At 71.3% G+C, this 54,663-nt stretch carries 58 protein-coding genes and 1 pseudogene (1 of these 59 only partly in view); 25 read left to right on the forward strand and 34 right to left on the reverse strand.

All coding sequences use genetic code 11. From position 1 onward, the window contains the following. Positions 1–386: 386 nt before the first annotated feature. The gene (locus tag ACFV9W_RS29365) at positions 387–1,028 is read right to left on the reverse strand and encodes a DNA-3-methyladenine glycosylase (protein ID WP_385766639.1); all 642 of its coding nucleotides are present in this window, start codon (positions 1,026–1,028) and stop codon (positions 387–389) included. A gap of 114 nt (positions 1,029–1,142) precedes the next feature. Here ACFV9W_RS29365 and ACFV9W_RS29370 point away from each other — a divergent pair, with 114 nt between their 5' ends. The 3 genes from ACFV9W_RS29370 (at position 1,143) to ACFV9W_RS29380 (ending at position 3,233) form a co-directional block, all read left to right on the forward strand. Beyond that, a complete protein-coding gene (locus ACFV9W_RS29370; RefSeq protein WP_385766641.1) occupies positions 1,143–1,925 on the forward strand; it encodes a sporulation protein in 783 nt (260 codons plus the stop codon). A 74-nt stretch (positions 1,926–1,999) separates the two neighbouring features. After that, entirely contained in the window at positions 2,000–2,542 is a 543-nt protein-coding gene (locus ACFV9W_RS29375) for a YbhB/YbcL family Raf kinase inhibitor-like protein (protein WP_385766644.1), read from the forward strand. 184 nt (positions 2,543–2,726) lie between these two features. Beyond that, positions 2,727–3,233, forward strand: a complete 507-nt coding sequence (locus tag ACFV9W_RS29380; RefSeq protein ID WP_385766647.1) for an HNH endonuclease — start codon at positions 2,727–2,729, stop codon at positions 3,231–3,233. Between the two features lie 63 nt (positions 3,234–3,296). Here ACFV9W_RS29380 and ACFV9W_RS29385 read toward each other — a convergent pair whose 3' ends face one another. The 3 genes from ACFV9W_RS29385 to ACFV9W_RS29395 form a co-directional block, all read right to left on the reverse strand. Then, complete coding sequence (locus ACFV9W_RS29385) at positions 3,297–4,250, reverse strand: SPFH domain-containing protein (protein ID WP_385766650.1); 954 nt, start codon at positions 4,248–4,250, stop codon at positions 3,297–3,299. Positions 4,251–4,385: 135 nt separating this feature from the next. After that, complete coding sequence (locus ACFV9W_RS29390) at positions 4,386–4,820, reverse strand: NfeD family protein (protein ID WP_385766653.1); 435 nt, start codon at positions 4,818–4,820, stop codon at positions 4,386–4,388. A 70-nt stretch (positions 4,821–4,890) separates the two neighbouring features. Further along, a complete protein-coding gene (locus ACFV9W_RS29395; RefSeq protein WP_385766656.1) occupies positions 4,891–5,688 on the reverse strand; it encodes an ABC transporter ATP-binding protein in 798 nt (265 codons plus the stop codon). A gap of 165 nt (positions 5,689–5,853) precedes the next feature. Between ACFV9W_RS29395 and ACFV9W_RS29400 the strand changes: the two genes are divergently transcribed. Continuing rightward, positions 5,854–6,636, forward strand: a complete 783-nt coding sequence (locus ACFV9W_RS29400) for a hypothetical protein (protein ID WP_385766659.1) — start codon at positions 5,854–5,856, stop codon at positions 6,634–6,636. Between the two features lie 76 nt (positions 6,637–6,712). Here ACFV9W_RS29400 and ACFV9W_RS29405 read toward each other — a convergent pair whose 3' ends face one another. From ACFV9W_RS29405 to ACFV9W_RS29420, 4 genes are all read right to left on the reverse strand, one after another. Next, positions 6,713–6,952 (reverse strand): chaplin, encoded by a 240-nt coding sequence (locus tag ACFV9W_RS29405; RefSeq protein ID WP_385766661.1) that lies wholly within the window; start codon positions 6,950–6,952, stop codon positions 6,713–6,715. 223 nt (positions 6,953–7,175) lie between these two features. Next, positions 7,176–7,421 (reverse strand): chaplin, encoded by a 246-nt coding sequence (locus ACFV9W_RS29410; RefSeq protein ID WP_385766664.1) that lies wholly within the window; start codon positions 7,419–7,421, stop codon positions 7,176–7,178. 204 nt (positions 7,422–7,625) lie between these two features. Continuing rightward, positions 7,626–8,267: a response regulator gene (locus tag ACFV9W_RS29415; protein WP_385766667.1), complete on the reverse strand. Its 642-nt coding sequence runs from the start codon at positions 8,265–8,267 to the stop codon at positions 7,626–7,628. Beyond that, entirely contained in the window at positions 8,260–9,405 is a 1,146-nt protein-coding gene (locus tag ACFV9W_RS29420) for a GAF domain-containing sensor histidine kinase (protein ID WP_385766670.1), read from the reverse strand. The genes ACFV9W_RS29415 and ACFV9W_RS29420 overlap by 8 nt, the downstream gene beginning before the upstream one ends. A 185-nt stretch (positions 9,406–9,590) precedes the next feature. On the opposite strand from ACFV9W_RS29420, the gene ACFV9W_RS29425 reads away from it, so the two are divergent. From ACFV9W_RS29425 to ACFV9W_RS29435, 3 genes are all read left to right on the forward strand, one after another. Next, on the forward strand, positions 9,591–10,286 hold the full coding sequence (locus ACFV9W_RS29425; protein WP_385766673.1) for an SDR family NAD(P)-dependent oxidoreductase: 696 nt from the start codon (positions 9,591–9,593) through the stop codon (positions 10,284–10,286). Beyond that, positions 10,286–11,368 carry an S-adenosylmethionine:tRNA ribosyltransferase-isomerase gene (locus tag ACFV9W_RS29430; protein ID WP_385766675.1) on the forward strand — a complete coding sequence of 361 codons (1,083 nt, stop codon included), beginning with the start codon at positions 10,286–10,288 and terminating at the stop codon, positions 11,366–11,368. The genes ACFV9W_RS29425 and ACFV9W_RS29430 overlap by 1 nt, the downstream gene beginning before the upstream one ends. A 320-nt stretch (positions 11,369–11,688) precedes the next feature. After that, positions 11,689–12,444 carry a transglycosylase SLT domain-containing protein gene (locus ACFV9W_RS29435; protein WP_385766678.1) on the forward strand — a complete coding sequence of 252 codons (756 nt, stop codon included), beginning with the start codon at positions 11,689–11,691 and terminating at the stop codon, positions 12,442–12,444. Between the two features lie 111 nt (positions 12,445–12,555). Here ACFV9W_RS29435 and ACFV9W_RS29440 read toward each other — a convergent pair whose 3' ends face one another. Further along, entirely contained in the window at positions 12,556–15,081 is a 2,526-nt protein-coding gene (locus ACFV9W_RS29440) for an FHA domain-containing protein (RefSeq protein ID WP_385766681.1), read from the reverse strand. A gap of 270 nt (positions 15,082–15,351) precedes the next feature. Between ACFV9W_RS29440 and ACFV9W_RS29445 the strand changes: the two are divergent. Then, positions 15,352–16,812 (forward strand): annotated as a pseudogene (locus ACFV9W_RS29445) (streptophobe family protein); the annotation flags it as partial. Positions 16,813–16,951: 139 nt separating this feature from the next. Continuing rightward, positions 16,952–18,193, forward strand: coding sequence for a phosphoserine phosphatase SerB (serB, locus tag ACFV9W_RS29450; protein WP_385766683.1), 1,242 nt, complete (start codon positions 16,952–16,954; stop codon positions 18,191–18,193). A 78-nt stretch (positions 18,194–18,271) separates the two neighbouring features. Here the strand turns inward: serB and ACFV9W_RS29455 are convergent, their stop codons facing one another. From ACFV9W_RS29455 to ACFV9W_RS29470, 4 genes are all read right to left on the reverse strand, one after another. Further along, positions 18,272–18,790: a SixA phosphatase family protein gene (locus ACFV9W_RS29455; protein WP_385766686.1), complete on the reverse strand. Its 519-nt coding sequence runs from the start codon at positions 18,788–18,790 to the stop codon at positions 18,272–18,274. Between the two features lie 256 nt (positions 18,791–19,046). After that, positions 19,047–19,253, reverse strand: coding sequence for a hypothetical protein (locus ACFV9W_RS29460; protein ID WP_385766837.1), 207 nt, complete (start codon positions 19,251–19,253; stop codon positions 19,047–19,049). 188 nt (positions 19,254–19,441) lie between these two features. Beyond that, positions 19,442–19,552 (reverse strand): SGM_5486 family transporter-associated protein, encoded by a 111-nt coding sequence (locus ACFV9W_RS29465; RefSeq protein ID WP_385766840.1) that lies wholly within the window; start codon positions 19,550–19,552, stop codon positions 19,442–19,444. A gap of 38 nt (positions 19,553–19,590) precedes the next feature. Then, the gene (locus ACFV9W_RS29470) at positions 19,591–20,883 is read right to left on the reverse strand and encodes a CynX/NimT family MFS transporter (protein ID WP_385766843.1); all 1,293 of its coding nucleotides are present in this window, start codon (positions 20,881–20,883) and stop codon (positions 19,591–19,593) included. A gap of 100 nt (positions 20,884–20,983) precedes the next feature. Between ACFV9W_RS29470 and ACFV9W_RS29475 the strand changes: the two genes are divergently transcribed. Continuing rightward, positions 20,984–21,679, forward strand: coding sequence for a FadR/GntR family transcriptional regulator (locus ACFV9W_RS29475; RefSeq protein ID WP_385766688.1), 696 nt, complete (start codon positions 20,984–20,986; stop codon positions 21,677–21,679). On the opposite strand, the gene ACFV9W_RS29480 is transcribed toward ACFV9W_RS29475, so the two are convergent. From ACFV9W_RS29480 to fabG, 3 genes are all read right to left on the reverse strand, one after another. Continuing rightward, positions 21,654–22,025: a hypothetical protein gene (locus tag ACFV9W_RS29480; RefSeq protein WP_385766691.1), complete on the reverse strand. Its 372-nt coding sequence runs from the start codon at positions 22,023–22,025 to the stop codon at positions 21,654–21,656. The two genes, ACFV9W_RS29475 and ACFV9W_RS29480, sit on opposite strands and share 26 nt — an antisense overlap. A gap of 79 nt (positions 22,026–22,104) precedes the next feature. Continuing rightward, positions 22,105–22,881, reverse strand: coding sequence for an enoyl-ACP reductase FabI (gene fabI / locus ACFV9W_RS29485; RefSeq protein ID WP_385766693.1), 777 nt, complete (start codon positions 22,879–22,881; stop codon positions 22,105–22,107). Positions 22,882–22,884: 3 nt separating this feature from the next. After that, complete coding sequence (gene fabG, locus ACFV9W_RS29490) at positions 22,885–23,604, reverse strand: 3-oxoacyl-[acyl-carrier-protein] reductase (protein ID WP_385766696.1); 720 nt, start codon at positions 23,602–23,604, stop codon at positions 22,885–22,887. Positions 23,605–23,787: 183 nt separating this feature from the next. On the opposite strand from fabG, the gene ACFV9W_RS29495 reads away from it, so the two are divergent. From ACFV9W_RS29495 to tyrS, 3 genes are all read left to right on the forward strand, one after another. Further along, positions 23,788–25,311, forward strand: a complete 1,524-nt coding sequence (locus ACFV9W_RS29495; protein ID WP_385766699.1) for a TldD/PmbA family protein — start codon at positions 23,788–23,790, stop codon at positions 25,309–25,311. After that, positions 25,308–26,708: a metallopeptidase TldD-related protein gene (locus ACFV9W_RS29500; protein ID WP_385766702.1), complete on the forward strand. Its 1,401-nt coding sequence runs from the start codon at positions 25,308–25,310 to the stop codon at positions 26,706–26,708. The genes ACFV9W_RS29495 and ACFV9W_RS29500 overlap by 4 nt, the downstream gene beginning before the upstream one ends. 135 nt (positions 26,709–26,843) lie before the next feature. Continuing rightward, positions 26,844–28,118, forward strand: coding sequence for a tyrosine--tRNA ligase (gene tyrS, locus ACFV9W_RS29505; RefSeq protein ID WP_385766705.1), 1,275 nt, complete (start codon positions 26,844–26,846; stop codon positions 28,116–28,118). 117 nt (positions 28,119–28,235) lie between these two features. On the opposite strand, the gene ACFV9W_RS29510 is transcribed toward tyrS, so the two are convergent. Continuing rightward, positions 28,236–28,511, reverse strand: coding sequence for a GlsB/YeaQ/YmgE family stress response membrane protein (locus tag ACFV9W_RS29510; protein ID WP_385766708.1), 276 nt, complete (start codon positions 28,509–28,511; stop codon positions 28,236–28,238). Positions 28,512–28,736: 225 nt separating this feature from the next. On the opposite strand from ACFV9W_RS29510, the gene ACFV9W_RS29515 reads away from it, so the two are divergent. Both ACFV9W_RS29515 and ACFV9W_RS29520 read left to right on the forward strand, forming a co-directional pair. Then, positions 28,737–29,087, forward strand: a complete 351-nt coding sequence (locus tag ACFV9W_RS29515; RefSeq protein ID WP_385766711.1) for a DUF3099 domain-containing protein — start codon at positions 28,737–28,739, stop codon at positions 29,085–29,087. 205 nt (positions 29,088–29,292) lie between these two features. Continuing rightward, the gene (locus ACFV9W_RS29520; protein WP_385766714.1) at positions 29,293–29,538 is read left to right on the forward strand and encodes a hypothetical protein; all 246 of its coding nucleotides are present in this window, start codon (positions 29,293–29,295) and stop codon (positions 29,536–29,538) included. Between the two features lie 12 nt (positions 29,539–29,550). Here ACFV9W_RS29520 and moaA read toward each other — a convergent pair whose 3' ends face one another. From moaA to ACFV9W_RS29535, 3 genes are all read right to left on the reverse strand, one after another. Continuing rightward, a complete protein-coding gene (moaA, locus tag ACFV9W_RS29525) occupies positions 29,551–30,540 on the reverse strand; it encodes a GTP 3',8-cyclase MoaA (protein ID WP_385766716.1) in 990 nt (329 codons plus the stop codon). 152 nt (positions 30,541–30,692) lie between these two features. Then, the gene (locus ACFV9W_RS29530) at positions 30,693–32,312 is read right to left on the reverse strand and encodes a cation acetate symporter (protein ID WP_385766845.1); all 1,620 of its coding nucleotides are present in this window, start codon (positions 32,310–32,312) and stop codon (positions 30,693–30,695) included. A gap of 8 nt (positions 32,313–32,320) precedes the next feature. Then, a complete protein-coding gene (locus tag ACFV9W_RS29535; protein WP_385766719.1) occupies positions 32,321–32,689 on the reverse strand; it encodes a DUF485 domain-containing protein in 369 nt (122 codons plus the stop codon). 281 nt (positions 32,690–32,970) lie between these two features. Here ACFV9W_RS29535 and ACFV9W_RS29540 point away from each other — a divergent pair, with 281 nt between their 5' ends. The 3 genes from ACFV9W_RS29540 (at position 32,971) to ACFV9W_RS29550 (ending at position 37,199) form a co-directional block, all read left to right on the forward strand. Continuing rightward, the gene (locus ACFV9W_RS29540) at positions 32,971–34,515 is read left to right on the forward strand and encodes a S8 family serine peptidase (RefSeq protein WP_385766722.1); all 1,545 of its coding nucleotides are present in this window, start codon (positions 32,971–32,973) and stop codon (positions 34,513–34,515) included. A 106-nt stretch (positions 34,516–34,621) separates the two neighbouring features. Further along, entirely contained in the window at positions 34,622–36,034 is a 1,413-nt protein-coding gene (locus ACFV9W_RS29545) for a CoA transferase (protein ID WP_385766724.1), read from the forward strand. Between the two features lie 142 nt (positions 36,035–36,176). Then, complete coding sequence (locus ACFV9W_RS29550) at positions 36,177–37,199, forward strand: CopD family protein (RefSeq protein ID WP_385766726.1); 1,023 nt, start codon at positions 36,177–36,179, stop codon at positions 37,197–37,199. Positions 37,200–37,220: 21 nt separating this feature from the next. On the opposite strand, the gene ACFV9W_RS29555 is transcribed toward ACFV9W_RS29550, so the two are convergent. From ACFV9W_RS29555 to ACFV9W_RS29590, 8 genes are all read right to left on the reverse strand, one after another. After that, a complete protein-coding gene (locus tag ACFV9W_RS29555; RefSeq protein ID WP_385766728.1) occupies positions 37,221–38,264 on the reverse strand; it encodes a zinc-dependent alcohol dehydrogenase family protein in 1,044 nt (347 codons plus the stop codon). Positions 38,265–38,315: 51 nt separating this feature from the next. Then, positions 38,316–38,993, reverse strand: coding sequence for a lysoplasmalogenase (locus ACFV9W_RS29560; protein ID WP_385766731.1), 678 nt, complete (start codon positions 38,991–38,993; stop codon positions 38,316–38,318). Further along, a complete protein-coding gene (locus tag ACFV9W_RS29565; protein ID WP_385766734.1) occupies positions 38,990–39,874 on the reverse strand; it encodes a sterol desaturase family protein in 885 nt (294 codons plus the stop codon). The genes ACFV9W_RS29560 and ACFV9W_RS29565 overlap by 4 nt, the downstream gene beginning before the upstream one ends. 73 nt (positions 39,875–39,947) lie before the next feature. Next, positions 39,948–40,670 (reverse strand): VIT family protein, encoded by a 723-nt coding sequence (locus ACFV9W_RS29570; protein WP_385766737.1) that lies wholly within the window; start codon positions 40,668–40,670, stop codon positions 39,948–39,950. Positions 40,671–40,727: 57 nt separating this feature from the next. Continuing rightward, positions 40,728–41,978 (reverse strand): amidohydrolase family protein, encoded by a 1,251-nt coding sequence (locus tag ACFV9W_RS29575; RefSeq protein ID WP_385766740.1) that lies wholly within the window; start codon positions 41,976–41,978, stop codon positions 40,728–40,730. After that, the gene (locus ACFV9W_RS29580) at positions 41,975–43,264 is read right to left on the reverse strand and encodes an amidohydrolase family protein (RefSeq protein ID WP_385766743.1); all 1,290 of its coding nucleotides are present in this window, start codon (positions 43,262–43,264) and stop codon (positions 41,975–41,977) included. Before ACFV9W_RS29580 ends, ACFV9W_RS29575 begins: the two co-directional genes overlap by 4 nt. Positions 43,265–43,277: 13 nt before the next feature. Continuing rightward, positions 43,278–44,162, reverse strand: a complete 885-nt coding sequence (locus ACFV9W_RS29585) for an SDR family NAD(P)-dependent oxidoreductase (protein ID WP_385766745.1) — start codon at positions 44,160–44,162, stop codon at positions 43,278–43,280. A 1-nt stretch (position 44,163) separates the two neighbouring features. Then, positions 44,164–44,961: an acetoacetate decarboxylase family protein gene (locus ACFV9W_RS29590; RefSeq protein ID WP_385766748.1), complete on the reverse strand. Its 798-nt coding sequence runs from the start codon at positions 44,959–44,961 to the stop codon at positions 44,164–44,166. 172 nt (positions 44,962–45,133) lie between these two features. Here ACFV9W_RS29590 and ACFV9W_RS29595 point away from each other — a divergent pair, with 172 nt between their 5' ends. The 6 genes from ACFV9W_RS29595 to ACFV9W_RS29620 all read left to right on the forward strand — a co-directional run bounded on the left by ACFV9W_RS29595 (position 45,134) and on the right by ACFV9W_RS29620 (position 50,676). Next, entirely contained in the window at positions 45,134–45,760 is a 627-nt protein-coding gene (locus ACFV9W_RS29595; protein ID WP_385766751.1) for a TetR/AcrR family transcriptional regulator, read from the forward strand. A gap of 79 nt (positions 45,761–45,839) precedes the next feature. Further along, on the forward strand, positions 45,840–46,826 hold the full coding sequence (locus ACFV9W_RS29600) for a DEDDh family exonuclease (protein ID WP_385766754.1): 987 nt from the start codon (positions 45,840–45,842) through the stop codon (positions 46,824–46,826). A 103-nt stretch (positions 46,827–46,929) separates the two neighbouring features. Continuing rightward, entirely contained in the window at positions 46,930–47,163 is a 234-nt protein-coding gene (locus ACFV9W_RS29605) for a hypothetical protein (protein WP_266721084.1), read from the forward strand. Between the two features lie 77 nt (positions 47,164–47,240). Continuing rightward, positions 47,241–48,038 (forward strand): SURF1 family protein, encoded by a 798-nt coding sequence (locus ACFV9W_RS29610; protein ID WP_385766757.1) that lies wholly within the window; start codon positions 47,241–47,243, stop codon positions 48,036–48,038. Positions 48,039–48,122: 84 nt separating this feature from the next. After that, positions 48,123–49,916, forward strand: coding sequence for a glycoside hydrolase family 15 protein (locus tag ACFV9W_RS29615; protein ID WP_385766760.1), 1,794 nt, complete (start codon positions 48,123–48,125; stop codon positions 49,914–49,916). Between the two features lie 4 nt (positions 49,917–49,920). Continuing rightward, the gene (locus tag ACFV9W_RS29620; protein WP_385766762.1) at positions 49,921–50,676 is read left to right on the forward strand and encodes an SDR family oxidoreductase; all 756 of its coding nucleotides are present in this window, start codon (positions 49,921–49,923) and stop codon (positions 50,674–50,676) included. A gap of 40 nt (positions 50,677–50,716) precedes the next feature. On the opposite strand, the gene amaP is transcribed toward ACFV9W_RS29620, so the two are convergent. Genes amaP through ACFV9W_RS29645 form a run of 5 tightly spaced genes read right to left on the reverse strand, consistent with a single transcriptional unit; the run spans position 50,717 to position 52,998 of the window. Beyond that, complete coding sequence (gene amaP / locus ACFV9W_RS29625) at positions 50,717–51,304, reverse strand: alkaline shock response membrane anchor protein AmaP (RefSeq protein ID WP_385766764.1); 588 nt, start codon at positions 51,302–51,304, stop codon at positions 50,717–50,719. Next, complete coding sequence (locus ACFV9W_RS29630) at positions 51,301–51,954, reverse strand: DUF6286 domain-containing protein (RefSeq protein ID WP_385766767.1); 654 nt, start codon at positions 51,952–51,954, stop codon at positions 51,301–51,303. Before ACFV9W_RS29630 ends, amaP begins: the two co-directional genes overlap by 4 nt. Beyond that, positions 51,951–52,295: an Asp23/Gls24 family envelope stress response protein gene (locus tag ACFV9W_RS29635; protein WP_385766770.1), complete on the reverse strand. Its 345-nt coding sequence runs from the start codon at positions 52,293–52,295 to the stop codon at positions 51,951–51,953. The genes ACFV9W_RS29630 and ACFV9W_RS29635 overlap by 4 nt, the downstream gene beginning before the upstream one ends. 3 nt (positions 52,296–52,298) lie before the next feature. Beyond that, on the reverse strand, positions 52,299–52,484 hold the full coding sequence (locus ACFV9W_RS29640) for a hypothetical protein (protein ID WP_351336504.1): 186 nt from the start codon (positions 52,482–52,484) through the stop codon (positions 52,299–52,301). Between the two features lie 43 nt (positions 52,485–52,527). After that, positions 52,528–52,998 (reverse strand): Asp23/Gls24 family envelope stress response protein, encoded by a 471-nt coding sequence (locus tag ACFV9W_RS29645; RefSeq protein WP_385766774.1) that lies wholly within the window; start codon positions 52,996–52,998, stop codon positions 52,528–52,530. A 107-nt stretch (positions 52,999–53,105) separates the two neighbouring features. Here ACFV9W_RS29645 and ACFV9W_RS29650 point away from each other — a divergent pair, with 107 nt between their 5' ends. Further along, positions 53,106–53,852 carry a nucleopolyhedrovirus P10 family protein gene (locus ACFV9W_RS29650; protein WP_385766776.1) on the forward strand — a complete coding sequence of 249 codons (747 nt, stop codon included), beginning with the start codon at positions 53,106–53,108 and terminating at the stop codon, positions 53,850–53,852. Between the two features lie 100 nt (positions 53,853–53,952). On the opposite strand, the gene ACFV9W_RS29655 is transcribed toward ACFV9W_RS29650, so the two are convergent. Continuing rightward, positions 53,953–54,663: the 3' portion of an enoyl-CoA hydratase/isomerase family protein gene (locus ACFV9W_RS29655; protein WP_385766779.1), read on the reverse strand. 81 nt of this gene lie beyond the right edge of the window; the window shows 711 of its 792 coding nt (coding positions 82–792); its start codon lies off the right edge, out of view; it ends in the stop codon at positions 53,953–53,955.

The raw sequence follows: 54,663 nt of genomic DNA on the forward strand, positions 1-54,663 counted from the left end.
TTTGGCACGCTGTTGAGTTCTCAAGGAACGGACGCTTCCTTTGTACTCACCCGCAGAACACTCTCTGGGGCTTTCCTCCGGGCGCTTCCCTTCGGGATTTCGTGTTTCCAACTCTACCAGATCCGTTTTCCGTTCCGTTTCCGGTTCGGATTTCATTTCCGGTGGCCGTTGGAGGGCCTTTGCCTTTCGGCGTGTCCACCACATTAGCCGAATCTCTCGGCAACTCATAATCGAGTTTCACGGGTTCGAATCTCGGCATGCGGGCACGCCGAAAAGACCCCGTCGAGGGAGATCGTAATGAGTGGTTTGGCCGCTTCCGGTGGTTGACTGAGAGCCAGTTCCGGCTTCAGCGGCTCGGGCCACATTACGGATCCCGTAGGGGCGCGTCAAGTTGAGCGGCGGCGCGGCGTGTGAGCCCGATAGGGGCTGACCGTCGGGTCGTTGGCCACCCAGAAGCGCCAGGGGTGGACGCCTCCCTCGCCGGAGACGCCGGTGCGGGGGCCGCTGCGTACCTGGTCAGCGGGGACGGGGTTGCCGTGCAGGACCCTCAGTGGGGCGTCCGCGCCGGCGCAGGCGTCGGTGCCGTCCAGGGACCGGTCCACCGCGAGGGCCGTGGCCATGCGCGCCGGGCCTTTGGCCAGTTCCTTGTCGTGCCGGGCCGATAGTCGACGTTCGCGGGCCAGTTCGGCGCCGTCCGTGATCTCGCCGGCGCGCAGGAGTACGGCGCTCGCTCTGCCCTCTTCGCCGCAGACCAGGTTCATGCAGTGCCACATGCCGTAGGTGAAGTAGACGTACACGTGTCCGGGGCGTCCGAACATCACGCTGTTGCGGGCGGTCCGGCCTCTGAAGGCGTGGGACCCGGGGTCGTTCGCACCGTCGTAGGCCTCGACCTCGGTGAGACGGAGCTCGATCGGCCCGTCGGGGGTCTGCCGGACCAGCGTGCGTCCCAAAAGGTCGGGGGCTACTTCCAGTACGGGTCGGTCGAAGAACTCGCGTACGAGGGGCGTACGGTCAGGGGCCGCGATCATGCCCTCCGAGGGTAGTGGAGCGGGCGGGACGGGGCTCGGCGGAACCGGGCGCGGGCGTCCCGCGTTTGTAGTCAGCAGTATCAGCAGTGGTTCGTACACGGAGGAGATCGGGTCATGGGGTTCAAGCGGCTGTTGGCGAGTCTGGGTGCGGGCGGGGCGTCCGTGGAGACGGTGCTCACCGAGGTCAATGTCGTACCCGGTGGTGTCGTTCAGGGTGAGGTACGGATCCAGGGCGGGTCCGTCGACCAGGAGATCGAGGGGCTTTCCGTCGGTCTGCAGGCGCGGGTCGAGGTCGAGGGCAACGACCAGGAGACGAAGCAGGACATCGAGTTCACCAAGGTGCGGCTCGGGGGTGCGTTCGAGCTGAAGGCGCAGGCCGTGCACGCCGTTCCGTTCGGGCTCGAGATTCCGTGGGAGACGCCCGTCACGACGATCGACGGGCAGCAGCTGCGCGGCATGAACATCGGCGTGACGACCGAGCTGGAGATCGCTCGGGCCGTCGACTCGGGCGACCTCGACCCGATCAATGTGCACCCGCTGCCGTCCCAGCAGGCGCTGCTCGACGCCTTCATCCGGCTCGGGTTCCGGTTCAAGAGCGCGGACATGGAGCGCGGGCACATCCGGGGTACGCGGCAGAAGCTGCCGTTCTACCAGGAGATCGAGTTCCACCCGCCGCAGCAGTACCGGGGGCTCAACCAGGTCGAGTTGAGCTTCGTGGCCGACGACCGGGAGATGGACGTCGTACTGGAGATGGACAAGAAGCCGGGTCTGTTCAGCGAGGGCAGCGACACGTTCCGGTCGTTCGTCGTCGGGCACCACGACTTCCAGGGCACGGACTGGTCCGCGTATCTGAACCAGTGGCTGTCCGAGGTCGGCAGCAAGAAGAACTGGTTCTAGGGTTCTAGGGTTTCAGGAGCAGGGTCGTCAGGCCCTGTGGGACCAGTGTTGCCGTAGATCCAGGAGGTGTCGTTGTGACCGAGCAGCCCACGAGGGCTTCGCTTCCTCATGACTTTCATCCGCAGGTGCCGTCGTTCACCGTCGTGAGCCAGGACTTCGAGCCGGGCGGGACGCTGGACGACGCGCAGGTGTACGCGGCCGGGAACACGTCGCCGCACCTGCGCTGGGAGGGCTTCCCGGCGGAGACCAAGAGCTTCGCCGTGTCGTGCTTCGACCCGGACGCGCCGACCGGCAGCGGGTTCTGGCACTGGAGCGTGTTCGACATTCCGGCCTCGGTGACCGAACTCCCGGTGGGCGCCGGCAGCGGCAAGTTCGAGGGGCTTCCCGAGGGCGCCGTGCAGGTGCGCAACGACTACGGGACGAAGGAATTCGGGGGCGCCGCGCCGCCTCCCGGAGACCCGGCCCACCGTTATGTGTTCACCGTGTACGCGGTGGATCAGGAGAAGCTGGGTCCGGATTCGGATGCTTCTCCCGCTTTCGTCGGGTTCAACCTGCGGTTCCACACGATCGCCCGGGCCCAGGTCATCGCCGAATACGGGGCTCCCGCCGAGAGCTGATCCGCTTTCCCAGCGTTCACCGAACGTTTGCCCGTCCCTGGTCATGGAATTGATCAGGGGCGGGCAGTTTTTTTCCTGGTCCCCCAGGGGGCTGCAGTTATTGCGTTGTCCATCTCGGCGTGCACGGCCAGAGTTGACGCACGGACGCCGAGGGGCGATCCGCTGCGTACGGGAGGTGGGCAGGGTGCGGGACACACTGGTGCTGAACGCGAGCTTCGAGCCGCTCTCCACTGTGACGCTCAATCGAGCCGTCGTGCTGGTGCTGCAGGACAAGGCCGTCGTCGAGCAGGTCCACCCCGAGCTGCGCATGCGCGGGGCCGCGATCGACATCCCGGTGCCCCGGGTGATCAGGCTGTGCAGGTACGTCCGGGTGCCGTTCCGAAGACGCGCGCCGTGGTCCAGGCGGGGCGTGCTCGTACGGGATCAGCACCGGTGCGCGTACTGCGGCAAGCGGGCGACGACGGTCGATCACGTGGTGCCGAAGTCGCACGGCGGTGCTGATTCCTGGCTGAACACGGTGGCGTCCTGCGCCGACGACAACCACCGCAAGGCGAACCGGACGCCCGAGCAGGCGGGGATGCCGCTGCTGCGGCAGCCGTTCGAGCCGACGCCCGCCGATGCGATGCTGCTGTCGCTCGGTGCCGGCGGGCGGGCCGGGCTGCCGGACTGGCTGGCGCAGACCGCCGCGTAGGGACGTGACAGGGCGAGGGCCCGCCGACCATGTGGTCGGCGGGCCCTCGCGGTGTCAGGGGCGTCAGTCGATCGGCGGCTGTTCGCGGCGCGGCTGGGGCGGGGTCGGCATCACCGGCGGCGTCTTCGCGTCGCTGCCCGGCGTGGCGCCGAAGTTGCCGAAGGCGCCCGAAAGGCCCTTGAGGGCGTCGCCGATCTCGCTGGGGACGATCCAGAGCTTGTTGGCGTCGCCCTCGGCGATCTTCGGGAGCATCTGCAGGTACTGGTACGAGAGCAGCTTCTGGTCCGGGTCTCCGGCGTGGATGGACTCGAAGACCGTACGGATGGCCTGGGCCTCGCCCTCCGCGCGCAGCGCCGCGGCCTTCGCCTCGCCCTCGGCCTTGAGGATCGCGGACTGCTTCTCACCTTCGGCGGTGAGGATCTGGGACTGCCGGATGCCTTCGGCGGTGAGGATTGCGGCGCGCTTGTCACGGTCGGCGCGCATCTGCTTCTCCATCGAGTCCTGGATGGAGGTGGGCGGCTCGATCGCCTTGAGCTCGACGCGGTTGACGCGGATGCCCCACTTGCCGGTGGCCTCGTCGAGGACGCCGCGCAGCGCCGCGTTGATCTCCTCGCGGGATGTCAGGGTCCGCTCCAGGTCCATGCCACCGATGATGTTTCGCAGGGTGGTGACCGTGAGCTGCTCGATGGCCTGGATGTAGCTGGCGACCTCGTAGGTGGCCGCCCGCGCGTCCGTCACCTGGTAGTAGATGACGGTGTCGATGTTGACCACCAGGTTGTCCTGGGTGATCACCGGCTGCGGCGGGAACGGCACGACCTGCTCGCGGAGGTCGATGCGGTTGCGGATCGAGTCGATGAACGGGACGACGATGTTCAGGCCCGCGTTCAGCGTGCGTGTGTAGCGGCCGAAGCGCTCGACGATGGCGGCGCTGGCCTGCGGGATGACCTGGATGGTCTTGATCAGCGCGATGAAGACCAACACCACCAGAATGATCAGGACGATGATGATCGCTGACATCGAGTCTCCCGTGCCCCTCGTACCGTTCGTACCGTCGTGGTTCCGGCGCCCTCGCGCCGGAAGATCATGAAGTCTTGCGCGTCGAGTGTGTCAGAACTGCCCACGTGGCGGGGCTGGTTCGGGCCACATATCGGTTCACATGACGATCGCCGTGGCGCCTTCGATCTCGACCACGTCGACCTGGCGGCCCGGTTCGAAGGTGGCGTCGGTGTCGAGGGCGCGGGCGGACCAGATCTCGCCGCCGAGTTTGATGCGGCCGCCCTCCTGGCCGTCGACGCGCTCGACGACGAGGGCCTGTTTGCCCTTCAGCGCCTCGACGCCGGTCGCGAGTTGAGGTTTCTGGGCGCGGTGCCGGGCGGCCACGGGTCGTACGACCGCGATGAGCGCGCACGAGACGACCGCGAACACGATCACTTGGAGGACGACTCCGCCACCCATGCCCGCCGTGACGGCGCCCGCGACGGCGCCGACGGCGAGCATGCCCAGTTCGGGCATGGCGGTGATGACGAGCGGGATTCCGAGTGCGGCCGCCCCGATCAGCCACCACACCCATGCGTCGATGTCTGCCACACGGCCATGGTAGATCGGCAACTGCCGCGCGGACAGGGGCCGTCCGGTCCGCGCGGGGGCGCGTGGACGCTCAGCTCAGGGGCAGACCGGTGGCGGTCCAGCGGCCGTTGTTCTCCTCGACGACCAGCGGGAGGCCGAAGCACTTGGAGAGGTTGCGGGAGGTGAGCTCGAGCTCGATCGGGCCCGCGGCGAGGATCCGGCCCTGACGGATCATCAGGACGTGCGTGAATCCGGGGGCGATCTCCTCGACGTGATGCGTGACCATGATCATCGAGGGGGCGATCGGGTCGCGGGCGAGGCGGCCGAGGCGGCGGACCAGGTCCTCGCGGCCGCCGAGGTCGAGGCCGGCGGCGGGCTCGTCGAGGAGGAGCAGCTCGGGGTCGGTCATCAGGGCGCGGGCGATCAGCGTGCGCTTGCGCTCTCCTTCGGAGAGCGTGCCGAACTTACGGTCCAGGTACTCGTTCATGCCGAGGCGGTCGAGGAACGCGCGGGCGCGCCGCTCGTCCACCTCCTCGTACTCCTCCTGCCAGCCGGCCGTCATGCCGTAGGCGGCGGTGAGCACGGTCTGCAGGACGGTCTGCCGCTTGGGCAGCTTGTCGGCGAGCGCGATGCCGGCCATGCCGATGCGCGGTCGCAGCTCGAAGACGTCCGTGCCGGGCTTGCCGAGGGTCTCGCCGAGGATCGTGGCGGTGCCGGCGCTCGGGTAGAGGTAGCTCGAGGCGACGTTCAGGAGGGTGGTCTTGCCCGCGCCGTTGGGTCCGAGGATGACCCAGCGCTCCCCCTCCTTCACCGACCAGGAGACCTGGTCCACCAGAGCCCGGCCCTCGCGGACCACGGATACGTCCTCCAGCTCCAGTACATCGCTCATGAGCGCGTTGTCTCCCATTGCAGTCTCGTCTGTTCGCCGCGTCCGTCGTGCCTTCGCACTGTTCCTGCTCGGCACGGCCCCCAGGGAAAACCTACGCCACCGCCCCAGCGGTCCATTCCATCGGTCTGGCTTTTGGCGGCTTTGCGGGCTTCTAAGGTGGAGCGCATGCTCACTGAACCACGCTCCGGACGCCTCGCGGCCTGGGGAAATGCCCTTCTTGGCGGATTTGTCGCGCCCGATGACGCGGCGCTCGCGATTGTCGGCGAGGACGCGTCACACCGCGTGGCGGGGCTGCCGGGCGAGGACGGGCCCGTCGGCCTGACGCTGGCGCTCGGCCGCCTGCGGGCGCTGGGCGTCGGCGGGCTGCGCGTGGCACTGCCCGCGCCGGGCCATCCGCTGGGGCTCAGCGGGCCGCCGGAGTTCAATGCGCGGGCCCTGGAGGCCGAGGAGGCGGTGGTCTGTCACGGCGCCGCGCTCGGACTGGTTCCCGAGCTGTACGAGGCCGGTCCCGAGGGCGATGTGCACACCGAGGTGATGTGGCACTGCCTGCCCGTGCGGGAGGCGCCGCCGGCGGATGTGCCCTCGCTCAGCGAGGCCGAGCGGGAGCTGGCGGAGGCGCTGCGGGACGCGACCGAGGTGCTGACGCGGCTCGACGTCGCCGGGTCCGGGCCGGTGTCCGAGGCCGCGGTGGACGCGTACCGGGCGCGGGCCGAGCGGGGGCGCGAGGCGCTCGCGCCGGGGTACCCGGGGCGGGCCGTACGGGTGCTCGAGCTGGCGCAGCGGGTGGGGCTGCTGATCTCCGTGGCGTACGAGAGCGGGCACGGGGGCGCGGTGAGCGCCTCGGAGATGGGGGCGCGGGCGCTCGCGCTGCGCCCGGTGGAGCGGACGGCGCGGCGCGCGCAGGTGGCCGCGTACAACGCGTTCGTGGAGGAGCGGGAGCGGGGCTGAGAGCAGTGACGGAAGGGGAAAGGCCCCCACGGACCGGGTCCGTGGGGGCCTTTCTGTGCCTCGGGGGCAGCGAAGCTCAGTTGTTCGCCGCGGTGTTGCCGAAGGCCGGGTTCAGCAGGCCGATCACGTTGACGGAGTTGCCGTCGACGTTCACCGGGACGTGAACCGGAACGCCGACGTTGTTGCCCGAGCCGACGCCCGGGGAGTTCGCGGCCACGCCGTCGGCGTTCGAGTCGGCGAAGGCGGCACCGGCGGAGGCGCCCGCGGCGATACCGGCGACGGCGACGGCCACGGCGGCCTTCTTGGCGATGTTCATGAGAAGCGTTCCTCCAGATATTGCGGTTCGACCCCAGCCGCGGGGTCGCACGCTGAGAAACGCGCGGGGCGCGCGGCAGACACGGGACGCCCCCTGGATCCGCTCGATTGGATCAATGGACCGACGATTCGACCAGTCGTGCCATCGAACGGGAGAACCATCCCCGGAAAGCGGACCGGCCCCGCGGGGAACACCCCGGGGGCCGGTGAAGCCTGAGCGCGCGTCAGCCGTTGTAGCCGTCGTTCGCGAACGCCGGGTTGAGGGCGCCGATCACCGTGGCGGTGTTGCCCACGGCGTTCACCGGGACGTGGACCGGGACCTGGACCAGGTTGCCGGAGCCGACGCCCGGGGACTTCGCGGCGTGGCCGTGGGCCTGCGCGCCGTCGGTGGCGGAGGCGAGGCCCGCGCCGGCGGCGACAAGGCCACCGGCCACGAGGGTGACGGCCGCGGCCTTCTTCAGGTTCATCACTTCTGGATCCTCCTAGCGGTCGCCGCGACACGACCGCCGCAGCACGCATTGGAGAACGCGGCACCGCCCGAAGGGATGCGCCATTCGGGGGACATCTACACGACGGTATGAATTCCAGAACGGAGTATGACGCTCCGAGTTGCCGCCACTCCGTGCTGCCGCCGCTTCGTGCTGCCGCCGTTTCGGTGTGCCCGCGCGTGCCCCTCAGCCCGTGACGCCGTGCCGCACGGCCCACAGGGCGGCCTGGGTGCGGTCCGCCAGGTCGAGCTTCATCAGGATGTTCGAGACATGGGTCTTCACCGTCTTCTCGGAGAGGACGAGGGCGCGGGCGATCTCCCGGTTCGAGCGGCCGTCGGCGATCAGGCCGAGCACCTCGCGCTCGCGCTCCGTGAGGGAACCGCCTCTCCCCTGCCCGTTGTTGCCGTCCTCCTGCGCGAGCAGGGCGCCCGCCACCTCGGGCTGCAACAGGATGTGGCCCGCGTGGACGGAGCGGATGGCGCCGGCCAGGGCGTCGGGGTCCACGTCCTTGTAGACGTAACCGGCGGCCCCCGCGCGCAGGGCGGGCACGACGGTGCGCTGCTCGGTGAAGCTGGTCACGATCAACACCTTGGCGGGGTTGTCGAGTTCGCGGAGCCGGCGCAGGGCGTCGACCCCGTCCATGACCGGCATCTTGACGTCCATGAGGACGACGTCGGGCTTCAGTTCCTCGGCGCGGGCGACCCCCTCGGCGCCGTCCGCGGCCTCGCCGACGACCTCGATGTCGCCCTGCACCTCCAGGAACGTGCGCAGGCCCCGGCGGACGACCTGGTGATCGTCGACCAGCAGTACCTTGATCGGGTCAGCCACCGGGGACCTCCATCTCGATCGTGGTGCCCTTGCCGGGCTCCGAATCCACTGTGAGCCGGCCGCCGACGCCGCCCGACCGGTCGCGCATGGAGACGAGCCCCAGGTGGCGGCCCGCGCTGCGGATCGCCTTGGGGTCGAAGCCCGCTCCGTCGTCGGTGACGCGCAGCACGGCGCCCTGCCCGCGCTTGTCGAGCGTGACCCGCACCTTCTCGGCTCCGGAGTGGCGCAGCGCGTTGTGCAGCGCCTCCTGGGCGACGCGCAGCAACGCCTCCTCCTGGGCGGCGGGCAGCGCCTTTATGCCGCTGGTGGTGAACGTGACGTGCGCCGAGTGGGCGCGGTCGAGCACCTGGGCCTGCGTGCGCAACGTGGCCACCAGACCGTCCTCGTCGAGCGCGGCGGGGCGCAACTCGACGACCGCCGCGCGCAGTTCGTCCGCCGCCTCCGCCGCGAGCTCCGCCACGTGCCCCAACTCCCCCTTGGCGCGGTCCGGGTCACGGTCCATCAGGGTCGCGGCGGCCTGCGCGGTCAGGCGCAGCGAGAACAGCTTCTGGCTCACCGCGTCGTGCAGTTCGTGGGCGATCCGGGAGCGCTCCTCGGCGATGGTGAGCTCGCGGCTGCGCTCGTAGAGGCGGGCGTTCGTGAGGGCGATGGCGGCGTGCTGGGCGAGGATGCCGAGCAGTTCCTCGTCGTCCTGGGTGAAGCCGCAACCGCCTTGTGGCTTGGGGCAGTTCTTATTGGCGAGGAAGAGGGCGCCGATGGTCTCCTCGCCGTCCTTGATGGGCAGACCGAGGAAGTCCGACATGTCCGGGTGGGCGGAGGGCCAGCCCTCGAAGCGGGGGTCCTCGCGGACGTCGGCGAGGCGCTCGGTCTTCGCGTCGCGCAGCATCGCGGCGAGGATGCCGTGCTGGCGCGGCAGCGGGCCGATGGCCTTCCACGTTTCCTCGCTGACGCCGTCGACGACGAACTGGGCGAAGCCCCCGTGGTCGTCCGGCACGCCGAGCGCCGCGTACTCGGCGTCGAGCAGCTCGCGGGCCGAGGCGACGATCGTCTTGAGGACGTCGCGCACCTCGAGATGCCTGCTCATGGCGAGGAGCGCGGCGCTCACCGCGGCCAAGCCTGTACGTGGACCCTGACTCATGACCTCACCGTACCGGCGGGGTGTGACAGCCGGATCGGACCGATGACGCCCTTCGCCTAGGTCGGTCGGCGTAGGGCGAAGGGCCCTGCGTTGTTGCTGCTCGCGTACGAGGTGCCGAGGGGGTCCGCATTCCTACGTTGAGGACACGACGCACAACGGATGACGTACTCAAGGGGACGGTTGTCATGACGGTAGCGATCATCACGGGGGCCTCGCGGGGGTTCGGGAAGGCGTTCGCCGCGGCGCTGGCCGAGCGGGGCTGGGATCTGGTCCTGGACGCGCGCTCCGCGGGGCCGCTGGAGGAGGCCGCGGCGGAGCTGCGCAAGCACGGCGGAGCGGTGACGGCCGTGCCGGGCGATGTCGCGGACGGCGGGCACCGGGTGGAGCTGGTCGCCGCGGCGCGGGAGTTGGGCGGGCTCGATCTGCTGGTGAACAACGCGAGCGTGCTGGGCGCGGAGCCGCTGGTGCCGCTCGACCGGCATGCGCTGGACGACTTCAGGGCGGCGTTCGAGGTCAATGTGGTGGCGCCGCTCGGGCTGCTCCAGGAGGCGCTGCCGCTGCTGCGCGAGTCGCCGGCCGGGACAGTGATCGCCATGAGTTCGGACGCGGCCACGGAGGCGTACCCCACCTGGGGCGGCTACGGGTCGACGAAGGCGGCCCTCGACCAGCTCACGGCGGTGCTCGCGGTGGAGGAGCCGGGCCTGCGGGTGTGGGCGGTCGACCCGGGCGGGATGCGCACGGAGATGCTGGCGGCGGCCGAGCCGGACGAGGATCTGAGCGAGGTGCCGCGCCCCGAGGACGTGGCCCCCGCCTTCCTGCGGCTCCTGGACCGGCGGCCCGCGAGCGGGCGCTACTCCGCCCCTTCCCTCCTGGAGGCGTGATGGCGCTGGCGCTGCGGGTGCCCGAGGAGCTGTCGGCGCGGGTCCCGGCCGAGCAGCGGGGGCCCGGCCGGGACAGATCGTCCGTACGCCTTCTGGTGTCGCGCGGCACCGCCGCCACCCATCACCGCTTCCCCGAGCTGCCGTCCGTGCTGCGGGCCGGGGACCTGCTCGTCGTCAATACGTCCCCCACGTTGGCGGCCGCCGTGGACGGGCGGCTCGGGCACGCGCGCGTGGTCGTGCACTTCTCGACGCGCGGCGACGACGGGCGCTGGGCGGTGGAGCTGCGGGAGCCGGACGAGCGGGGCACCACGGGGCCGCGCCCCGGCGGGCCCGCCGGGTCCGTGGTCGCACTCCCCGGCGGCGTACGCCTCGTATATGAGGAGCCGCTGGCCGCCGGGAGCGAGCGGCTGTGGTGGGTGCGGGCGTCCGGGGACGTGCCCGCGCTGCTCGGCCGGCGCGGGCGGCCCATCCGCTACTCCTACACGGAGCGGGACCAGCCGCTGGCCGCCTACCAGACGGTGTTCGCGCTGCCGTACGCCGGCGGGGCGGGCAGTGCGGAGATGCCGAGTGCGGCGCGGCCCTTCACGGAGTCGGTCGTGTCGCGGCTCGTGAGCCGGGGTGTGCAGTTCGCGCCGATCACGCTGCACACGGGGGTGGCGTCGGCCGAATCGCACGAGCCTCCTTATGCGGAGCGTTTCGAGGTGCCCGAGGCGTCGGCCCGGCTGATCAACGCCGCGCGGGCCGCGGGGCAGAACGTCATCGCCGTGGGGACCACCGCCGTGCGGGCCGTGGAGTCCGCCGTCGACGGCCAGGGGGTCGTGCGGGCGGCGCGCGGCTGGACGGATCTCGTGGTGACGCCCGAGCGCGGGGTACGGGTGGTGGACGGGCTCCTGACCGGGCTGCACGAGCCGGAGGCCTCTCATCTCCTGATGCTGGAGGCGGTGGCGGGGCGGGCCGCGGTGGACCGTGCGTACGAGGAGGCGCTGCGGGGGCGCTACCTGTGGCACGAGTTCGGCGACGTGCACCTCATCCTTCCGGAGGAGAAGGCTCACGCTGCGCGTTGCAGTGGCAACTGCCGGTGAGTTCGGGATGGGGTGCGTGTGACGCCACCCATAGGGCCCACGTCACGTACGAAGGTCCGTAGTGGATGGCTGAGGGACTTAGGTCCCATGGGAGCACTGGGACAGGAAGTCGGACATCGGCTTCCTGTCCCTTTTCGTACCCCCTCGGCGCACTACCCGGCTTCGTAGATCACACCTTTGCCTCGGCATTTTGCGGCCGCTAAGAATGTCCATCGTTGTTCGGCGCCGCGGGGTCCTACCCGTGGGGTTCGTGTCCTAAACACGACCGCCCGGTCCCCCGGTCGGCGAGCGACTTCCGTTCTTAGAGAGGTCCCCATCTCATGTCCAAGCACGCCAACGCCGGCCATAGTCAGCTGACCCGCACCCACAAGTTCTCGCTCGCCGGTGTCGCCGCTCTCGGTGCCGCCGCCCTCGCGGTGACGCTGGTTCCGGGTCAGGACACCCAGGCTTCGGCGAAGGACGAGACGGTCGCCGCCGCTCCGGTCGCCTTCACCACCGGGGCCGGCACGAAGCAGATCAAGGACGTCCACGCCAGCGTCACCGACCAGCAGGCCGCCGCCAGCGAGAAGGCCAAGCAGGCCGAGGCCAAGGCGAAGGCCCGCCAGGAGGCCGAGGCGAAGAAGAAGGCCGAGGCCGAGAAGGAGGCCAAGGCCGAGGCCCAGGCCGCCGCGAAGGCGAAGGCCGAGGAGCAGGCGAAGAAGGAGCGCGAGGCCCAGGAGGCCGCCGCGCGTGCCGCCGCCCGCAAGCCGGTCTACGCCAACAACCTGGACGGCTGGATCAAGGAATCCCTCGCCATCATGAAGGACAAGGGCATTCCGGGCTCGTACGACGGCCTGCACCGCAACATCATGCGTGAGTCGGGCGGCGACCCGAACGCGGTGAACGGCACGGACATCAACGCCATCAACGGCACGCCGTCCAAGGGTCTGCTGCAGGTCATCCAGCCGACCTTCGACGCGTACCACGTCGACGGCACGCCCAACAATCTGACCGACCCGGTCGCCAACATCGTGGCCGCGGCCAACTACGCGGCCGACAAGTACGGCTCCATCGACAACGTGGACAGCGCGTACTGATCCTGTAGTCGGGACCTCCAGGTCCGGCACACGCTGAACCCCCACGGCACGAAGGGCGGCACCGTACGGTGCCGCCCTTCGTGTTTCTTACGTACGGAGTACGTAAGCCGGTCACTTGCGCATGACCTCCGGCTCGTGGCGCCGCAGCAGGCGCGCGACCGCGAAGCCGCAGGCGACGCCGAGCAGGATCAGGATCGTGAGGTTGAGGCCCCACTGGCCGACCGAGTGCTCCCACAGCGGGTCCAGGTCGTTCGGCTTCTGCGGGTCCCACGGCGGCATCAGGCGGCCGAGGTCCAGGGTGGCCCCCGCGGCGCCGACCGCCCAGCGGGACGGCATCAGCCAGGCGAACTGTTCGAGGCCCACGGTGCCGTAGATCTGGAAGAGCACGCCGGTGAACACGACCTGGACGATCGCGAACATGACGAGCAGCGGCATCGTCTTCTCGGAGGTCTTCACCAGCGAGGAGATGACGAGCCCGAACATCATCGACGTGAAGCCGAGCGCGATGATCGAGATGCACAGCTCGGCGGCCGGCGGCAGCACCAGACCTTCCTTCGGAAGGTCACGCGTCGAGAAGCCGATGGCGCAGATGATGACGCCCTGGACGGCCGTGATGAAGCCGAGGACGATGACCTTGGACATCAGGTACGCGGAGCGGGACAGGCCGGTGGCCCGTTCGCGCTCGTAGATGACCCGCTCCTTGATCAGCTCACGGACCGAGTTGGCCGCGGCCGAGAAGCACATGCCGACCGCGATGATCAGCATGATCGTGCCGGCGTCCCCGTTGAACTTGGCCGGCGGCTTGGGCGGGCCCAGGCCGAAGTCGGCCGGGATGACCACGGAGACGATACCGAGGACCGCGGGCAGGATCACCATCAGCCCCATGAAGCCCTTGTCCGAGGCGATCACCGAGCAGTAGCGGCGGATCAGCGTGATCAGCTGGGAGCCCCAGGGCTGCGTCTTGGGCGGCTTGATCGCGGCGGGCGGCGCCACCGGGTCCGACTGCGCGGCGACGGCGTCGATGTCGGCCGCGTACATCTGGTAGTGCTGCGAGCCCTTCCAGCGGCCCGCCCAGTCGTAGTCGCGGTAGTTCTCGAACGCCGAGAACACGTCGGCCCACGTCTTGTAGCCGAAGAAGTTGAGCGCCTCCTCCGGCGGGCCGAAGTAGGCGACCGCGCCGCCCGGCGCCATCACGAGCAGCTTGTCGCAGAGCGCGAGCTCGGCGACGGAGTGGGTGACGACGAGGACCGTGCGCCCGTCGTCGGAGAGTCCGCGAAGGAGCTGCATGACGTCGCGGTCCATGCCCGGGTCGAGGCCCGAGGTCGGCTCGTCGAGGAAGATCAGCGACGGCTTGGTCAGCAGCTCCAGGGCCACCGAGACGCGCTTGCGCTGGCCACCGGAGAGGGAGGTGACCTTCTTCTCCTTGTGGATGTCCAGCTTGAGCTCGCGCAGCACCTCGTCGATGCGCTGCTGGCGCTCCTGCTCGCTGGTGTCCGCGGGGAAGCGCAGCTTGGCGGCGTACTTGAGCGCCTTCTTGACGGTCAGTTCCTTGTGCAGGATGTCGTCCTGCGGGACCAGACCGATGCGCTGGCGCAGCTCGGCGAACTGCTTGTAGAGGTTCCGGTTGTCGTAGAGGACGTCGCCCTTGTCGGCGGGGCGGTAGCCCGTGAGCGCCTTCAGGAGCGTCGACTTGCCGGAGCCCGACGGGCCGATGACCGCGATCAGCGACTTCTCGGGGACGCCGAAGGAGACGTCCTTGAGGATCTCCTTGCCGCCGTCGACGGTGACCGTCAGATGGCGCGCCGAGAACGAGACGTCACCGGTGTCGACGAACTCCTCGAGCCGGTCGCCGACCAGGCGGAACGTCGAGTGCCCTACGCCCACGATGTCGGTCGGGCCGAGCAGTGCCGTGCCGCCCTTGGGGATCGGCTGGCCGTTCACGTACGTGCCGTTGTGCGAGCCGAGGTCGTGGATCTCGAAGCGGCCGTCGGGCGACGCGTGGAACTCGGCGTGCAGCCGCGAGACCTGGAGGTCGGAGACGACCAGCTCGTTCTCCAGGGAGCGGCCGATGCGCATGACGCGGCCCAGTGCCAGCTGGTGGAACGTGGTGGGGCTGCGGTCGCCGTACACGGGCGGGGCCCCCGCGACCCCGCCGGCGGCCTGCTGCTGCGGCACCTTCTGCGCCTGGGGCCGCTGCTGCCACTCCTGCTGCGGCTCCTGGCGCTGCTGCGGCGCCTGCTGGGACCAGCTCGGCTGCTGCTGGTACTGCTGCGGAGGCGGCTGCTGCGCGAGGCCCGCGGCCTGCTGCTGCGCCTGGTGCGGCGAGGCAACGGCGGCGGCGCGGGCGCTGCCCTGTGCGGTCAGGCACGGGCCGTCGGTGGAGTTGCCCAGGTGCACGGACGAGCCGGGGCCGATCTCCATCTGGTGGATCCGCTGCCCCTGCACGAAGGTGCCGTTGGTCGAGCCGTGGTCCTCGATGACCCAACTGCGGCCGCCCCAGCTGATCGTGGCGTGACGCCAGGACACCCGGGCGTCGTCGAGCACGATGTCGCCCTGCGGATCGCGTCCGAGGGTGTACGGCCTGGACGCGTCGAGCGACCAGGTCCTGCCATTCAATTCCAGTACGAGTTCAGGCACTCCATGCCCCACTGAGTTGTCCCCCGAGTTTTGCCCCGTCATGGGGAGTCTAGGGATGTCGAACATCGTGAGGAACTATTTCAGGAAGCCCTCCGTGACCGAAAGGCGGGCCTTGCGCCGAGCCCGTTCGTATCTCCCGTACGCCCCTTGGCTCCCGCCCCGTTGACGGTACGCATGCGGCCCCGGAGAGTGGTACTCGCCCACAACTCCCTACGGATCATGAGCAACTGGGGCCTTGGGGACAGGGTGGGGCGGATCGGGGGGTCCTTGATGGCCTTGGCGGAGAGCGGCCAAGGGGCGAGGCGGCGCGCAGGCGTGCCCGTCGGTGATGTCCTGCTGTCCGCCGTGGCCGCGGTGAGCTGGGCGTTCATCGCGATGGCCGGAGTCGCGGCGCTCGGCCTGCACTTGCTGGAGGCGGACACGGTCGCTTCGCTCGGGCCGATGACGGCGGCCGTGGTGGCGCTCGGGGCGGGCGGTCGCGTGACGCCGTCCGGGGACGTGTCGGCCTTCGGGCTCGAGGGCGCGCAGGCGGACACCTCGATCGATGTCTGGCCGCTCGGTGTGGGCCTGGTGGGGGCGCTCGCGCTGAGCTGGTTCTTCCTGCGTTCCCTGCGGGCGGCGGGGGTCGAGGTCTCCCCCGGCGAACTTCTCGCGCGCGCGGGCGCGCTGGTGACGCTCTTCGTGGCGATGATGGGCGGCCTCGCCTGGGCCGGGCACGACATCATCACGATCGACGGATCGCAGCTGGGGCTCGACGACATCACGGGCGGCGGACAGGGGCTCCCCGACGACATCGCGGACAAACTGCCCGGCGGGATCGGCGAGTTGCTGCCCGACAAGGTCGGCGATCTGGTCGACGCGAAGGCGTCCGTCGGGTTCACCGTGGAGACGGTCCCCTCGCTGCTCGGCGGCGCGGCGTTCGCGGTGGGGGTCCTCGTCATCGCTCTGCTCGCGTCGCGGCGCACTCCGCTGCCGCGCGCGCTCGCCCCGCTGCACAGGACCGTCCGCCCGGCCGCCTCGGCGCTCGTCGCGGTGCTGCTGATGGCGGTCGTCGCGGGCCTGGCGGCAGCGGCGTACGCGCTGATCGGCGACGACCATCCGAAGCGGATCGCGGGCGCCGCGCTGCTGGGGGCGCCCAACGGGGTGTGGCTCGGTATCCCCATCGGCCTCTTCGTGCCCTGGGACGGCAAGGCGACGGGCGAGCTGGCGAAGCTGCTCCCGGATCCGCTGGACGAGCTGCTCGGGGCGGCGGCGAACGAGCCGGTGACGCTGGGGCGGCTCGCCGAACTCGACGGCAGGGTGTGGCTGTTGGGTGTCGCGGTGGCCGTCATGATGCTGCTGGCCGGGGTGCTGACGGCGGTGCGCTCGCCCGTGACGCGGGGCGTATGGGGGTTCGCGGGGCGGTGCGCGTTGCGGCTCGGGGGCGTGACGGCGCTCGCGCTGCCGCTCCTTGTGTGGCTCACCGACGTGTCGGCGGGGGCCTCGCTCTCCGTCCTCGGCTTCGACGCGTTCGGGGCGGGCATCGAGCTGCACGGGCGGGCCGGGGCGGCGGTACTGCTCGGGGCGGCGTGGGGGGCGGGAGCGGGGGCGCTCGGAGCGGTGCTTGCGTATGCGACCGGGAGGGCTCGGCCGGCGCCGTCCTCGGACGGTGGGCCGTCCGGGCCGGCGGGGCCGTATCAGCCCAGTCGTCCCTATCGGCCGGCCAATCCGGATACGAATCCGTATCTCCGGCCGTACGACCCGTGACGGGTGGTCCGGGGTTGCGGTCGCGGGGCTCTGCCCCGGACCCCGCGCCTCGATCGCCGGCGGGGCTCAGATGGTGGGCGTGATTGCCGGGTCCGTACACAGGCCCGATAACGTAGGGCCCATCATGAGCGCTTCGCAGCCCCAGCCCACCGCTGATGCCCCTCCCGTGGACGTTCCGGCGGATGTCCCCACTCTTCTGGTCAAGATCTTCGGCAAGGACCGGCCCGGAATCACCGCCGGGCTCTTCGACACCCTCGCCGCCTACTCCGTCGATGTCGTCGACATCGAGCAGGTCGTCACGCGCGGCCGCATCGTCCTGTGCGCCCTGGTGACCCAGCCGCCGGCCGGGCTCGAGGGAGATCTGCGGTCGACCGTCCACAGCTGGGCGGAGTCGATGAAGATGCAGGCGGAGATCATCTCCGGCATCGGCGACAACCGTCCGCGCGGCACGGGCCGCTCCCACGTCACCGTCCTCGGCCACCCGCTCACCGCCGAGTCGGCCGCGTCGATAGCGGCCGCGATCACCGGCACCGGCGGCAACATCGACCGCATCTTCCGACTCGCGAAGTACCCCGTGACGGCCGTCGAGTTCGCGGTGTCCGGCACCCCGACGGAGGCGCTGCGCACCGTCCTCGCCATAGAGGCCGCGAAGCTGGGCGTGGACGTGGCGGTCGTCTCGGCGGGGCTGCACCGGCGCGCGCAGCGGCTCGTCGTGATGGACGTCGACTCGACGCTCATCCAGGACGAGGTGATCGAGCTGTTCGCGGCGCACGCGGGCTGCGAGGACAAGGTCGCCGAGGTGACGGCGGCGGCGATGCGCGGCGAGCTCGACTTCGAGCAGTCGCTGCACGCGCGCGTGGCGCTGCTCGCGGGCCTCGACGCCTCGGTCGTGGAGAAGGTGCGCAGCGAGGTCCGGCTGACGCCGGGGGCGCGGACCCTCATCCGTACGCTCAAGCGGCTCGGCTACCAAGTGGGGGTCGTCTCGGGCGGGTTCACGCAGGTCACGGACGACCTGAAGGAGCGCCTCGGGCTCGACTTCGCGCAGGCGAACACGCTGGAGATCGTCGACGGGAAGCTGACCGGCAGGGTCACGGGCGAGATCGTGGACCGCGCGGGCAAGGCGCGCCTGCTGCGGCGGTTCGCCACCGAGGCCGGGGTGCCGCTGGAGCAGACGGTCGCGATCGGCGACGGCGCGAACGACCTGGACATGCTGAACGCGGCCGGGCTCGGCGTCGCCTTCAACGCCAAGCCGGTCGTGCGGGAGGCCGCGCACACCGCGGTGAACGTGCCGTTCCTCGACACGGTGCTCTATCTGCTGGGCATCACGCGCGAAGAGGTCGAGGCCGCCGACACCCTGGAGCCGTAGGACAGCGTGCGTGGGGCCCGGTACCGGTGACCGGTACCGGGCCCCACGTCGTACGTGTGACGGAACGGGCGGTGGCGGTTACTCGCTCGGCGCCCAGTAGTCGACGAGCGTGGCGGTGCCGGGCTCCAGGCTCTTCCACGGTCCGGTGAACGTGAGCACGGAGAACGCGGCGGTCGGGAAGCCGCGCCGGTTCAGCCGCTGCTGGGCGTCGCCCTCGGCCTCCGCGGCGAGGATCTCGGAGAGGGCCTGCACACCGGGGTTGTGGCCGATCAGCACGGCGTCGTGCACGTCGTCCGGCGTCTCGTTCAGCAGCGCGATCAGTTCGCCGGGCGACGCCTCGTAGATTCGCTCCTCGTACACGGTCTTCGGTCGCTCCGGCAGCTCCTGAACGGCGAGCTTCCAGGTCTCACGGGTACGCGTGGCGGTCGAGCACAGGGCCAGGTCGAAGGTGATGCCTGCGTCGGCCAGCTTGCGGCCGGCGACGGGGGCATCCCTGCGGCCCCGCTCGGCGAGCGGCCGCTCATGATCGGAGACCTGCGGCCAATCCGCCTTGGCATGCCGGAAAAGGACAATCCTGCGGGGTTCTGCGACGCTCATGCGTCCCAGCTTCGCATGAAACCCTCGGCCGAGCGCAGGGAGTTGACGGGGTCGCCCGGCATGAGTGAACGGTGTACAGAACCTAGGGCCCGTCTTCAAACTCCCGTCTGCGTCGCGGCGTCTGGCACGCACGCTCGCGGCGTTGCCGAAAAGCCCGAGTAGCTCCGCTACTAGGACTTCCCGGCGCCTTGCGATCGCACGCACCAGACGCCGCGACGCCGCCCTTCGGGCGACGACGGGAGTTCGAAGACAGGCCCTAGGGGAGCACCAGATCCCTGGCGTGGGCCAGGATCTGCACGATGCTCGGGTCGCCGGAGGCGGCCTGGGCGTCGGCCGGGTTGAGGATCAGCAGGAGCAGTGCCACGAAGGCCACGGCCGGGAGCACGATCGCCCACCACGGCAGCCGGATGTCGACGCGACCCGGGGCTGCCGTGCGGGGCCGGGTGTACGTGGGGGCTGACATCGACATGGCTGCTGCCTCCGGGGCCTGGGTCCGTATGCGCTTCGTCCGGTGTGCCGACGATCTCGGCGACACTTCGAAGGTACGCAGCCGGGGGCCCCGGTCCCATCCGGTGATCCACCCACTTCACCCTGACACTGGCCCCCTAGGGGATGGTGGAGTTAACCCCACCCCGCCCCCGGGGACCGGTCCTACGGTGCGGCGATGGACGCGATGATGCCGACGACGACGGTGATGGCCAGCATCCCGCCGAGCACGAGGAGCAGCTTCTTCTGGCCGTTCTGGGGGTTCGGCTCGAGCACAGGCGACATGCGCCAAGTGTCGCACCTGTCCCCGCCCCTCAGGACGCCGGGGCCGCCTTGGGCGCCGTGTCCGCCTCGTCCTCGACGGTGCGATTGCGACCCGCGAACACGCCCACCACGATCTGCGGCACCATCAGCGCGGCCATGAGCGCGATGGGCGCGCCCCAGCCGCCGCTGTGCTGGTAGAGGACGCCGACGAGCAGCGGTCCGGGGATCGAGATCAGGTAGCCGGTGGACTGCGCGAAGGCGGACAGCTTGGCGACGCCCGCGCCCGTGCGGGCACGCATGCCGACCATGGTCAGCGCGAGCGGGAAGGCGCAGTTGGAGATGCCGAGGAGGATCGCCCACGCCCAGGCGCCGGAGGCCGGGGCGACGTACAGGCCCGCGTAGCCGGCGAGACCGCACAGGCCGAGGGCGATCACCATCGGGCCCTGGCTGGGCAGCCGGGCGGCCATCCGCGGGATGACGAAGCCGAGCGGGATCCCCATCGCCATGGTGACGGCGAGCAGGACGCCCGCGGTGGACGCGGAGACACCCGAGTCGCGGAAGATCTGCGCCATCCAGCCCATCGTGATGTACGCGGCCGTGGCCTGGAGCCCGAAGAAGACGGCGAGCGCCCAGGCGGTACGGCTGCGGGCGATGCGCAGACCGGTGCCCTCCGCGGCCGTCGTGGTCTCGGCGGCGGGCGCCGCGGCGGCCGCCAGGGTGGTGGTGTCCTTCTTGCGGACGAGCGGCAGCCAGGCCAGGGCGGCCGCGACGGCCACCACCGCCCACACGGCGAGCCCGGCCTGCCAGCTTCCGCCGAGCGCCGAGGTCACCGGCACCGTCGCCGCGGCCGCGGTGGACGTGCCGAGCGCGAGGGCCATCGAGTACAGGCCGGTCATGGTGCCGACCTTGTCGGGGAACCAGCGCTTGACGATGACCGGCATCAGGACGTTGCTGACCGCGATGCCCATCAGGCCGAGTGCGCTGGCCACGAGGAAGCCGGCGGTGCCGCCGGTGAACGGGCGGACGACGAGGCCCACGGCGATGGCGAACATGCCGGCGCAGACGACGGCGCTCGGGCCGAAGCGCTTGGCGAGCCGGGGCGCCATCACGCCGAAGATCGCGAAGCAGAGCGGGGGCACGGAGGTGAGCAGTCCGGCGACGCTGCCGCTCATCCCGAGCCCGTCCCGGACCTCTTCGAGGAGGGCGCCGAGGCTGGTGATGGCGGGCCGCAGGTTCACCGCGGCGAGCACGATGCCGACCATGACCAGTCGGACCACCCACGCGCGCGGGGCGGCCTGCTCGGTCCGCAGGGGGGTCTCGGGGTCGGCGCTCGGTGGTGCCATCGTCGGGGTTTCCTCACTAGCCATGAGGCCATCTTAGAATCATGGGATGATTGGCTGTCCAATCGGTTCTCCCCCGCACGTCCCCCACCCAAGGAACGTCATGCCGCTGACCTCTCCCCAGCGCTCGGCCCTGTCCGAGCAGGTCATCTCCGCCCTGCGCGCCCAGATCTCCTCGGGCGAGTGGCCGGTGGGCTCCCGGATCCCGACGGAGCCCGAGCTCGTGGAGCAGCTGGGTGTGGCCAGGAACACGGTGCGGGAGGCGGTCCGCGCGCTCGCGCACAACGGCCTCCTGGACATCCGGCAGGGCTCGGGCACGTACGTCGTGGCGACGAGCGAGCTGGCGGGCGTCATGCAGCGGCGGTTCGCGGAGGCCGCCCCGCAGGACATCGCGGAGCTGCGCGCCACGCTGGAGTCGAGCGCTGCGAAGTTCGCGGCGGAGCGGCGCACCGAGCGCGACCTGAAGCAGCTCGACGCGCTCCTTGTACGGCGCGAGGACGCCTGGTCGTCCGGGGACACCGAGGCGTTCGTGTCGGCGGACGCGACGTTCCACCTGGCCGTGGTGGCCGCGTCCCACAACGAGGTGCTGACGGCGATGTACGCGGACCTCGGCGAGGTCATGCGGGACTGGCTGCGCGAGGACGTGGGCGAGGAGCTCACCGCGGAGAACCACATGGACCACGCGACGCTCGTCGACGCGATCCGGGCCGGCGACGCCGAGGCCGCCGCCAAGGAGGCCGCGCGCTATCCGTTCGACTGCCGCCCCGGCCGGCTCAGCGTGCCGTCTTGTGGTGACTGACCCACGCGGTCCGCACGCTCTTCCAGCACCGGCCGTCCATCCGCAGCGTCTCGGCCGGGAACACCGCCTTCGGGCGTGAATCGGTGTCGATGTCCCACCACTTCGCGCACTCGATGTGCAGGGCGACGCGGTCGACCGTCGGGTACGGGTTGTGGCAGATGGCGCTCACGAGGTCGCCGTCGATGTCGACCCGGCAGGCCGCGCCGGACCGCTCCCGCTTCTTGTCGGCCACGCGCGCGTGGCCGCCCTTTTCGGCTGTCGCCCCCTGCGCGGGGGCACATGCGGCGAGGTAGGGCAGCGATATGAGCAGGACGACGGCGGCGGTGAAACGGGGGTGCACACGCACGTAGGGACCTCCTCGCACCAGCGTGCGTGGAGGTCCCTACGGCCCGCCCGGCCGGTGGGCCGAACGAGTGAGCCAGATGTCAGGCGCCGATGGCGTGCAGACCGCCGTCGACGTGCACGATCTCGCCCGTCGTCTTCGGGAACCAGTCCGAGAGCAGCGCGACGACGCCGCGGCCGGCCGGCTCCGGGTCCTCGAGCTTCCACTCCAGCGGGGAGCGGGAGTCCCACACCGACGCCAGCTCGCTGAAGCCCGGGATCGACTTCGCGGCCATGGAGCCGAGCGGACCCGCCGAGACCAGGTTGCAGCGGATGTTCTGCTTGCCCAGGTCGCGCGCCATGTAGCGGCTGGTGGCCTCCAGGGCGGCCTTGGCCGGGCCCATCCAGTCGTACTGCGGCCAGGCGAACTTGGCGTCGAAGGTCAGGCCGACGACGGAACCGCCCTCGGTCATCAGCGGCAGCAGCGCCGTCGTCAGCGACTTCAGGGAGAAGGCGGAGACGTGCATGGCCGTGGAGACGGACTCGAACGGCGTGTTCAGGAAGTTGCCGCCGAGGGCGTCCTGCGGCGCGAAGCCGATGGAGTGCACGATGCCGTCGAGACGGTCGCCGAGCTGCTCACGGACCTGGCCCTCCAGGCGGGCGAGGTGCTCGTCGTTCGAGACGTCGAGCTCCAGGACCTTGACCTTGTCGGGCTCCGGCAGCTTCTTGGCGATGCGCTCGGTGAGCGTCGGCCGCGGCCAGGCGGTGAGGATGATCTCCGCACCCTGCTCCTGGGCCAGCTTCGCGGTGTGGAAGGCGATGGAGGACTCCATCAGCACACCGGTGATGAGGATCTTCTTGCCCTCGAGGATTCCAGCCATGGTTCAGTGACCCATTCCCAGTCCGCCGTCAACCGGGATGACGGCTCCAGTGATGTACGCGGCGTCGTCGGAGGTCAGGAACTTCACCACTGAGGCAATCTCCTCGACCTGCGCGTACCGGCCGAGCGGCACCTGCGACACGATGCCCTGGCGCTGCTCGTCGGTGAGCGCCTGGGTCATGTCGGTGTCCACGAAACCGGGCGCGACGACGTTGAAGGTGATGTTGCGCGAACCTAGCTCACGGGCGAGCGAGCGGGCGAAACCGACCAGGCCCGCCTTCGAGGCGGCGTAGTTCGCCTGCCCCGCCGAACCGAGCAGCCCGACGACCGAGGAGATCAGGACCACGCGGCCCTTCTTGGCGCGCAGCATGCCGCGGTTGGCGCGCTTCACGACCCGGAAGGTGCCGGTGAGGTTGGTGTCGAGGACGGTCTCGAAGTCCTCCTCGGACATGCGCATGAGGAGCTGGTCCTTGGTGACGCCGGCGTTGGCGACGAGGACCTCGACGTTGCCGTGCTTCTCCTCGATCTCCTTGTACGCGGCGTCCACCTGCTGGGTGTCCGTGATGTCGCAGCGGACGGCGAGGGCGCCGGCGTCGACGAGCTCCTTGGGGGGCTCTCCGGAGCGGTAGGTGAAGGCCACCTTGTCGCCCTGCTCCAGGAAGGCCTGGGCGATGGCGAGGCCGATGCCCCGGTTTCCCCCGGTGACGAGAACCGAGCGGCTCAACGGATCACCCTTTCGTTCGGCGGTCAGGTACGTCTTGAACCTATCCGGCCGCGACACCGGGTGCCGAATCCGGGGGCGACAGGGCGAGGGGGTGCTGTCTGTGGGGTTCCCACAGACAGCACGTGTCGTGGTTCACTCACACGCACCGCGCCGCCTGTGCCGTGACAGAAGGGGAAGCCGCCCATGGCCCATGAGATCGATCAGTCGTTCCTCGCACTGCCCCTACGGGCACTCGCCGACGCCGCCCTCGCGCGCGCACGCGCGTTGGGAGCGGAGCACGCGGACTTCCGGCTCGAGCGGGTGCGCGGCGCTTCGGTGCGGCTGCGGGACGCCAGGCCGTCGGGGTCGTCGGACATCACCGACCTGGGATACGCCGTGCGCGTCGTACACGGCGGGACCTGGGGGTTCGCCTCCGGTGTCGATCTGACGATGGGCGGTGCGGCGAAGGTGGCCTCGCAGGCCGTCGCGATGGCCAAGCTGAGCGCTCAGGTCATCAAGGCGGCAGGCTCGGACGAGCGCGTGGAGCTGGCGGACGAGCCGGTGCACGCGGAGAAGACCTGGGTCTCCTCGTACGAGATCGATCCCTTCACCGTGCCGGAGGAGGAGCGGGCCGGGCTGCTCGCCGACTGGAGCGCGCGGCTGCTCTCGGCGGACGGGGTGTCCCATGTGGACGCCTCCTTGTACTGCGTTCACGAGAACAAGTTCTACGCGGACACCGCGGGGACCGTCACGACGCAGCAGCGCGTGCGGCTGCACCCGGAGCTGACCGCGGTCGCGGTGGACGACTCCAGCGGCGAGTTCGACTCCATGCGCACGATCGCGCCGCCGGTGGGGCGCGGCTGGGAGTACCTCACCGGGACCGGCTGGGACTGGGATGCGGAGCTCGCCGAGATCCCCGAACTGCTGGCCGAGAAGATGCGCGCGCCGAGCGTGAAGGCGGGCGCGTACGACCTGGTCGTCGACCCGTCCAACCTCTGGCTGACGATCCACGAGTCCATCGGGCACGCCACCGAACTCGACCGCGCGCTCGGCTACGAGGCGGCGTACGCGGGCACCTCCTTCGCCACCTTCGACCAGCTCGGCAAGCTCAAGTACGGCTCCGAGATCATGAACGTGACCGGTGACCGCACCGCCGAGCACGGGCTCGCCACCATCGGGTACGACGACGAGGGGGTGGCCGCGCAGTCCTGGGACCTGGTGAAGGACGGGACGCTCGCCGGGTACCAACTCGACCGCCGCATCGCCAAGTTGACCGGCTTCGAGCGCTCCAACGGCTGCGCGTACGCGGACTCCCCCGTCCATGTCCCCGTGCAGCGCATGGCCAATGTGTCGCTCCAGCCTGATCCGGGCGGGCTCCCCACGGAGGACCTGATCGCGGGGGTCGACCGGGGGCTCTACCTGGTCGGCGACCGGTCGTGGTCGATCGACATGCAGCGCTACAACTTCCAGTTCACGGCGCAGCGCGCGTACGCGATCCGGGGCGGGAAGCTCGCCGGGCAGGTGCGGGACTTCGCGTACCAGGCGACGACGACCGACTTCTGGGGCTCCATGGCGGCGGTCGGCGGCCCGCAGACGTACGTCCTCGGCGGCGCCTTCAACTGCGGCAAGGCCCAGCCGGGCCAGGTCGCGTCCGTCTCGCACGGCTGCCCCAGCGCGCTCTTCAAGGGCGTCAACATCCTCAACACGACTCAGGAGGCGGGTCGATGAGCCGCGCCACGTCCGGGACCAAGCCGTACGAGATCGTCGAGCGCGCCCTGGAGCTGTCGCGGGCGGACGGCTGCGTGGTCATCGCCGACGAGACCTCCACCGCCAACCTCCGCTGGGCGGGCAACGCGCTCACCACGAACGGCGTGACGCGCGGGCGCACCCTCACCGTCGTCGCGACGGTCGACGGCAAGGAGGGCACGGCGTCCGGCGTCGTGTCCCGGGCTGCCGTGACGGCGGCCGACCTGGAGCCGCTGGTGCGCGCCGCCGAGGAGGCCGCCGCCAAGGCCGGGCCCGCCGAGGACGCGCAGCCGCTGATCGGCGACGTACCGCACTCCCCCGACTTCACGCAGGCGCCCGCCGAGACCTCGTCCGCCGTCTTCGCGGACTTCGCGCCCGCCCTTGGCGAGGCGTTCGCACGCGCGCGTGCCGGTGGACGCGAGCTCTACGGGTTCGCCAATCACGAGCTGACCAGCAGCTATCTCGGTACGTCTGCGGGTCTTCGGCTGCGGCACGACCAGCCCAACGGCACCCTTGAGCTGAACGCCAAGTCGCACGGGCGCAAGCGGTCCGCGTGGGCGGGGCGCTCCACGCGGGACTTCAAGGACGTCGACCCGGCCGCGATGGACGCGGAGCTGGCCACCCGGCTCGGGTGGGCGGAGCGGCGCATCGACCTGCCCGCCGGGCGGTACGAGACGCTGCTGCCTCCGACCGCCGTGGCGGATCTGCTGATCTACCAGATGTGGTCGTCGGGGGCCCGGGACGCGACCGAGGGCCGCACCGTGTTCTCCAGGCCCGGCGGCGGTACGCGGGTGGGCGAACGGCTCAGCGAGCTGCCGCTGACCCTGCGCAGCGACCCGCACGAGCCGGGCCTCGAATCGGCGCCGTTCGTCCTCGCGCACTCCTCCAGCGACGCCTCTTCGGTGTTCGACAACGGGCTGCCCGTCGGCGCCACCGACTGGATCCGCGCAGGGGAGCTCGCGCGCCTCACGACGACCCGGCACAGCGCCGCGCTCACCGGACAGCCCGTCGCTCCCGCGATCGACAACCTGATCCTCGACGGCGGCGGCGCGAAGTCCCTCGACGAGATGGTCGCCGGGACCGGGCGGGGCCTGCTGCTCACCTGCCTCTGGTACATCCGCGAGGTCGATCCGGCGACGCTGCTGCTCACCGGGCTCACCCGGGACGGCGTGTACCTCGTGGAGAACGGCGAGGTCGTCGGCGAGGTGAACAACTTCCGGTTCAACGAGTCGCCGGTCGGCCTGCTCGGCCGGGCCACGGAGGCCGGGCGGACGGAAAAGACGCTGCCGAGGGAGTGGGGGGACTGGTTCACTCGTGCCGCGATGCCCGCGCTGCGGGTGCCGGACTTCAACATGAGCTCGGTCAGCCAGGGCGTCTGAGGCGAGGTCGTACGGAGCCGTCGATGCGGCGGCCGTACGGCACTGTCGGTGGGCGCCCATAGACTGGCAGGGTTCCAGCAGACCCGGGGGTCCGGGGGCACCCCCCGGGAAAACGCAGCAAGGAGAACCAGAACCGTGACCGACATCGTCGACGACCTGAAGTGGCGTGGCCTGTGGGCCCAGTCCACTGACGAGGACGCACTGCGCAAGGCGCTCGCGGACGGTCCGGTCACGTTCTATTGCGGCTTCGACCCGACCGCGGCCTCCCTGCACGTCGGGCACCTGGTGCAGGTCCTCACGATGCGCCGGCTCCAGCACGCGGGCCTGCGCCCGCTCGCGCTGGTGGGCGGGGCCACGGGCCAGATCGGCGACCCGCGCCCGACGGCGGAGCGCACGCTGAACGACCCGGAGACGATCAAGCTCTGGGTCGCCCGCCTGCGCTCGCAGATCGAGCCGTTCCTCGACTTCGAGGGTGAGAACGCGGCGACGATGGTGAACAACCTGGACTGGACCGCGGGCATGTCCGCGATCGAGTTCCTCCGGGACATCGGCAAGCACTTCCGGGTCAACAAGATGCTGACCAAGGACTCCGTGGCCCGCCGCCTGGAGTCCCAGGAGGGCATCAGCTACACGGAGTTCAGCTACCAGCTCCTCCAGGGCATGGACTTCCTGGAGCTGTACCGCCGCTACGGCTGCACGCTCCAGCAGGGCGGCTCCGACCAGTGGGGCAACCTCACGGCCGGGCTCGACCTGATCCACCGCCTGGAGCCGGAAGCGCAGGCGCACTGCATCGCGACGCCGCTGATGGTGAAGGCGGACGGCACCAAGTTCGGCAAGTCCGAGGGCGGCGCCATCTGGCTCGACCCGGAGATGACGACGCCGTACGCGTTCTACCAATTCTGGCTGAACACGGACGACCGGGACATCTCCAAGTACATGCGGATCCTGTCCTTCAAGTCCCGCGAGGAGCTGGAGGAGCTGGAGGCGCAGACCGAGGAGCGGCCGCAGGCCCGTGCCGCGCAGCGCGCGCTGGCCGAGGAGCTGACGACGCTGGTGCACGGCGCCGACTGGACGGCCGCCGTGATCTCCGCGTCGAAGGCGCTGTTCGGCCAGGGCGACGGGAACCTGGCGGACCTGGACGAGGCGACGCTCGCGGCGGCCCTCTCCGAGCTGCCGAAGGCCGAGATCACCGAGCTCGGCCCGGTCGTCGACCTGTTCGCCGAGGTCGGCCTCGTGGCCAGCAAGTCGGCCGCGCGCCGCACGGTGAAGGAGGGCGGCGCGTACGTGAACAACGTGAAGGTCGCCGCCGAGGACTTCGTGCCCGGCGCGGACGAGCTGCTGCACGGCCGGTGGCTGGTGCTGCGGCGCGGCAAGAAGAACCTCGCGGCCGTGGAGGTCAAGGGCGCGTAGGGTTCCCGCCCGCGCATCCGCCCCGCACACCCGGAAGGCCCGGCCCGCCACTCAGGCGGTGCCGGGCCTTCACCCGTTTCCGGGCCTCGCTCTCGCTTCTGGGCCTTGCTGTCGCTTCTAGGCCTTGCTCTTGTTTCCGCGCAGCGCCACCCACAACCGGTCGCCCACGCCCACCACGACCACCGCTCCGATCAGCTGCAACAGATGACGGATCCAGTCGATGCCCTTGGTGTCGTTGACTCCCATGCCCGTGGCCGCCCAGTTGCCCAGGACGCTGCCGATGATGCCGAAGACCACCGTCAGCCAGAGCGGGATCTGCTGCTTGCCCGGCAGGATCGCCTTCGCGATCAGGCCAAGCACCAGGCCCACGATGATCGCCCACAACCAGCTCATGTCGTTGCCTCCTCGCACGGTGCGGGGGCGCTCAGCGGCCGCCCACGCGATCAGTCTCGCCGCGTACGCCATACGGCGCATGTCGGACGGCTCCGTACGTGGTACAGCGCAGGCCACGCTCCCGGATCAGGCCCGCCCCGGTCTCGTAGCCGACGCATACCGGGCGTACCGTGGACGCAGTCCGGTCCGGGGAGCGTCCGGCGAGCTGGCGGGTGGTGGAATGTGATGCGGAAGCGCAAGGACAGCGGTGGGGCAGAGGTTTTCCGGATCACGGGAGCCCGGCAGGGCCTCGCCGACGATGTCCGTGGCCGGCAGCGCCGGTACATCATCTCGATGTCGGTCCGCACCGTTTCGGTGATCCTCACGGCCGTGCTGTGGAACGTGGAGCGGCACGTCGCCATCGTGACGCTGGTGCTCGGCGTGCTCCTCCCCTACGTCGCCGTGGTCTTCGCCAACGCCGGCCGGGAGAACGCCCCCTCGCTTCCGTCGACCTTCGTGCCCGCGCCCTCGCGCCCCATGATCTCGCCGGTACCGGCCGCGGACCCCGCGGAATCCGCCCCGGAGGACCGGGCCTGAGCGACGGCCGCGCCCGGCGTGCAAGCGGTCGACAAAGCTCAAGAAAAGCTCAGATCAATCATGTTGTTCCGGTGCCGGGCGGCGGGTCCCGCGTGACATACTGCGTGAGCGCTCCGCATCCCCCGTCGGAGCGACGGACCGACGCCGGGCAGCTCCCCCCGTGGCTGCTCGGCGTCGCCATTTCCGGGGCGTTTAAGGTTGACGCGTGAACCTCGCGAACCTCTCCGGACCGTCGCCCGAAACTCCCCAGTGCTCGGCCAAGGGCTGTCGCGCCGACGCCGTGTGGGTGCTCGCGTGGAACAACCCGAAGCTGCACACGCCGGAGCGCCGCAAGACCTGGCTGGCGTGCGACGAGCACCGCGAGCACCTGACCAAGTTCCTCGGCGTGCGCGGGTTCCTGAAGGACGTCGTGGCGCTGGCGGAGTGGGAAGCGCCGGACACCGAGGGCTGAGCCCTCGCCCCCTCAGCCGCCGATCGCCGACATCGGGCGGTCCGGCTGCAGGAACGAGGGGTCGTCGAGGCCCGAGCCCGCCTTCTTGCCCCACATGGCGCGCTTCCAGATCGCGGCCAGCTCCTCGTCCGGCATGTCGGAGCGCAGGGCCGCCCGCAGGTCCGTCTCCTCCGTGGCGAACAGGCAGGTGCGGACCTGGCCGTCCGCCGTGAGCCGCGTGCGGTCGCAGGCCGAGCAGAACGGGCGGGTCACCGAGGCGATGACGCCGACGCGATGCGGTCCCCCGTCCACGATCCAGCGCTCGGCGGGAGCCGATCCGCGCTCGCCGGCCCCTTCCTCCGTCAGCTCGAAGCGCGTACGCAGCGAGGCCAGGATGTCGCCCGCGGTGATCATGCCCTCGCGCTTCCAGCCGTGCTGGGCGTCGAGCGGCATCTGCTCGATGAAGCGCAGCTCGTAGTCGTGCTCGACCGCCCAGGCGAGGAGGTCCGGGGCCTCGTCCTCGTTCAGCCCCGGCATCAGGACGGAGTTGACCTTCACCGGGGTCAGGCCCGCGTCGCGCGCGGCTTCGAGGCCGTCGATGACGTCCTGGTGCCTGTTGCGCCGGGTGAGGGTCTTGAAGACGTCGGGGCGGAGGGTGTCCAGCGAGACGTTGACCCTGTCGAGGCCCGCCTCCTTGAGCGCCTTTGCCGTGCGCTTGAGCCCGATCCCGTTCGTCGTCAGGGACATCTTCGGGCGGTTCTCCAGGGCGGCGACCCGCTCGACGATGCCGACGAGGCCGGGCCGCAGCAGGGGCTCGCCGCCGGTGAAGCGGACGTCGGTGATGCCGAGGTCGGTGACCGCGATGCGGATCAGGCGGACGATCTCGTCGTCGCTGAGCAGGTCCGGCTTGGCCAGCCACTGCAGGCCTTCCTCGGGCATGCAGTAGGTGCACCGCAGATTGCACCGGTCGGTCAGCGAGACCCGCAGGTCGGTTGCCACTCGGCCGTATGTGTCGATGAGCACGTGGGCCCCCTCCCTCGGCGTGTTCTTACCTACTGATCCCGAGCCTACGTGACGGGTATGACAGCGGCAGGCCTGTGAACCCACGAGTGTGCCGTGCCCCGCGTCGTAGGGATCTACGACGCGGGGCACGGCACGACCGGTGGCGGAGCGGGTCAGTGCGCTCCGGTGCCCGTCAGGGAGCGGACCTCGAGCTCCGCGTACTTGCCCTTGTCGGCCTTCTCCTTGGCGACGTAGGTGCCGATGACGCCCAGCAGGAAGCCGACCGGGATCGAGATGATGCCCGGGTTCTCCAGCGGGAACCAGTGGAAGTCGACGCCCTTGAACATGGAGGTCTTCGGGTTGCCCGAGACGACGGGCGAGAAGAGGACCAGGAAGACCGCCGTGAACAGGCCGCCGTAGATCGACCACAGCGCGCCGTTGGTGTTGAAGCGCTTCCAGAACAGCGAGTACAGGATCGTCGGCAGGTTCGCCGATGCCGCGACCGCGAAGGCGAGGGCGACCAGGCCCGCCACGTTCAGGTCGCGGGCGAGCGCGCCCAGTGCGATCGAGACGATGCCGATGAAGACGGTGGCCCAGCGGGCCGCCTTCATCTCCTGCTTCTCGGACGCCTGGCCCTTCTTGATCACGTTCGCGTAGATGTCGTGCGCGAACGAGGAGGACGAGGCGAGGGTCAGGCCCGCGACGACCGCGAGGATCGTGGCGAAGGCGACCGCCGAGATCGAGGCGAGCAGGATCGCGCCCCAGCTGGAGTCGACGCCGCCCAGATGCAGTGCCAGCAGGGGCGCCGCCGTGTTGCCCGCCGGGTTGGAGGCGATGATCTCCTCCGGCTTGATGAGCGCGGCGGCACCGAAGCCGAGCGCGATCGTCATCAGGTAGAAGGCGCCGATGATGCCGATGGCCCAGTTGACCGACTTACGGGCCGCCTTGGCGGTCGGCACCGTGTAGAAGCGGATCAGGATGTGCGGCAGGCCCGCCGTGCCGAGCACGAGTGCGATGCCGAGCGAGATGAAGTCGATCTTCGACGTGGAGGTGAGGCCGTACTTGAGGCCCGGCTCCAGGAACGGCGCGCCCTTGCCGCTGTTCTCCGCGGCCGTGCCCAGCAGGTCCGAGACGTTGAAGTCGAACTTCAGCAGCACCAGGAAGGTGAGGAGGATGGCGCCCGCGATCAGCAGGACCGCCTTGACCATCTGCACCCAGGTGGTGCCCTTCATGCCGCCGATGGTGACGTACACGATCATCAGGACGCCGACGAGGGCGACGATGAGGATCTTGCCCGCGTCCGTGGTGATGCCGAGCAGCAGCGAGACGAGGACACCGGCGCCCGCCATCTGCGCGAGCAGATAGAAGATCGAGACGACGATCGTCGAGGTGCCGGCCGCCGTGCGCACCGGGCGCTGGCGCATCCGGTAGGCGAGGACGTCGCCCATCGTGTAGCGGCCGGAGTTGCGCAGCGGTTCGGCGACCAGGAGCAGGGCGACGAGCCAGGCGACCAGGAAGCCGATCGAGTAGAGGAAGCCGTCGTAGCCGAAGAGTGCGATGGCGCCCGCGATGCCGAGGAACGACGCGGCGGACATGTAGTCGCCGGAGACCGCGAGACCGTTCTGGAAGGCGGTGAACTGGCGACCGCCCGCGTAGAAGTCGGACGCGCTCTTGGTCTGCCGGCCCGCCCAGACGGTGATGACGAGGGTCGCGACGACGAACACCGCGAACAGGCTGATGATCAGCGGCCGGTGCTCGGTGGCCTCCGCCGCGGCCAGGGGGAAGTGGTACATCTCGGGGTTCACGCGCCGCCCTCCAGACGGGACTTGATGGCCTCGGCCTTGGGGTCGAGCTTCGCGGCGGCGTGCCGCGAGTACCACCACGCGATGAGGAACGTCGTCAGGAACTGGCCGAGGCCGAGGACGAAGGCGACGTTGATGTTGCCGGCCACCTTGGTGCCCATGAAATCGCCCGCGTAGTTCGACAGCAGCACGTACACGAGGTACCAGGCGATGAACGCGATGGTCAGCGGGAAGGCGAACGAGCGGTGCGCGCGCCGCAGTTCACCGAACTCCGCGCCTTCCTGCACCTCGATGAATTTCTCGGTGGAGGGCAGCGCCGGCCCGTCGTGCGGGCTGCCCTGCTGCGGTGGTGGTGCGTCGGTGGCCACGGACTCTCCTCGCGAATGGGGTGCTGTCTCTTAACCTCAACGTGATCTGGATCACGCGGGCCGGGTCGCGATGGTAGAGCTCCCCGACCCCCTGCACAACGGCACGGGAGCAGGGTCGACGCGGTTCAACTCACCTTGTTTCTTTCGGAACTTCTTTCGGAACTCGTTGATGACCTGCGGTGACCAGAGATACCTTCACACCGCACCACGCGTCATGTACCTGCCCGACACGCACTCGTGCCCCGGGCATTTCCATAAACGACGGATGATGTGGAGACCCCATGGCTCATCTGCCTTCCAGACGCCTGCCGTCCCGGCGGCGTCGCCTGGCCCTCGCCCTGCCGATCGGTATCGCCCTGACGGCTTCCTTCGGCTTCCTGCCGTCCGCGACGGCGGCTCCCACCGCCGATTCGCCCTCGGTGACGGCCGGTTCGGCCTCCTCACTCGCGTACGTGGTGAACACGCGCAGCACCGATGCCCGGACGATCTCCTCGGTGGGCAAGGCGATATCCGCGGCGGACGGCTCCATAGTCGCCACGTACGCGAAGATCGGCGTCTTCGTCGTGCACTCCTCGAACCCCGACTTCGGCAAGCAGCTGCGCGCGGCGAAGGGGGTGGCCTCTGCGGGCGCGACCCGCACGACGCCGCTCACGCCGGCCGGCACCACCGAGGAGGGTGCGGTCCAGAAGCTCTCCAAGGCCGAGGCCACGTCGCTCGCGACGAAGGCGACGTCGGCGCAGGAGCCGCTCGAGGCCGACCAGTGGGACCTGCGGGCGATGGGCGCCGACAAGGCCGCGAAGATCAACCCGGGCAGCAGGAAGGTCACCGTCGGCGTCATCGACACCGGTGTGGACGACACCCACCCCGACCTCGCGCCGAACTTCTCCGCGTCGCAGTCCGCGAACTGTGTGGGCGGCAAGGCGGACACCTCGCCGGGCGCCTGGCGGCCCGCGAACCCGGACCACTACCACGGCACGCACGTCGCCGGTGAGATCGCGGCCGCGCGCAACGGGGTCGGCGTCGCCGGCGTCGCGCCGAACGTGAAGGTCGCGGGCATCAAGGTGGCCGACCCGGTCAGCGAGCTGTTCTACCCGGAGAGCGTGGTCTGCGCCTTCGTGTTCGCGGCGGACCACGGCATCGAGGTCACCAACAACAGCTACTACGTGGACCCGTGGCTCTACAACTGCATGGACGACCCCGATCAGCGGGCCATCGTCGACGCGGTGAACCGGTCCCAGCTGTACGCCCAGAAGAAGGGCACCCTGAACCTGGCGTCGGCGGGCAACTCCAACCACGACCTGGACTCCGACGCGATCGTGGACGACTCCAGCCCGGACGACTCCACGCCGGTGAACCGCACGATCGACCCGCACAGCTGCTTCGACATCCCGACGCAGCTGCCGGGCGTCGTCACGGTGAGCGCGACGGGCGTGAACAAGGCCAAGTCGTACTACTCGACGTACGGCAACGGTGTCATCGACATCGCGGCGCCGGGCGGCGACAAGTACCAGATCCCGGCGGACACCCCGTCGAAGAACGGTCGCATCCTGTCCACGATGCCGGGCAACCAGTACGGCTGGCTGCAGGGCACGTCGATGGCCTCGCCGCACGCCGCGGGCGTCGCCGCGCTCCTCAAGTCGACGCACCCGAAGGCCACTCCGGCGCAGCTGCAGTCGCTGATGAAGGAGCAGGCCGACAAGGAGCCGTGCCCGACCGCCTACGACGGGGACGGCGACGGCACGGTCGACGCCGTCTGCGAGGGCACCGAGCGGCGCAACGGCTTCTACGGATACGGGATCGTCGACGCGCTGAAGGCCGTCAAGTAACCCGCACCGCGGAAAGCACATGAGCAGGGGCCGGGTGGCGCACGCCACCCGGCCCCTGTGTGCGCCGCCCGTGTGCCGGGGCCAATTGCTGCGCGATAGTGCGGACATGACACATGCGCCCCAAGCCCCGGTCGACGCCCGGGCCGCGTGGGCGGCGCTCGGCGGCGACCCCGCCCTGCTCGCCCGCGTCTCGTACCGCACGCGCGCGGGTGCGCTGCCCGCCCGCCTGCCCGTGGTCGATCTGGCCAGAGCCTGCGTCGGCTGCTGCTCGCTGGCCGCCGCCGAACTCGCCGCCACGCGCGCGAGGCACCCCGTCGGCGCGATCCGGGTGCGGGTCGACGACGGAGCGGTGGCCACCGCATTCACCAGCGAGCGGCATCTGCTGATCGACGGGCGCGCGCCTGTCAGCTTCGCGCCGCTGTCGCGCTTCTGGCGGACGCGGGACGGCTGGCTGCGCACCCACGCGAACTATCCGCACCACCGGGCGCGGCTGTGCGCGGCCCTCGGAGTGGCCGCGGACGCGGGCGTGGACGAGGTGGCGGCGCTGCTCGCGGAGCGCTCGGCGCACGAGGTCGAGGAGACGGTGTACGCGGCCGGGGGCCTGGCCGTCGCGCTGCGCACGCCCGGGCAGTGGGCGGCGCATCCGCAGGGCGCGCTCGTCGCCGGGGAACCGCTCCTGACGCTCGACCGGGTGGACGCGGCGCCGGCCCGTGCGCTGTCGCGCGGGGTGCTCTCCCCGGCGGCCGGGATCCGGGTCCTCGACCTCACGCGCGTCATCGCGGGACCTGTCGCCACGCGCACCCTGGCGCTGCTCGGCGCGGACGTGCTGCGGGTGGACGCGCCGCAGCTGCCCGAGGCGGCGGACGCGCACGCCGACACCGGTTTCGGCAAGCGCTCGACCCGGCTCGACCTGACGGACGCGGTGGACCGGCGCACGTTCGACGAGCTGCTCGCGGGCGCGGACGTGGTGGTCACGGGGTACCGGCCCGGCGCGCTCGACCGGTTCGGGCTCGGCCCGGAGGCGCTCGCCGAGCGGCGGCCGGGGCTCGTGGTGGCGGAGCTGTCGGCCTGGGGCGGGTACGGGCCGTGGGGCGGGCGGCGCGGCTTCGACAGCCTCGTCCAGGTGGCGACGGGCATCGCGGCGGCCGAGGGCTCCCCCGAACGCCCCGGGGCGCTGCCGGCGCAGGCGCTCGACCACGGCACGGGCTATCTGCTCGCGGCGGCGGTGCTGCGCGCGCTCACCGAGCAGACGGCGCAGGGCGGTACGCGCGTGGTGCGGCTCGCGCTCGCGCAGACGGCGGCCTGGCTCGTCCAAGGGGCGCACCCGAGGGGCTACGGCGAACGTGCGGAGCCGTACGAGGCGCAGGATCCGGCCGCCTGGCTGACCGAGGCGGACAGTCCGGTCGGGCGCCTGCGGCACGCCCTGCCGCCCCTGTCGTTCGGCGGGGGCCCCGCGAATTGGGCGCGTCCCCCGGGGTGTTGGGGCACGGACGAGGCCGGGTGGCTGCCGGCCGGGTGAACCGCGGGGCCGCGACATCGCGTCCTACGTAGGCGTGAACCGATCCAGCGCGGCACCGGACCCGTCGCCACATCGTCCGGATTCCCGTGCCCCACTTGTTGGTCTGCGCTTGCCGGAGTCCGTACCACCTGGTGAAGATCCAATGGTGAGTTCCATACCGCCGCCCACCGAGGCTCCCGTGACCGTCGGGGCCGACGTCTCCCTGCGCAGACCCGGCGCGGGGCGTGCCGTCGCCGTGCTCGTACTCGTCGCCGTGGCCGCGCTGATCCCGCTGCTCGGGCCGCGCGCCGCGCTGGAGGGCACCGGGGAGGCCGCGGCGCCCGGTGTCGGCGTGATCGCGCTGCTGCGCACGGTCCTGTTCGGGGCGTTGTGCGTCCAGGCGGGCGAGGTGTTCGCAGGGTTCCTCGCGCGCAAGGTGGACCCGCTGCGGGAGCCGCCGCGCACCTGGTCGGCGTACGCGCCGTGGGCGGGGTTCGCGGCCGCGCTCGGGCTCGCCTCCGTGGTGGCCTCGGGGAATCTGATCCCGAGCGGCGTCGGAGCCCTGGACCTCGGCGGTCTCGGCGGGACGCGGGACGGGACGCTCGCGCTCGTGGAGGTCAACGGCTTCCTGCTCGCGGGCCTGTGCGCCCGCTGGCGGCGTCCGGCGACGGCGCTGCTCCCGCTGGCCGCCGTGGCGGTCGCGGAGGCGCTGCGGGCGCACCCTGCGGCCGAGGACAGCGCGCTGCTCGGCTCGGGTCTCACCCTGATCCATCTGACCTGCGCCGCCCTGTGGGTGGGCGGACTGCTGTACGTGCTGCGCACGACGAACGCGTGGCGCACGAGCGCCCCCGAGGCGGGCACGGCGCTGCTCGGCCTCTACGCGCGCGTGGCGGCGGTGCTGCTCGCGGCCATCACCGCGACGGGCGTGTGCAGCACCCTGCGCCGGATGCCGCCGAGCACGGTCCTCGACCAGCTGACGACGACGGCCTACGGGCGGGTGCTGCTCGCCAAGGTGCTCCTGGTCGCCGTCGTCGCCGCGCTCGCCCTCGCGGCGCGACTGCGGCTGCGCCGGACCCCCGACCGCGGGAGGGCGTACGTGCCCGCGCGCGCGGAGGTCGTGATCCTGGCGGTCGTGGTGGCGGTGTCGGCTGCGCTGACGGCGCTGCCGGTGCCGATCCGATGGTGACCGGCCGCCCGACCACTGCGGTCAGTTGGTGACCATCACCTTGAGGGCGGCGCGCTCGTCCATCGCCTCGTAGCCGCCGGGGACGCCCTCGATGTCGACCGTCATGTCGAAGACGGGCGAGGGGTCGATGGTCCCGTCCAGGACGTCGGGCAGCAGGTCGGGGATGTACGTGCGGACCGGGGCGACGCCGCCGCGCAGCGCGATGTTGTGGTCGAACATGACGCGCAGGTCGACACCGGTGCCGCTGCCGTGCGGGACGCCGACGAAGCCGATGGCACCGCCGTCGCGGGTGATGCGCACGGCGGTGTTCATGGACTGCTCGGTGCCGACCGCCTCGATCACGGCGTGCGCGCCCTGTCCCCCGGTGAGCTCGCGGACCGCGGCGACCGCCGCGTCGCCGCGCTCCGCGACGACGTCCGTGGCGCCGAAGCGGCGTGCGATGTCGGTGCGCACCTGATGACGGCCGAGCGCGATGATCCGCTCGGCGCCGAGCCGGTGGGCCGCGAGGACTCCGCACAGGCCCACGGCGCCGTCCCCGACGACGGCGACGGTGGAGCCCTCGCGCACGCCCGCGCCGAGCGCCGCGTGGTGCCCGGTGCCCAGCACGTCGGACAGGGTCAGGAGGGCGGAGAGCAGCCGGTCGTCCGAGGCCGCGTCGGCCGGCAGCGCCACGAGCGTGCCGTCGGCGTACGGGACGCGCACGGCCTCGCCCTGGCCTCCGTCGTAGCCGACCGCGCCCCAGAAGCCGCCGTGCTCGCACGACGTGGTCAGGCCCTCGCGGCAGTAGTCGCACACGCCGTCGGACCACATGAAGGGCGCGACGACCAGGTCTCCGCGCTTGAAGACGGCCACCTCGGAGCCGGTCTCCTCGACGACGCCGAGGAACTCGTGCCCGATGCGCTGCCCGGGCTGCCGCGCGGCCTCGCCCCGGTAGGCCCAGAGGTCGCTGCCGCAGACGCACGCGCGCAGGACACGCACCACGGCGTCCGTGGGCCGCACGACGGCGGCGTCGGGAACGTCCTCCACGCGCATGTCGAACGGGGCGTGGATGGTGGTGGCGCGCATGGGGTGTTCCTTTGTGCGGGTCCCGCAGTCGACGCAGGCCATCGATGCAGGTCAGTGAGCGACGCGCCGGGTCTCGACGCGCTTTTCACCGTACGCCGAAGGGCCTGCGGCCCGCTCCCCGAGCACGCCCCGGGCGAGCAGGTACTGCGCCGCCACGTAGGTGCCCATGACCCAGAAGTCGGGGCGCGGCAGGGCCGGCCAGTCGGCGATGCCGGTGGCGATGAGCGAGTCCGAGAGCAGGAACAGGGCGCCGCCGACGCCCGCCGCCGCGCCGAGCCGCGATGAGGCGAACGCCATGCAGGTCAGCAGCACGCTGTACGCGGCGACGGGCCCGCGCATGTCCGGCGGCAGATCGGGCCACAGGGCGACCACGGTCACGGCGAGCGCGACGCCGTAGGCGGCCGCGAGCAGCGCACCACGCGCGCGCGGCGTCCCGTGCCGCTTGAACAGCACCAGGTAGCAGACGTGCCCGACGGCGAAGGCGCCCATCCCGGCGAGGAACACGAGGTCCTGGTCGAACAGCAGCGCCACGTCGCCGCACCACCCGAGCAGCAGGGCGGCGCACAGCAGCCGGGGGCCGCGGCAGGCGATCACGTAGGCCGCGAGCAGCGGCATGAGCAGGGGCTTGAGGACGACGTGCGCGCCGTCCGCGCCCGCGAGCAGCGCGACGAGGTCGGCGGCGCAGGCTCCGAGGAACACCGCGCGCCACACCGGTGCGGAGGGCCTCACGCGGCGCCCTCCGTGACCTTCCGCGGGGCGTTCGGGGCGCCGGTGGGCGCCGGCTGCCACCCCGGCCCCCGGAAGACCCGCCCGGCCCGCTCGCGCCAACTGGCGGCCGTCCTCAGGTCCTTGGCGATGGCCGCGTACTCGTGGGTGGCGACGCGCAGCGGGTTGTACGTGCTGATGTTCTTGGTGAGTCCGAACTCGGGGCGCTCGACCTCCGCCACCCACGAACCGAAGAGCCGGTCCCAGATGATGAGGATTCCGCCGAAGTTCCGGTCCAGGTAGCCGCCTTGGGAGGCGTGGTGGACACGGTGGTGGGAGGGCGTGTTGAAGACGAATTCGAAGGGCCGCCACATCTTGTCGATGCGCTCGGTGTGGATCCAGAACTGGTACACGAGGTTGACCGACGAGCAGAACGCGAGCGCCGCGGGGTGCACGCCGAGCGCGATGAGCGGCAGGTAGAACGGCCACACGGTGAGGCTCGTCCAGGGCTGCCGCAGCGCCGTGGTCAGGTTGAAGCTGCGGCTGGAGTGGTGCACCACGTGGCACGCCCACAGGATGCGGATGACGTGGTGCCCGCGGTGCGACCAGTAGTAGAAGAAGTCCTGCCCGAGCAGCATCAGCGGGATCGTCCACCACAGGACGGGCACGCGCAGCGGCGTCAGTTCGTAGACCGCCGTGTAGATCGCGACGATCGGGATCTTCCACAGGAAGTCGAAGACCAGGCTTCCGAGCCCCATGGTGACGCTGGTCGCCGCGTCCTTGGTCTCGTATCCGGCGGCATCCTCGTCGGGGTGGATCCGGACGCTGACGATCTCCACGATCGTGAGCAGCACGAAGGCGGGGATCGACCACAGCACGACGTCGGGCAGGTTCGGGGACGGCATACGTGCACCGTAAGCGCCCCGACCTGTCCCCGGCTATAGGTAGTTACCGACAAGTAATACCGCCGGTAAGGGGTCAGACTCCGGCGGCTCCCAACAAAGATCCCGCCGCATACGTGACCGCCATCGCCAGCGCTCCCCCGCCCACGTTCCGCCACACCGCGGGCCGCACCGCCGCGCCGCCCATCCGCGCGCTGCTGCAACCGGTGAGGGCGAGCGCCGCCAGGACCGAGCCGACCGTGACGGGCAGCCGCCAGTCGGAGGGCGGCAGGACGATGGCGAGCAGCGGCAGCAGGGCGCCCGCCGTGAAGGCGAGGAAACTGGCCCAGGCGGCGTGCCACGGGTTGGTGAGGTCGTCGGGGTCGATGCCGAGCTCCACGCGCGCGTGGGCGCGCAGCGCGTCCCGTTCGGTGAGCTGCACCGCGGCCTCGCGGGCCACCTCGCGGCTGAGCCCGCGCTCCTCCAGGAGGTCGGTGAGCTCCACCAGTTCGGCCTCCGGCTGCTCCTTCAGCTCGCGCTTCTCCATGGCGATGGCCGCCTTCTCGGAGTCGCGCTGCGTGGACACGGAGACGTACTCGCCGGCCGCCATGGACATCGATCCGGCGAGCAGTCCGGCGAGCCCGGCCGTGAGCAGCGCGGAGCGGTCGCCGGTGGCGCCCGCGACGCCGACGACGAGGCCCGCGGTGGAGACCACGCCGTCGTTGGCGCCGAGCACGGCGGCGCGCAGCCAGTTGAGCCGCGAGCCGAGCGCGCCGCCGTGGGACTCGTCATGGGTGGATCGCGCTCCGGTTTCCGTCACGCGGTGAGCATGACACCCGCCGCGTCGACGCCGGGAGCATGACACCCGGCGGGCAGGTCACCACACCCGTACCGACGCCCCCGGCGCGAACACCGGGCTGGTCGCGTCGGCGGGCGGCTCCTTCAGCGGCTCGTCGATCTCGGCGACCGTGGGGCCCACACGGGCCGCTATGGGGTCGAGGAGGCCGAGGTCGAAGCCGTAGACCCGGGCCGCGTTGCCGCCGACCATCGCGGCGATCTCGTCCTTCGGCAGCCCCGCGTAGGCGATGCGCAGGCCCTCGCGCGTGTACGGGTGCGTGCCCTCGTCGTGCGGGTAGTCGCTGCCCCACATGATCTTGTCGAGGCCGATCCGGTCCCGCAGGGGCACTTCGTGGGGCCGCATGAAACTCGCGCCCACGTAGCAGTTCTCGCGCCACACCGTGGAGGGGCCCTTGCCCATCGAATCGGCGAGCCCCGCACCGAACTTGGCCTCGGCAGTCTTCGCCGATGTACCTGTCGCCTTCGTGGCCGCCCTGACCAGGCGCGCGTGGTAGTAGTCCAGCATGTCCAGGACGCCGGGGATCCAGCCCGAACCCTGCTCCGTGAGGACGAGCCTCAGGTCCGGGTGCTTACGGAAGGCGCCACCGAACACGAGGTGCCACAGGGCGCGGTGCGAGAACCACGTCGTCTCGACCATGAATACCGCGCGGGCGGCCGGTTCCTCGCCGAGCGGCGGGGACGCGGAGCCCGCGTGGTGGTTGACCGGGACGCCGAGTTCGGCGCAGGTCCGCCAGATCGGGTCGTACGTCGAGGAGTACAGCTCCGGGAGGCCGGAGCCCGGCGGCGTACCGGGCAGCAACAGGCCGCCCTTCAGGCCCGCTTCGGCCGCCCAGCGGATCTCCTTGACGGCCTCGTCGACGTCGTTGAGGAGGATCTGGAAGACGCCCGCCCTGCGGCCGGGGGCGGCGGCGCAGAAGTCCGCGAGCCACCGGTTGTGGGCGCGCAGGCCCGCCCAGCGCTGCTCGAACTCCTCGCGGGTCGGCGCGGGCGCCATCAGCGAGGCGGACGGGAAGAACGGCGGGATGGTGTTCGGGAAGACGACCTCGGCGACGATGCCGTCCTGCTCCAGCTCCCGGAGGCGCCGCTCCGAGTTCCAGTTCCGGTCGGCGGTGTCGGCGAGCAGGTCCGCGTAGGGGTTCACATAGCCGGCGGCCCAGGTGTCGAACGCGTCGTGGTGCCGCGCCTCCAAGTACGGCTTGTAGTCGAGGAGATCGGCGCCCGCGTGGCAGTCGGCCGAGATGACGGTGTAGCGCTCGTCCTGTGTGGTCATGGCGTCACCCCGATGTTCGGGAAGTCGTTCTCCGTCAGCCAGTGCCGTCCCACCTCGCGCGAGCGCGCCCAGGACGCCTCCACGCCGCTCTGGTCGGCGTCCTGCCCGAGGTCGGCCGGGGTCGGACCGATGCGGGCCGCGAGCGGCGCCAGCTTCGCGGTGTCGAACCCGAACACCTCGGCGGCGGACAGGCCGAGCATCCGCCGGGTCTCGGAGACGGGGATGTCGTGGAAGGTCTTGCGCAACCACGCGCGCGTGTCCGGCCAGGTCCCTTCGGGGTGCGGGAAGTCGCTGCCCCACAGGATGTTGTCGACGCCGATCTCGTAGCGCTGGGCGAGTTCGCGGCGCTTGGTGTTGGTGGCGCACACGAAGACCTGCCGGTCCAGGTACTCCGCCGGGGAGCGCTTCAGCTCGGCGAACGGCGACAGCTTCTTGCCGCCGTGCGCGCCCAGGTAGAGGCGGTCCATGAACCACAGCAGGTTCGGCAGCCACCAGCAGCCGGACTCGGCGACGCCGAACTTCAGCCCCGGGTGCCGCTCGAAGGCGCCCGACCAGAGCAGGAACCACAGGGGCCGCGCCGGCCACCAGGTCACTTCACTTACGTAGATGCCCAGATGGTCGCCGTACTCGTGGCGCGGAGCCGCCCCCGAGTGCGTCACCACGGGCATCTCGCACTCCGCCGCGGCCGCCCACACGGGGTCGTACCGGCGCGCGTGGTACGGGTCCTGGTCGACCCACATCGACGGGATCATCAGGGCGCCGAGCCCCGACTCCTTGGCGCGGTGGATCTCCGCGACGACCTTGTCGGGGTCGGCGGTGACCGGCAACAGGGCGACGCCGCAGTGCCGTTCGGGGTGCTGCCCGACGAACTCGGCCAGCCAGCGGTTGTGGGCCTGCGCGCCCGCCATGCCGAGCTCGGGGTCCTGGTCGCCGGAGAGGCCGAGGCCGACGCCGAAGGGCGCCGCCGTCTGGCTGTCCACGGCGTCCGCGTCGGGGAAGACGACCTCGGCGGCCACCCCGTCGCCGTCGAGCTCCTTGAGGCGCTGCGCGGTGTCCCAGCCGCCCCGCAGGCCCTCTTCGTTGTCCTCGAACCACTTGGCGGCGAACGCGTCGTTGCGGATGCCGAGCCGGGTGGCCTCCTCGCGGCGCTTGTCCCGCTCGCCGAGGAACTCGTCGAACTCCCGGTGGAAACGGCTGTCCAGGTAGGGCCGGTACTCCTCGGTGGGCAGTCCGGCGTGGCAGTCGGAGGAGATGATCAGGTAGGGGTCGTTCTGCTGAGCCGTCATCGGATGTCACCCCTCAGTCGAGAATGAAGCTCTCCAGGTACGCCGGGTTCGCCCGGTCCAGCATCGATTGCGACCGCGCCCGGATCTGCTTGTCGCTGTGCTCGCTCGGCGGCAGGATCCAGAACCGGTCCGCCGCGATGCCCTCGGCGACGAAGTCGGCGACCTCCTCCACGGGCGTGAACGCGATCTCGTTCCCGGCCTCCTTCATGGCGGCCTCCCACTGGTCGAGGCTGCGGTACGGCGTCTTACGGGGCCGCTCCTTCGCGAACCGCTCGGGCCGGTTGCGGTGCGACTCCCACAGCCCGGTGCGCAGCATGTGGGGGCCGGGGAAGAGCACGGACGCCCCCACGCGCGCGTGCTCCGCCTTCAGGTGCGCGTACAGCGACTCGGTCATGGTCACGACGGCCGCCTTCGTCACCGCGTACACGGACGCCGTCGGCAGCGGCGCGATGCCGCCGTCCCCGGAGGACGTGTTGACGATGTGGCCCGGCTCGCCGCCCTCGATCATGCGCGGCACGAAGGCCTGGATGCCGTGGAAGACACCCCACACGTTGACGTTGAACGCCCACTTCCAGTCGTTCGGTTCGTGCTGCCACATGCGGCCCTCGGCGCCCGAGCCGACGCCCGCGTTGTTGCACAGCACATGGCAGGCGCCGAACGTCGCGTACGTGTCCGCGGCCAGGTCCATGACCTGCTCGCGCTCGCCGACGTCGACCACGCGCGCGTGCACGGTGGCGCCGTCCCCGCGCAGCTCCTCGGCCGCGCTCTCCAGGGCCGCCTTCTCGACATCGGCGAGGACCACCTTCAGCCCGTCGGCCGCGAACCGCCGCGCCATGGCGAGCCCGATCCCGCTCGCCGCGCCCGTGACGACGGCGACCTGTCCCTCGCGCAGCTCCATGTCAGGCGCTCCCCTCGGGCGGGCCGTCGTGGATCTGCTGCGGGTCGTCGTAGCGCTGATGGATGTAGGGCAGCAGGGCCTGCGCGCTGACCCGCTCGACGACCTTGCCCTTCTGGTCGGTGGTCTTCTCGCCGATGGTGATCTCCACCAGGTTCCGCACCGGGAGGTCGGCGACCGGGTCGAACATGGACTCCCGCAGGACGACGTCCCCGGTGATCCGCTCCAGCTTCCTGACCTTCTCGTTGCGCAGGCAGTGCACGAGGACCGGCTCCGCGTCGAAGCCCGAACCGTCCACTCCGGGAAGGAACTTGAAGTAGAAGTCGGCCTTCTGCGTCGGCTCCGGGAGGGGCAGGGTCTCGCTGACGGCGCCGCGCACCTCCACGAACGCGATGCCGTGCCGCGCGAGCGCCGCCGTCACGACGAGCCCCTCGCGTTCCACGGTGACCTCGCCGAGCTTCTTCGGCTCGCCGAAGACCTCGCGCCCGCCGATCAGCGCCCGCTCGTGCGTCATCGGCATGACGAGCGGATACCAGCCCTCAACTCCCCCGTGCTCGGCGGCGACGGCCACCGAGCCCGCGCCCAGCGGATAGCCCGGCAGGTCGACCTTGCTGATGTTGGCCCGCACCAGGGGCCGCCCGGTGGGCTTCAGCGGCGGCGGCAGCACCGCGGCCACCGCGTCCGGATCGGATTCCCACACGGCCACCACACCGGTGGACCAGATGTCGGGAAGCTTGCTGCTCGCCGAGCGCGAAGCGGCGATCTCCGCCTCACTGCGCGCTCCGTACCGTACGCGTGTCATGTCGTACCACCCTTCGAACGAGACGTCATGGAGGTCGTTCGGTCGTGCGGTCGGTCGTGCGGTGTTGTGCGGTCGGTCGTGCGGTCGTTCCGCGAGGCGCCTGTAACACAGTTACACCGGTGGCGATGAAGGGTAAAGACATGTGCACCGGACAGGCACGGGGAGGCGAGAAGTGGCCGCACGCGCACCGCTCACCCGCGAGGAGGTCGTCGCCGTCGCCGCCGGTCTCGTCAAGCAGCACGGCCCGCAGGCGCTCACCATGCGCAAACTCGCGGCCGAACTGGGCACGGCCGTCACGTCGATCTACTGGCACGTCGGCAACCGCGAGTCCCTGCTCGACGCCCTCGTGGAGCGCACGGTCGCCGACCTCGGCGGCTTCCGGCCGAGCGGCGCCACGCCGCAGGACCGCGTCATCTCCGTCGCCCGCACCCTGCGCCGCCGGCTGCGTGCCCATCCGCACCTGATCGCGATGGTCCACGAACGCGGCCTCACCGAGCGGATGTTCCTGCCCGCGCAGCAGGCCCTGGTGCACGAGGTGCACGCCGCAGGGCTGCGTGGCGCACCCGCCGCCGAGGCCGTGCGCGCGGTCCTCTTCCACGTCGTCGGCCACGTCCTCGTCGAGCGGAACCGGGAGCGCGCCCCGGCCCAGCACCCGCGCGAGGAGGAACTGTGGGGCGCGCGCACCGCGGAGGGGGACCGGGTGCTCGCCCGCGCGCTCGCCGCGCCCGCCGACCCGGAGCGGATCTTCACGACGTCCGTGCGCGCCCTGGTGAAATCGCTCCTGGACCCGCCCACTTGAGCCGCGACGTGATCCGCGACACGGCTCGCGGGGAAGGCGCCGACCGGAGTGTCAGTCGCGGCCCGTATCCTCTGGGACCATGCTCGAAGACCATCCGACCGCAGCGTCCGCAGCCTCCTGGCCGGCCGCGTATCCGAAGGGATACGCGGTCGTCGACGTGGAGACCACCGGCCTGTCCCGGGACGACCGGATCATCTCCGCCGCCGTCTACCGCCTGGACGAGCGGGGCGATGTCGAGGACCACTGGTACACGCTGGTCAACCCGCAGCGCGACCCAGGCCCCGTGTGGATCCACGGCCTGACGACGGACGTGCTCACGGCCGCCCCGCTGTTCCCGGACATCGCCGAGGAGTTCGCCGCCCGCCTCGCGGGCCGCGTCCTGGTCGCGCACAACGCGGTGTTCGACTGGTCGATGATCGCCCGCGAGTACGCGCGGGCGGAGCGCACCGCCCCGGTCCGCCAGCGCCTGTGCACCATCGCGCTCTCCAAGGAGCTGGGCCTGCCGCTGCCCAACCACAAGCTGGAGTCCCTCGCGGCGCACTTCGGCGTCGTCCAGGAGCACGCGCACAACGCGCTGGACGACGCGCGCGTGCTCGCGGAGGCGTTCCGCCCGAGCCTGCGCACGGCGGCGGCGGGGAACGTGCGGCTGCCGCTGCTCGAATGCCGCCCGCTCACCGAGTGGACGGAAGGTTCGGTGCCGCGCCAGTCCGGTTCCTCCGCCTACCGGGGCGGCGGCGGTGGCACCTGGCGCGCCTCCCGCAAGCGCCCCGCCTGCCCGTACCCGAACCCGGGCCGCTACGAGCCGGGCCTGCCGCTCAAGCAGGGCATGCGGGTGGCGTTCTCCGGTGACACGTCGGTCGACCGCGAGCTCCTGGAGGACCGGGCGGTCGACGCGGGCCTCCATGTGGCGACGAGCCTGTCGCGGCTCACCAGCCTCCTGGTGACCAATGACCCGGACTCGTACACGTCGAAGGTCGTGAAGGCGAAGCAGTTCGGGACGCCGGTGCTGGACGAGGCGGCGTTCGGGCAGCTGTTGCAGGACGTGGCCCCGGCGGACGCCAAGTAGGGCGGGCCCGGACTGTCCGTACGAGGGGCAGACGGGTGAACGCGGGGCGACTCGCCCCGCCACCGCTCGCCCCGGCCCCGCCCGGACGCCCACCCTGTGGCGCATGGCACGTTGTGAGGTCTGCGGAAACGACTACGGCATGTCCTTCGAGGTGCACGCGCAGGGCGCGGTGCACGTCTTCGACTGCTTCAGCTGCGCCATCCACCGCATGGCGCCGATCTGCGAGCACTGCCGGTGCCGCATCATCGGGCAGGGCGTCGAGGTCGACGGGCACTGGTTCTGCGGGGCGCACTGCTCCCGCGCGGAGGGGAAGGTGGGCATCGTCGACAACGTCTGAATCCTTCGGCACACGCCCGCCGCAATCGGGCGCACCCCACTGAAAGCACCCCATGCCCGCCGCTGTACGGTCATGGGGTGTACCGCTTCCTGTTGACCCGGCAGTGGGTGATCCTCACCCTGGTCGCCCTCGTCCTCATCCCCACGATGATCCGGCTGGGCATCTGGCAGATGGACCGCTACCACGAGCGCGACGCCCGGAACCAGCTGGTCACGGACGCGCTCAACGCGAAGTCCGTGCCCGTGGAGGACCTGGCGTCCCCGGACCACACCGTCACCAGCGACGAGCGGTACCGCTCGGTGACCGCGAAGGGCCGCTTCGACACCGACGACGAGCTCGTCGTGCGCCGCCGCGTCAACTCCAACGAAGAGGTCGGCTTCCACGTCCTGACCCCGTTCGTCCTGAAGGACGGCAAGGTCCTGCTGGTCAACCGCGGCTGGATCCCGGCGCCCGGGGCGCAGACCGCCTACCCGAAGGTGCCTGCACCGCCCCGCGGCGAGACCACCGTCACCGGCCGTCTGATGCCGAACGAGACGACCGAGGCCAGCGGCATCAAGGACCTCAAGGACCTGCCCGACCGGCAGATCATGCTGATCAACAGCAAGGAGCAGGCCGAGCGCCTCGGCAAAACGGTGCTCGGCGGCTACGTCGCCCAGACCGCGCCCGAGCCGAAGGGCCACACGCCCGAGCTGGTCGGAGCCCCCGGCAAGGAGGACTCCGCGCTGAACTACGCGTACGCGATCCAGTGGTGGCTGTTCGCCGCCGCGGTGCCCGTGGGCTGGGTGGTGCTGGTGCGGCGCGAGCTGCGGGAGCGGCGCCGCAAGGAAGAAGAGGCGGCCACGGCCGAGAGCGGGACGCCGGCCGCCGTCGCCTGACCGGACGCACATTCGGGGGCACGGCCGGGCGACGGCCGGAAACTCTCATGCAGCACCTCGCCGCTCACGGGGAACCCATGGCGTGTGCGCCCACATATCGAGGACTACGCCCTCATCGGTGACCACCAGACCGCCGCGCTCGTCGGCAGGGACGGGTCGATCGACTGGCTGTGCCTGCCCCGGTTCGACTCCCCCGCCTGCTTCGCCGCGCTGCTCGGCGGCGAGGACAACGGCCACTGGCGGCTCGCCCCCACAGGAGCGAAGGACTGCACCACGCGCGCGTACCGCTCCGGTTCCCTCGTGCTCGACACCGAGTGGGAGACCCCGGACGGCCGCGTCCGCGTCACCGACTTCATGCCGCAGCGCGACCGGGCCCCGGACGTCGTCCGGATCGTCGAGGGCCTCAGCGGACGCGTCACGATGCGCGGCACCCTGCGGCTGCGCTTCGACTACGGCTCCGTCGTGCCGTGGATGCGCCGCGCCGACGGGCACCGGGTCGCCGTCGCGGGTCCGGACTCGGCGTGGCTGCGCAGCGAACCGCGGGTCCACACCTGGGGCGAGGACTTCGGCACCCATTCGGAGTTCACGGTCGAGGCGGGCGAGACCGTCGCCTTCGTCCTGACCTGGCATCCCTCGCACGAGAAGCGCCCGCCGCTGATCGACGCCCACGAGTCGCTGCGGCACAGCCTGGAGGACTGGCGGGCGTGGACGGAGCACTGCACCTACGAAGGCCCGCACAAGGAGGCCGTGCTCCGCTCCCTGCTCACCCTCAAGACCCTCATCTACGCGCCGACCGGCGGCATCGTGGCCGCCCCCACCACCTCGCTGCCCGAGGAGATCGGCGGCGTACGGAACTGGGACTACCGGTACTGCTGGCTGCGCGACTCGACCCTGACGCTCGGCGCGCTGCTGTCGGCCGGCTACGTCGACGAGGCCGAGGCCTGGCGCGACTGGCTGCTGCGGGCCGCCGCGGGCGACCCGGCCGACCTGCAGATCATGTACGGCCTCGCGGGCGAGCGGCGGCTGCCCGAGCAGGAGCTCGACTGGCTGCGCGGCTACCGCGACTCGCGTCCCGTACGCGCGGGCAATGACGCCGCGCACCAGCTCCAGCTGGACGTGTACGGCGAGGTCGTCGACTCCCTCGCGCTCGCCCGCCGCGCGGGCCTGAAAGCCGGGTCGCACGCCTGGCGGCTCCAGTTGGCGCTGCTCGACTTCCTCGACGAGGCATGGCGCGAGCCCGACGAAGGGCTGTGGGAGGTGCGCGGGCCGCGCCGGCACTTCGTGCACTCGAAGGTGATGGTGTGGGTCGCCGCCGACCGCACCGTGCGCGCCATGGAGGACGATCCGAGTCTGCCCGGCGACATCGACCGGCTGCGCAAGCTGCGCGCCGCGGTCCACCGGGAGGTGTGCGAGCGCGGCTACGACGCGGAGCGCGGCACGTTCACCCAGTTCTACGGCTCGTCCGAACTGGACGCGGCCCTGCTGCTGATCCCCCGCGTCGGCTTCCTGCCACCGGACGACCCGCGCGTGATCGGCACGGTCGACGCGGTCCGCGACGAGCTGTCGTACGAGGGCTTCCTGCGCCGCTACAGCGCCGACGGGACCGGCGTGGACGGGCTGCCCGGTCAGGAGGGCGCGTTCCTGGTCTGCTCGTTCTGGCTCGCGGACGCGCTGCACATGACGGGGCGCGCGAAGGAGGCGCGCGAGCTGTTCGAACGGCTCGTGGCGCTGCGCAACGACGTGGGTCTGCTCGCCGAGGAGTACGACCCCGTGGCGGGCCGGCAGCTCGGCAACTTCCCGCAGGCGTTCAGCCACATCGGCCTCGTCGGCACGGCGCTGACCCTGTTCGGCACGGCGGACTCCGGAGGGGGAGGATAGGCCCATGGATCTTGGACTGAAGAACCGTGTGTACGTAGTCACCGGCGCGACGCGGGGCCTCGGCAACGCGGCCGCGCGCGAGCTGGTCGCCGACGGCGCGAAGGTCGTCATCAGCGGGCGCGACGAGCAGAAGGCGAAGGAGGCGGCGGCCGAGCTCGGCCCGAACGCGTACGGCGTCGCCGCCGACAACTCGGACCCGGACGTCGCCGAGCGCCTGATCGGGGCGGCACGCGAGCGGTTCGGATCCTTCGACGGGATCCTGGTGAGCGTCGGCGGGCCCGCGCCCGGCTTCGCCGCCGACAACACGGACGAGCAGTGGACGGCCGCGTTCGAGTCCGTGTTCCTCGGGGCGGTGCGGCTCGCGCGGGCCGCCGCCGAGCAGCTGGAGGAGGGCGGCGTCATCGGATTCGTGCTGTCCGGCTCCGTGCACGAGCCGATCCCCGGCCTGACCATCTCGAACGGGCTGCGCCCCGGGCTCGCCGGTTTCGCGAAGTCCCTGGCGAACGAGCTGGGGCCGCGCGGCATCCGCGTGATCGGGCTGCTCCCGGCGCGCATCGACACGGATCGCGTGCGCGAACTGGACGGCCTCGCGGCGGACCCGGAGGCGGCGCGGACGGCGCAGGAGTCCCGTATCCCGCTGCGGCGGTACGGGACTCCCCAGGAGTTCGGGCGGACCGCGGCGTTCTTCCTGTCCCCCGCCGCGTCCTACCTCACGGGTGTGATGCTGCCGGTGGACGGGGGCTTCCGGCACGGTTTCTGACGGTCGGCGCCAGGGAGGCAAAGCAGCAGGGCGGCAGGGCTCAACTGACCCGTTCCGCGCGGTGCTTGACCGCCCGCAGGCGGACCTCCGTCGGGAGTTCCGCGAGACCGGCGGAGTCCCTCGCCTGTTTCAGGGAGTCCTGGCTCAGCAGGCGCAGGGCCTCGCCGGGAACCGCGTGCGGCTCCAGGCTGAGGGTCGCGCGGGCCTGCGGAGCGGAGCGGCGGCCGATCAGCCGCACGCCGGCCCGGTCGACCCCGTCCAGGGACTCCGCACCACTCGCGAGGACGTTCTCCAGGGCCCGGCCCCGCAGCAGCGCCCCCTCGCCGTCGCCGCTGTCGACCAGCACCTCGGCGAGCCTGCGGCGCCGCAGCTGGGCCACCAGCCACCACAGGGCGAGCAGCACGACGACGCCGAGCACGGCGATCACCGTCGGCCAGAACCAGCCCTCGTCGTGCCAGCGCGCCCGGTCGGCATCGCTGACCAGCACGTCGTCCGGTCCGTCGTGGATCCACCACGACGGCGGCTTCGCCCCGAGCCCCACGGCGAGCACGGAGCCGCCGCCGAGCACGAGGACGAGCCCCAGCAGTCCGAGCACGATCCGGTTGACGGTCCTGAGCACGCCGCTCATCCCTTCTTCCCCGGCCGCGCGACCCGCACGGACAGACCGGGCGCCTTGCCGAGCCCCAGCGCCTTGATCCCGTCGCCGAGCGTGGCGTCCAGGTCGGTGCGTACGTCGTCGAGTTCACGGAAGTGCGAGAGCGCCCGCACGTCCACCTTGGAGCGCTTCACCCGGACCCTTACGGACTGCACGCCCGACACCTCCATGGCCCGGTCGCGCAGCACCATCGCCGCGGCGTCCCGGTGCAGCACCGCGCGGACGTCGGGGTGGGTGCGGCGCATCGGAAGCAGCGCGCGCAGCCCCGGCGTCACCGCGAGCAGGATCAGCCACAGGCCGAGCGCGGCCGCGACGCCCGCGCCGACGAGGACGGCGGTGTCGTCGAGGGTCCGGGTGGCGAGCTCGTCCGCGAGCGTCTGCCGCCACGACATGGACTCGCGGCCCGCCCGCACCGCGGCGACGTCGTAGAGCAGCAGTCCCGCGGCGGCCAGGATCACCAGGGCCACGAGCGCCGCCGGGACCCGCCGCGCCGCCCACAGGCGGCTCGCGTTCGGTTCGCTCTCCAGCGTGGGATGCGGTTCGTACGAGGCGGCGGACGCCGACTGGTCGAGCGTGCTGCCGTCCCGCTCGACCACCGGAATCGGCCGGGTGGGTTCACTCATCGGATTCTCCCCCGGTCCGTTCCACGGGTGTGCGCCGAGTGCAGCCGCTCGACCTGGACGGCCACCTCGGGCACTTCCATTCCCGCCAACTCCCTTACCCGCTGGGACACTTGGCGACGCACGGCGCCGCACTGGCGGCCGATGTCCGTCGGGTACTCCAGCTCGAGGCTGATCCGGACCCGGGCGCTGTCCTGCCGCACGGTGACCGTGGCGCTGGGCGCCGCACCGCCCTCAGGGACCCGGTCGACCGCCTCTCGTGCCGCGTGCGCGGCGATCTTCGCGACGACCCGGTCGGCGATCCGGGTCGCGCCGCGCTCGGCCGGCGCGACCTGTGCCGCCATCGGTCACCCCCGCCGATCGCCGCGCGAACGGAAGAACTCGCCGAACTCCAGGTCCCCTTCCAGGAACCGGCCCGCGACGAAGCCGATGGCGCCGAGCGCCGCCACCAGCAGGAAGGCCCCGAAGCCGCCGAAGTATCCGGCGAATCCGAGGGCCATGCCGGCGATCATGCCGACCACGGCCAGATTCATCGTGCGCTCCTCCTAGGGAAGCCCGTAGCTACGCGGACGGATCTCACTGGAGCCGGGACTCCGGCTCCTCGTCCTCCTCGTCCGGCAGCTTCACGTCGCTGACGGCGATGTTGACCTCGACGACCTCGAGCCCGGTCATGCGCTCGACGGCGACGATCACGTTCTCCCTGACGGCGCGCGCGGTGTCCGCGATCGACACGCCGTACTCGACGACGATCTCCAGATCGAGCGCCGTCTGTACCTCGCCGACCTCGGCCTTCACTCCGCGCGACACGGACTTGGCGCCGCCGGGGACCCGGTCGCGCACCGCGCCGAACGTGCGGGAGATACCGCTGCCCATGGCGTGCACGCCCTCGACGTCGCGCGCCGCGAGGCCCGCGATCTTCTCGACGACGCCGTCGGCGATGGTGGTCCGCCCCCGGCCTGCGGGGTCGCCGCCGCCCCGCTTGGTCACGTTGGTCTTCGCTGCGGCGGGAGCGGGCGTCTCGCCCGGCTTCTGCGCGGTGTCACTCATCGGGCCGTCCCCTCGGTGAAGTGGGATCTCGGTGGGGTGCTGCTTTCTTTTGCCCACATTAAGTGCGGTTGCGCGAAGGCGCGCTCGGTATGGGGCAGCCTGGGGCAATGACCGCTGATCGATGGACACAGGCAGTGCGTACGCAGCTCGGGCTCGGCAGATTGCTGCCGCTGGGTGGGCCACAGGACGGGGCGTGGGTCACGGAACCGGCGGCGGCACGGGCGCTGCGCCGTGCGGTGCAAGGGGTGCGCGGTGTGCGGCTGGGCGCGCTGCGCATCGGTCTCGCCGACCCCGACGAGGCGGCGCAGCCCGTGGTGCCGGCCCCGCCGAGCGCCCTGCCGCCGGGGGCCTTGCGGCTCACGGCGGACTGCGCGGCGACGGCCGAGGAACCGTTGCCGGTTGCAGCCGATCGGCTGAGGGAGGCGCTCGCGGGGGCGGCGGAGCGGGTGGGTCTTGTGGTGGCGGAGGTCGACCTCCAGGTCACGGCGCTGCTCGATGAGGAGGGCCGGGCGGAGGAGGAGGCTTCCGGTGCCGCCGGGGAGCCGGATTCCGGCGACCCGAAGCCGGCCGCGACCTCGGGGGACTCGGGGGATGCCGGGCGGGTGGCGGAAGCGGTGCTCGCGGTGCCGGGGGTCACGCGGCTGACCGGAGCGCTCGGTGGGCTGGGGCGGGCGGTCCACATCGAGGACCACCCGGCCGAGGCGGCTCTTCCGCGGCGCCATGTGCGGGTGGAGCTGGCGGTGGCGGCGGATGTCCGCGCGATCGAGGTGACCGGGGCCGTTCGGGCGGCCGTCGCCAAGGCGCTTCCGAACAATCCGACCGTCGCGGTGCTGGTCACCGACCTCACGACGTAGATCGCCCCCGCCGCCCCTACCCGTCCCATCCCTGGGGGCTGCGCCCCCGGACCCCCTGTCCTCAATCGCCGGACGGGCTGGGGTGGGTCGAGTGGTGGTGTCAGTCGCCCAAGCCCGCCAGGTCGCGCAGGCGGCGGCCCTGGGCGGCGCGTTCCGCGGTGCGCTGCTCGTCGAGGGTGCGGCCGGTGACGCCCTGGAGCAGCGCCTTCGTCTCGATCACGGCGTCGCGGGGCGCGGCGACGAGGGCCGCGACCAGGTCCTGGGCCGCGTCGGCGAGCTCGCCCGCGGGGACGGACACATTGGCAAGACCGCTGCGTACGGCCTCGTCGGCGTGGACGTAGCGGCCGGTGACGCAGATTTCGAGGGCGCGCGCGTAGCCGACCAGCGAGACGAGCGGGTGCGTGCCCGTCAGGTCCGGCACCAGGCCGAGGCTGGTCTCGCGCATGGAGAACTGCACGTCGTCGGCGACGACGCGCAGATCGCAGGAGAGGGCGAGCTGGAAGCCGGCCCCGATGGCATGCCCCTGCACCGCGGCGACGGTCAGGATGTCGCTGCGCCGCAGCCATGTGAACGCGTCCTGGTACTCGGCGATCGTCGCGTCGAGGACGTCGTCGTCACCGCGTGCCAGGTCGATGAAGGACGGCTCGCCGTCGAAGCCCTCGGGCGTGAAGGCCTGACGGTCGAGGCCCGCGGAGAAGGACTTGCCCTCACCGCGCACCACGACGACCCGCACGGACCCCGGCAGGGCACGCCCGGCCTCGCCCAACGCCCGCCACAGAGCGGGGCTCTGGACGTTGCGCTTGTCCGGGTT

The organism is Streptomyces sp. NPDC059897 (assembly GCF_042730865.1).
Taxonomy (GTDB): domain Bacteria; phylum Actinomycetota; class Actinomycetes; order Streptomycetales; family Streptomycetaceae; genus Streptomyces.

Coding starts and splice junctions, on each gene's coding strand:
- ACFV9W_RS29365 (WP_385766639.1), bottom strand. CDS start 1,028: ATGATCGCGGCCCCTGACCGTACGCCCCTCGTACGCGAGTTCTTCGAC.
- ACFV9W_RS29370 (WP_385766641.1), top strand. CDS start 1,143: ATGGGGTTCAAGCGGCTGTTGGCGAGTCTGGGTGCGGGCGGGGCGTCC.
- ACFV9W_RS29385 (WP_385766650.1), bottom strand. CDS start 4,250: ATGTCAGCGATCATCATCGTCCTGATCATTCTGGTGGTGTTGGTCTTC.
- ACFV9W_RS29395 (WP_385766656.1), bottom strand. CDS start 5,688: ATGAGCGATGTACTGGAGCTGGAGGACGTATCCGTGGTCCGCGAGGGC.
- ACFV9W_RS29400 (WP_385766659.1), top strand. CDS start 5,854: ATGCTCACTGAACCACGCTCCGGACGCCTCGCGGCCTGGGGAAATGCC.
- ACFV9W_RS29405 (WP_385766661.1), bottom strand. CDS start 6,952: ATGAACATCGCCAAGAAGGCCGCCGTGGCCGTCGCCGTCGCCGGTATC.
- ACFV9W_RS29420 (WP_385766670.1), bottom strand. CDS start 9,405: ATGAGTCAGGGTCCACGTACAGGCTTGGCCGCGGTGAGCGCCGCGCTC.
- ACFV9W_RS29425 (WP_385766673.1), top strand. CDS start 9,591: ATGACGGTAGCGATCATCACGGGGGCCTCGCGGGGGTTCGGGAAGGCG.
- ACFV9W_RS29430 (WP_385766675.1), top strand. CDS start 10,286: ATGGCGCTGGCGCTGCGGGTGCCCGAGGAGCTGTCGGCGCGGGTCCCG.
- ACFV9W_RS29435 (WP_385766678.1), top strand. CDS start 11,689: ATGTCCAAGCACGCCAACGCCGGCCATAGTCAGCTGACCCGCACCCAC.
- serB (WP_385766683.1), top strand. CDS start 16,952: ATGAGCGCTTCGCAGCCCCAGCCCACCGCTGATGCCCCTCCCGTGGAC.
- ACFV9W_RS29455 (WP_385766686.1), bottom strand. CDS start 18,790: ATGAGCGTCGCAGAACCCCGCAGGATTGTCCTTTTCCGGCATGCCAAG.
- ACFV9W_RS29460 (WP_385766837.1), bottom strand. CDS start 19,253: ATGTCAGCCCCCACGTACACCCGGCCCCGCACGGCAGCCCCGGGTCGC.
- ACFV9W_RS29470 (WP_385766843.1), bottom strand. CDS start 20,883: ATGGCACCACCGAGCGCCGACCCCGAGACCCCCCTGCGGACCGAGCAG.
- ACFV9W_RS29475 (WP_385766688.1), top strand. CDS start 20,984: ATGCCGCTGACCTCTCCCCAGCGCTCGGCCCTGTCCGAGCAGGTCATC.
- fabI (WP_385766693.1), bottom strand. CDS start 22,881: ATGGCTGGAATCCTCGAGGGCAAGAAGATCCTCATCACCGGTGTGCTG.
- ACFV9W_RS29495 (WP_385766699.1), top strand. CDS start 23,788: ATGGCCCATGAGATCGATCAGTCGTTCCTCGCACTGCCCCTACGGGCA.
- ACFV9W_RS29500 (WP_385766702.1), top strand. CDS start 25,308: ATGAGCCGCGCCACGTCCGGGACCAAGCCGTACGAGATCGTCGAGCGC.
- ACFV9W_RS29510 (WP_385766708.1), bottom strand. CDS start 28,511: ATGAGCTGGTTGTGGGCGATCATCGTGGGCCTGGTGCTTGGCCTGATC.
- ACFV9W_RS29515 (WP_385766711.1), top strand. CDS start 28,737: ATGCGGAAGCGCAAGGACAGCGGTGGGGCAGAGGTTTTCCGGATCACG.
- ACFV9W_RS29530 (WP_385766845.1), bottom strand. CDS start 32,312: ATGTACCACTTCCCCCTGGCCGCGGCGGAGGCCACCGAGCACCGGCCG.
- ACFV9W_RS29540 (WP_385766722.1), top strand. CDS start 32,971: ATGGCTCATCTGCCTTCCAGACGCCTGCCGTCCCGGCGGCGTCGCCTG.
- ACFV9W_RS29545 (WP_385766724.1), top strand. CDS start 34,622: ATGACACATGCGCCCCAAGCCCCGGTCGACGCCCGGGCCGCGTGGGCG.
- ACFV9W_RS29550 (WP_385766726.1), top strand. CDS start 36,177: ATGGTGAGTTCCATACCGCCGCCCACCGAGGCTCCCGTGACCGTCGGG.
- ACFV9W_RS29555 (WP_385766728.1), bottom strand. CDS start 38,264: ATGCGCGCCACCACCATCCACGCCCCGTTCGACATGCGCGTGGAGGAC.
- ACFV9W_RS29565 (WP_385766734.1), bottom strand. CDS start 39,874: ATGCCGTCCCCGAACCTGCCCGACGTCGTGCTGTGGTCGATCCCCGCC.
- ACFV9W_RS29575 (WP_385766740.1), bottom strand. CDS start 41,978: ATGACCACACAGGACGAGCGCTACACCGTCATCTCGGCCGACTGCCAC.
- ACFV9W_RS29580 (WP_385766743.1), bottom strand. CDS start 43,264: ATGACGGCTCAGCAGAACGACCCCTACCTGATCATCTCCTCCGACTGC.
- ACFV9W_RS29585 (WP_385766745.1), bottom strand. CDS start 44,162: ATGGAGCTGCGCGAGGGACAGGTCGCCGTCGTCACGGGCGCGGCGAGC.
- ACFV9W_RS29590 (WP_385766748.1), bottom strand. CDS start 44,961: ATGACACGCGTACGGTACGGAGCGCGCAGTGAGGCGGAGATCGCCGCT.
- ACFV9W_RS29600 (WP_385766754.1), top strand. CDS start 45,840: ATGCTCGAAGACCATCCGACCGCAGCGTCCGCAGCCTCCTGGCCGGCC.
- ACFV9W_RS29605 (WP_266721084.1), top strand. CDS start 46,930: ATGGCACGTTGTGAGGTCTGCGGAAACGACTACGGCATGTCCTTCGAG.
- ACFV9W_RS29620 (WP_385766762.1), top strand. CDS start 49,921: ATGGATCTTGGACTGAAGAACCGTGTGTACGTAGTCACCGGCGCGACG.
- amaP (WP_385766764.1), bottom strand. CDS start 51,304: ATGAGCGGCGTGCTCAGGACCGTCAACCGGATCGTGCTCGGACTGCTG.
- ACFV9W_RS29630 (WP_385766767.1), bottom strand. CDS start 51,954: ATGAGTGAACCCACCCGGCCGATTCCGGTGGTCGAGCGGGACGGCAGC.
- ACFV9W_RS29635 (WP_385766770.1), bottom strand. CDS start 52,295: ATGGCGGCACAGGTCGCGCCGGCCGAGCGCGGCGCGACCCGGATCGCC.
- ACFV9W_RS29640 (WP_351336504.1), bottom strand. CDS start 52,484: ATGAATCTGGCCGTGGTCGGCATGATCGCCGGCATGGCCCTCGGATTC.
- ACFV9W_RS29645 (WP_385766774.1), bottom strand. CDS start 52,998: ATGAGTGACACCGCGCAGAAGCCGGGCGAGACGCCCGCTCCCGCCGCA.
- ACFV9W_RS29650 (WP_385766776.1), top strand. CDS start 53,106: ATGACCGCTGATCGATGGACACAGGCAGTGCGTACGCAGCTCGGGCTC.